Origin of the sequence: Micromonospora sp. DT228, from assembly GCF_049841595.1 — a bacterium.
GTDB lineage: Bacteria > Actinomycetota > Actinomycetes > Mycobacteriales > Micromonosporaceae > Micromonospora.
The window spans coordinates 114549-172219 of the sequence record NZ_JBNCKO010000011.1; the positions used below are offsets into that span (position 1 = coordinate 114549).

Here is a 57671-nt window from a genome sequence, read left to right on the forward strand (position 1 = left end):
TGGCGGCGCTCGACGAGATGGCGGTCGAGGTGGGCAGGCAGGCCGCGCATTGGTCGATCATGGTTCGCGGCGAGGCGGACGACGAGGTACGCGCTCTCGCGGCCCGACACGGGCTGCTCCAGAGCAATGATCTGCCGATGCTGGCCTGCGGCGCGGAGGACATTGTGTTCCGGGCCGACGCAGGAGAGTCGGTCCGCCAGGTCCGCGCGGCGGAGGCCGACCTCTACACCGACACCCTCACGCGGGGCTTCGAAGCTCCCGAGGGCACCTTCGGCTCACTGATGGGCGGCGGTGTGCTCGACGCCGACTCCATCACCGGTTACCTGGCCGAGGAGTCCGGTCGGCCCGTCGGCACGGGGCTCGCGATGTCGACCTCCGGCGTGGTTGGCGTGTTCAACATCGCGGTCGTGCCATCCGCACGAGGCCGCGGACTGGGCCGCGAGATCACGGAGGCCGTACTGCGGGATGGCATCGCGGCCGGCGCGGACGCCGCCTACCTGCAGTCGAGCGCGATGGGCCGGGCGCTCTACGAGTCGATGGGGTTCGGTCTCGTGGAGACCTGGACCGTCTTCACAGCGGGCTGACGTCACAGCGGGCTGACGAGCACGCGTTCGCGCAGGACGACCGCAGCGGAGAGGGAAGAACAGACATGGGTTTCAGCGAGGACGTTCGCGCGGCTTTCCGTCGGGGCGAGACCGACGCGGTGGTGCGCATGAGCGAGGCCGAGATCGACAGGGCACGGGCCGCCGGCGATCCGGCGGTGGAGGTGGAGGCCCGCTACAGCCTCGCCCGGGTCGCCATCCGTGGTGGTGACCTCCCAGGCGGGGAGGCGCGCGCCCGGGAAGCGCTCGAGGTCGCCCTTCGGTCCGGCGATCGGAGTCTGGAGGAGCGGCCCCGCCACGTGCTGGCCGCGGTGGCCCGGATGTCCGGCGACCTGACCCGGGCCCGGCAGCTCTACCGGGAGAGCATCGCGCTCAACGAGGCTCTGGGCCAGCCCAAGCTCGTCAACTCGGAGACCCACAACCTCGGGTTCTGCGAGTTGGGTCTCGGCAATCTCGACGCGGCGCGGGCCTTGTTCGCCGCGAGTCGGGAGAGGGTCTTCCGCAACGGCTGGGCGGACTTCGTCCCGTACGTCTGCCTGGCGGGCGCGGCGCTCGCGTCGGCCCACGGCGACCACGCGCGGGCCGGCCTGCTGGTCGCCGTCACGGACGCCGCCTTCGCGGAGCTGGGCCAGGTGCCCGACCCCGACGACGCGGCCGACCTGGCCGCGGTGCGGACGGCCGCGGTCGAGGCGCTCGGCGCGACCGGCTTCGCCGCGGAGTACGCGCGGGGCCAGCATCTCGCACCGCGTGCGGCGTTCGTCGAGGACGCCGACTGACGCGATCGACACCCACCGCGCCGACGGCCCCGGCTACCCGGCCCGCCGCGGCTCCGCGACCGCCGCGATGGCGGCATGGGGCCGTTGACCGCCTTCGGCCGGCCGCTGTACGCGTTCGACCTCCCGGAAGCCGGCCCGGCTGAGTCGCTCGGAGACCTCGTCGGGAGGCCAGCGGTAGGCGGTCACCACCTTGTGCGCGAAGGGGCCGACCTCGTCGGCGTCGAAGAAGCCCAGCACCAGCTTGCCGCCCGGGGCCATCGCCCGGCCGAACTCACCGAGTACGCCGTCGACCTCCTCCGGCGGCAGGTGGATCAGCGAGTACCAGGCCAGGATGCCGTCGACGGAGCCGGTGGCGACGTCGAGGCGTTCGAACGACCCGAGGTGGAACTCGACGTCCGGGTGGGCCGCCCGCGCATGGGTGACGAACTCGGGGACCAGGTCGATCCCCCTGGCGTCGACGCCCAGCGACCGAAGGTAACCGGTGAGATGGCCAGGGCCACAGCCCAGGTCGAGCACCGTGCCGGTCTGACCGGCCAGGTGTCGGCCGATGAAGGCCGGGTCGTCCGGGTTGATCTTCTGGGTCGTGCCGAACAGGTCGATGTAGAGATCTGCGACGGACCCGTACGCCTGCCGAACCTTCTCGCTCCGCACCGCCGGAACTATACGAGGCCCGGGTGGGGCGGGGTCAGGCGCACGCCGCCGGGGTCGGGGGGCCGACGATCCGGTGGTGGTCGAGCATGGCGCGGAGCCGGTCGGCGTCGGAATGGCCGAGCGCGCCGAGGATGTCCAACGCCCTCGTCCAGGCGAGCCGGGCGGCCTCCGGGTCGCCCGCCGCCTGGTGGCTCTCCCCGGCGTGGGTGAGCGTGTCGGCCTCGTAGTAGCGGTCGCCGAGATCCCGGAACAGCTCCACCGCCCGCTGGTAACAGACGGACGCCTGCTGGAAGTCGCCGAGGTGGTGGTGGGCGTAGCCGATGCTGTCCCAGGTGTTGGCCTCACCGAACCGGTCGCCCACCTCGCGGACGAGACGCAGCGCCCGCCGGCAGTGCCGCAGGGCCGCGCCGTGGTCGCGGAGCTGGGCGTACTGCCAGCCGACCGAGTTGAGGGCGCGGGCCTGCAGAGCGCGGTCACCGACGGCCTCGAACAACGTCAGCGCGTGCTGCGCGTGGGCCAGGGCCTCCCGGTGCCGCCCCTGCCGGGCGCAGACCCAGGCGATGCTGCGGGCCACGTGCGCCTGGCCGGTCAGGTCGCCCAGGAGGGCGTACAGGTCGGCCGCCTGTCGGAGCTGGGCGTGCGCCTCGGCGAACTGGCCCAGGTGGGCGCGGGCACGGCCCAGACCACGGCGTACGCCCGCGGCCGCCCACCTGTCGGCGAGCAGGTCGGCGGCGGTCAACGCCGTCTCGTGGGTCGTGGTCCAGTCGTGCCAGTGACCCTTGCGGTCGAAGAAGTCGGCCATCGTCCACGCCAACCGCCACGCGTGCGCGTAGAGCCCGTCCTCCGCCGCGCGGGTCACGGCGTTGAGCAGCACCGGATGCTCCGCGACGAACCAGGCCATCGCCTGTCCGGCGTCGGCCGGCGCCACCGCCGCGACGCCGGCGTGGACGATGCCCAGGTCGATCGGGTCGCGGAAGGGTTGCAGGAGCCGGGCGCCGGCATACGCGACGTGCAGATAGGAGTCGAGCGCGCGGCGCACCGCGGCCTTCCGCTCACCGTCGCTGTCGAGGTCGTGGGTCAGCTCGGTCGCGTAGACGCGTAGCAGGTCGTGGATCGCGTACCGGCCGGCCGTGTGCTCGATGACCAGGTGGGTGCGGGTCAGCTCGGTCAGCAGCGCCCGGCCCTCGCGCAGCGGGACGCCGGCCAGGCTGGCCGCGGCCGGCACGGCGATGTCCGGACCGGGGTGCAACCCCAGCAGCCGGAACATCCGACCGGCCGCCGGGCTCAGTGCCCGGTAGGACCACGAGAAGACCGCGCGTACGTCGGTGGTCGGGTCACCGCCGTCGAGGGCGTCCAACGCGTCGGCCGCGTCGCGTAACTCACCGGCCAGGGCCGCCAGCGGGAAACCGGGACGGGTGGCGGCCCGCGAGGTGGCCACGGCCAGTGCGAGGGGCAGCCGGGCGCAGCTCGCGATGATCTGATCGACGGCGATCGGCTCGCTGGCGACGCGATGACCGCCCAGCCGGCGGGCCAGCAGGTCCCGGGCCTCCGACGCGGGCAGCAGGTCGAGAGCGAGCGGCTGGGCGCCCTCGCCGGCGACAAGCGAGGTGAGCTGATTGCGGCTCGTCACCACTGCGACACAGCCGGCCGAGCCGGGCAGCAGCGGGCGGACCTGCTCCGCGTCGCGCGCGTTGTCGATCAGGACGAGGACCCGTCGGCCGGTCAGCAGACTGCGGTAGAGCGCGGCCTGTGCGGACAGGCCGGCCGGGACACGCTGCACCGGCACACCGAGCGCGTCCAGGAATCCGCGGATCGCGTCGGCGGGGTCCAGCACCGCCCCACCGGCGTCGAAGCCCCGCAGGTTGACATAGAGCTGGCCGTCCGGGAAGCGCTCGGCGACCCGGTGGGCCCAGTGCACGGCGAGCGTCGTCTTGCCGACGCCAGGTGTCCCGGAGATGGTCGAGATGACCACCGCGGGCGGGTTCGGCGCACCCGGGCGGCCGAGCCGGTCGTCGAGCCAGCGCACCTCCGCGTGGCGACCGGCGAAGGCGCGTACCGCCGGGGGTAGTTGGGCCGGCGCGGGCTCCCGGGCCGCGACCGTGACCACCTCCCCGGCCGGCGTCGACCAGGCGAGCGCCGGGTCCTGCGCCAGGATGGCGCTCTCCCGGTCGCGCAGCGCCGGGCTCGGCTCGATGCCCAGGTCGTCGCGCAGGGTGCGGCGCAACCGCCGGTACGTCGCGAGCGCGTCGGACTGTCGGCCGGCGCGGTAGAGCGCCACCATGAGTTGGTCGTGGATGTGCTCGTCGAGGGGATGGTGCTGGGCCGACAGTTCCAACTCCGGTACGAGTTGCGCGTGCTCGCCGAGCGCCAGGCGGTTGTCGGCGAGCGCGCGCACGGCGACCAGCCGGAGGTGTTCCAGGCGTTCGGCCTGCGCGTGCAGCCAGTCGAGGCTGGCGACGTCGACGAGTGAACGGCCCCGCCACAGGTCGAGGGCATCCGCCAGCAGCGCGCGGGCGTGCCCGTGGTCGGTCGACCGGGTGCCCTCGCGGATGAGCCGCTCGGCCACCTCGACGTCGGTGGCCTCGCCGGGCAGATCCAGCAGGTAGCCGGGTGGACGACTCAGGATCGCGCCGCGGGCGCCGAGGACGCGACGCAGGTAGGACACGTGACTCTGCAGGCTGTTCGGCGCGGTGGCGGGGGCCTGGTCCGCCCAGATCACGTCGATCAGGCGGTCGGTGCTGACGATGACGCCCGGGTGCAGGGCGAGCACGGCGAGCACGCCCTTGCGGCGGAGTCCGGAAATCGTGCGGGCGGCCGTCTCCGTGGTCACGTCGACCGGTCCAAGAAGCCTGACTCGCATTGGGTCCCCCGCCTCGACCACACGATTCGACTCAGGTTATCGACGGAACCCGTGGCCTGGACGGCTCAGTCGGAGACCGGACGGTGCCGGCATTTTCAGCGCCACGTCAGCGTCGCGGCAGTAGGCGCTGCCACAGTCGTCGTACTGCCCTGGCAGCAATCGTGTTCAGCTCTCCGTAGGAGGAAGTCAGTCATGAGATTCCGAATCCCCATCGCAGTTGCCGGCGCGCTCGTCGTGATGATGGCGGCGTTGGTCGGCGGCACCGCCGCCAGCGCCGCCGCAGCCGGTGACATGGGCGTCAACGCTGTTCAGCAGTACACGATCTTCGTGCACACCGCGAACATCAACGGGGCCGGCACCGACGCCACCGTGAAGATGAAGGTCTACGGCACGGTCGCCGAATCGCCCGGCTATGTCAACCTCGACAACTCGGCCGACAACTTCGAGCGCAACAGCAATGACTATTTCGGGCCATTCTCGTGGTTCGACATCGGACGGCCGGACTTCATCGGCGTCTACAAGGGAAGTAATGGCTCCGAGTGGTACCCGGAGCACGCGCAGATTTATGCGCACGCCACCGGGACCTGGTACACCTGCCCGATGAACGCCTACTACGGCGACGGCGAGGAGACCCGCTGGTTCGACTGCCCCTGAGGTCGAGCCCGATCCAGCGCCTCGACGGTGTCCCCGGCCTACTGACGGCCGGGGACACCGCCGCGCCCGGTGTTCACGATGGGATGGCGGCACCTGAGCGCTCCGCTGCCACTGCGTGTTTGTGGCACCGGCCCGTCGGGCACAGAATCACCATGGCGAATGAACGAGTCTAGTCGGTCGGCGGCTACTTCATGCGACTTGTCGGCGGGGTGGCGGTCATCGTGGGCCTGCTGGGCCTCTTCGCGACCCTGGCCCAGGGCAATGTCACCGGGCTGGTCCTCAGCGTCATCTTCGTCGTGGGCGGTGTCGTCCTGCTCAAGCGGTCGCCAGACCTCGGCCGAGCGGGTCGACGGGAACGCGGCCCCGCGTGACCCTCCACGGCCGCGTCGCCGGCTCCGCACGAGAGCGCGAGGTGTCCGGCCCTAACCCCGCTCGCCGTTGATACGCAGTTGTTCGGCATCGCCGAGCTGCCGGTAGTGCCTCGCCGCGGCCTGGTGACCGACTCGGTCCGCCGCCTCGGCGGCCACTCGCAGCACCACCACAGGCAACCGGGGCACCTGGTGCGCCTGCCGGTCGGCCTCGGCGAACACCACGGCGGCAAGCTCGGCGCTGGCGCAACGGGCCAGGAGGAAAAGCTCCCCCACATACATCCGACCCAGGCCGACCTCGGTCCAGCCGGACACGTCGTGCAGGGCCCGGCGACACTCACGTAACGCCGCCCAGGCGGCGGCGTGGTCGCCGGCCTGGCGCTCGAGTTCGGCAAGGGACTGCCACGCCGACGCCGCATCCCATGCGGTGTCGGTGAACACCAGGCTCTCCCGCTGCGCCGCGGCGGCCTCAGTGAACGCCCCGAGGTCGGCCAACTCATCTCGCAGATGGTTCAGTGTGGCCTCGTCCCGAGGCCGGTCGACCGCCCAGCGGTCCAACAACTCGCGCGCCAACACCCGATCACCGACCAGTTTGGCGCGTGCGATCCAGGTGAGCGGGTCCTCGGCGGTCGGGTCACCCGGGAAGAACGTTCGTTTTTCTCGCCGCCATTCCGCCAACGTCTCCTCGGAGACCCACGGCTGGCCCTCCTCGTCCAACAGGTACGCCAGCACGTCGTCCCGCTCGGCGTGCCCGCTGTCCCGCACGAGGGCAACGGTGGCCGGCACGCCGGCGGCGAACAGGTGCTCACCGTCGTAGCCGCACCAGGTGTCGAAGTTGGCCCGCTTGAGTTCCCAGTGCAGCCACACGTCCTCGACCTGGCGATGCTCCGCGAGCAGATAGCCGGCCAGCTCGGTCTCGTCGGTCATGCCCTGAGACGGCGCCTCGCGTCGACACTGTGCCTCCTGCCCGGCCAGCCACCGCACCAGCGGGAGGTCCTCGGCCCACCGGTCGTACTGCAGCGCCCACAACACGCCTGCCCGCCGGCCCGCGTTCTCGTCGCAGGCCTCGCCATCGGGGTCGGTGCCGCGCTCGTAGCGCAGCTCGTGCCACCCGGCCGAGGAGCTTCGTGCCCGTTCGAGTTCACGTCGCGCGGCCTCCATCACCCGTACACGATCCCACCGTCGGCGAGCCTTCGATGGCCGAGGGAGCTGACGCTCGGGCCGCAGCGCGCCACCAGCGGCGCGACGCCAACGCGGCAAGTCCGGCGCCGGCGGCGTTGAGCAGGACGTCGTCCACCGACGACACCCGATCCAGCCGCAGGACGTACTGCGCGGCCTCGACCAGGATCGAGCAGCCCGCCGCGAGCGCGACGATCCGCGACACCGACGCCAGCGCCGCGAACCGCAGCGGGGCGAGGAATCCCAGTGCCGCGAACACCATCAGGTTGCCGACGACCTGGCCCATCAGCGTCACCGGCCCCCGGTCGGTGAGGATCGTGAGCAGATCCCGCAGCGGTACCAGGCTCGTCCCGGCCCGGTTGCCCGGCAACAGGATCATCCATACCCACGGCACCGTCCCGTAGACGATGCCGACCTCGGCGAGCGACATCCGCCACGCCCACGCCGGCGTGCTGCCGGTGGCCGTGCGGCGGCATGCCAGAGCCGACACCGCCAGCGCCGCCAGGGGCAGTGCGGCCATCGTGGTCGCGACCACGCCGGTGAACGTACCGATCCAGTGGTGCCAGTCTCTGAGCACGCCAACTCCGCTTCCGTCCGTCCACCCAGGCCGCCCCAGAGCGGCTGCCTGCCCGACCAACCGCTGCCGGGTGTGAACCACCCCCGAACAGGTCAGGAGATCGCGTCAGCCACCCCCACCCGGCCCGCCGGCGTCGGGCGAACCCCCGGTGACGGCCTGCATCTCCCGTTGGCTCATCTCCTGCAACGGCGCGCCGTCGCTGTTGCTGAGGATGACCCCGACCCAGCCGGTGTACGGGTAGATGCTCCAGCTGGCGCCGACACCGGGGTTGCCGCCGGCACGCGCGAACATCCACTGACCGTTGACGATGCGGACCGGAATCGTGTACGACCCGAACGACGCCGGCCCGTGGGGGAGCTTGGCCGCGGTGAGCAGGTCGGCCCAGGGCCGGCTCAGCACCGTGCCGTCGCCCAGCGCGTGCGCGAACCGGACCAGGTCCGGCGCGGTGGCGAAGCCGCCGTCCCCGGGGGCATCGATGAAGGCGCGGCCCGGGTTCTTGCCTGCCAGGTACGGGCTGCTCTGGTCCAGGTTGCGGACGGCGTCGACCCGGCTGCCGTCGGCCAGCATCATGTACGGGTGCGCGATGTGCCTGTCGGTGAGCCACTGGGGTCTGGTGGAGAACGCCGTGCCGGTCATGCCGCAGCGCCGGAAGATGTTCTCCTGGACGTAGTCCCAGTAACTCTTGCCGGTCACGGCCTCGATGATCAACGCGGGGATGGCGACCTCGGCCCCGGCCTGGTCGCTGGGAGTGCCGACGGGGGCCACCAGCTTCGACTGCCGGGCCCACCGCTCGCAGTACTCGTGCACCTCCTCCCGGCTCTGGAAGACGCGTGCCGTGTCTTCGTCCGGGGTGTTCATCCCGGAGTTGCCGGCCAGCATGTGGTGGAGGGTCACCTGCTCGGCGATGTCCGTGGAGAAGCCCGTCAGGTACGTGCCCACCGGGTCTGTCAGCTTCACCCTGCCCTGCTGCGCCAACTGCAACATGGGCCACCGCGTGGAACGGCTTGCCCGCCGAACTGAGGCTGAACGCGATCCCCTCGTGGTTGCGGATCCCCCTCTCCCTGTCGGCCATGCCGTAACTGCGGGACAGCACCGTCCGCCCCCGGTGCGACAGCAGTAGCACACCGGAGAACCTGCCCTCCGTGGCCAGTCGCGCCACGTACCTGTCGTAGGCGCCGCCGGGCAGGGCGTCCGGCGGAAGCCGGTCGTGCCCGGACGCGCTGGTCCGGGGTGAGCCGGCGTGGCCGATCCCGGCGCCCACCAGCGGCACCCCGGCCACCGCGCCGGCGGCGGTCAACCCGCCCCAGCGGACCAGCCGCCGCCTGTCGACACCACCTGAAGCCGAATCCATGACCGTGTGCCGGCTGCTGGCACAGCGCGGCACCGCTCGGGTGCTGATGCTCACCGCGTCCGGTGCCGTGGCCGACCGGGTGGACGGGCTGGCCCTGGGCGCCGACGACTACCTGGGCAAGCCCTTCGCGTTCTCCGAGCTGGTCGCCCGGGTGCGTGCGCTGGCCCGGCGCAGCACACCGGCCCGCCCTCCGGTGCTGCACGCGCGCGATGTCGCACTCGATTCGTCCCGACGGACCGCCGAACGGGGTGGCCGGCGGTTGCCGCTGACCCCGAAGGAGTTCGGGGTGCTGGAACGGCTGCTCGCCGCCGACGGCGCCGTGGTGAGCGCCGAGACGCTGCTGGACAAGGTGTGGGACGAGTACGCGGACCCGTTCACGAACGCCGTGCGGATCACCGTCAGCACCCTGCGGCGCAAGCTCGGTGATCCACCGCTCATCGAAACCGTGACCGGTGCCGGGTACCGGATCGTCAGGTGATCCGGCGACTGACCGCCCGCAGCCGGCTCACGCTTGTGTACACCGGCCTGGTGCTGGCCGCCGGGTTCCTGCTCACGGCGCTGACGTACCTGCTGCTGTTTCACCGCCTGCGGCTGCGTATCGACGAGGCGATGTCCAAGCTGCTGACCCAGGCCGTACCGGCGCTGCTGGTCGTGACCGCGCTGGCCGGGCTGACCGGCTGGGTGGTGGCCGGGCGGATACTGCGCCCCATCCGCGCGATCTCCGGTACCGCGAACCGGCTCTCCGCGGAAAACCTGTCCGAACGGATACCCGTCCGCCAGCCCGCCGACGAACTCGCCACGCTTGCCGCCACCATCAACGGCATGCTGGACCGCATCCAGCACGGCATCACCGAACGTGACCGGGTCCTCGCCAGCCATCGCCTGTTCGTCGCCAATGCCGCGCACGAACTACGCACCCCGCTCACCACCATGCGTACCGCCATCGACGTCACCCTCGACGGCGAGCCCGACCGAGCCGAACTCGTCGCGATGGCCGGCGACATCGCCACCGCCGTCGAAACCAGCCAGCGCACCCTCGACGGACTGCTGGTCCTGGCCCGCAGCCAGGCCAGCCCGCCCCGCCGAACGCCCGTGGACCTGGCCGACGTCGCCGCGACAGTCGTCGACGGCGTCGACCGGGCGGCGAACGACGCCGTGACCCTCCGTACCGACCTGCGGCCGGCCCCGGCGAGCGGCGAGCCGGTGTTGCTGGAACGGATGGCCGGTAACCTGCTGGAGAACGCGCTGCGCTACAACCACGCCGGCGGACACGTCACGGTGACCTCCGGCATCGCGAACGGGCACGCCTTCCTGCGGGTGGTCAACACCGGCCCGCTTGTTCCGCCGGAGGAGGAGCGGCGGCTGTTCGAGCCGTTCGTCCGAGGCGCGGGCAACGGCACCCGCGGGGCCGGTCTCGGCCTGTCCATCGTCTGGGCGGTCGTCACCGCGCACGACGGAGAGATCGTCAGCGCCGTGCGGCCGACCGGCGGCATGGACATCGCCGTACACCTGCCGCCGGCCCTGGCGGCTCCCACTACCGGATGACGCCCCGGTCACCTGCATCCGCGACCAAGGTCCGGCACATGATCGTCGCCTCGACCTGACCACCGAAAGAGGTAGGCCCGGCCCCCGAGTGGGAGCCGGGCCTTCTTGCGCTTCGGGGTCAGTGCTGCTTGGCGAACGAGAGGAAGGAGCGCCAGGTCTGGGCGCTGAAGTTGAGCGTTCCGCCGTCGCGGTTCTTGGTGTCACGCACAAGTACGACGCCGGGGAGGTTGTCGGCGACCTCTACGCAGTCGCCACCGTTGCTGCCGCTCTTGGTGCTCTTGCGCCACTGCGCGCCGCTCATGTCCATGATGTTGCCGCTTCTCTCAGGAGTTGCACTGATCGCCCCCGGGGTAGAGCCTCACTCCGGATGAGTTCCCACCGCCGTTCGAGCGTACCAAGCTCGGACGCTTGCTCGACGATCTGCGCGTTCGCTTGGCTGTCCACATGAGCCACTCGCGTCCCGTTCGGTAGATCGGCATTGGTGAACGGTCCGTTGAGCCCTGGGTAGGCCATCGCTTCGCGTGGTACTACATGAATTTCGACGTTGGGCAGCTCGGAGCATTGCACCAGGTGGTCAAGCTGGGCGGCCATGACCGATCGGTCCGCGGTGATGGGGCGCTCCAGTACGGCCTGGTCCACGACGGCGACGAACAGCGGGCCGCGCTCCCGGGTCAGGACCGCCTGCCGGTCCATGCGCGCGGACACCAGCTCGTCTATCTCGGCCGGTGTCAGCGCCTCCCACGCGAGCGTGGCTCGCGCGTACGCCTCGGTCTGGAGCAGGCCCGGCACCCACGCGAGCTGGAATGCGCGCAGCGCGAGCGCCTCGCGCTCGATGTCGACCCATCGACGAAACCAGGAAGGTTCTCGACGTTTCAAAACGTCCGGCCATAGCTCGGTTTCTTCACGACCCAACAAGGCGGCGACCTTCGAGCGGTGCCGAGTCTGCGGGATGCTTCCAGGGTTCGCCCACTTGGTTGCTGTCTTGGGGTCAACGCCGATTTGACCTGCGAGGCTGTCCGCCGTCTCGCGACGCAACAGTCGGCAAGGTGGCGATAGGCGGCGCGGCCGGTTGAAGGACCAGAGGCTCGGCGGCCGCGTTCGTAAGAGGGGCCGCTCCTGGCGGGCGAGCATCCACAGGGGCGGCCCCTTCCCAACCCAGCAGCAGGGGGAAACTGTGCCCGACGACTCCAAGCACGACAGTAAGCCCCAACCTGGGCGGCCGCCCGTTCCCTGGCCGCTGGGGACCGTGGTACCGATTTGGCCGGTGACGCAGTGATCGGGCAGATGAGGGCCGGTGACGTAATCCACCTGACGACCGCTGCGAGCGTTCAGTTCCTGCGCCCGATCACGGTCCGAGTGATCCGCGAGTTGCCTGATCGGCACACGTACGAGCGAAGCTGCGCCTGCTGGGCGAGTTCCGCGAGAATCGGCCGGGCCTGCTGCTTAACCTCGCGGGGGTGCAGAAGGAGGCCGAGGCCGACCTCGCTCGGCTCAACCCGGACGCCACGCTGCCCGACCTGGCGCCACGCTTCGTCGGCTGGGCCGAGCGCCGTTAGGCGAGTAAGTCCTCACTCGAGATGGGGCTGGGTTTGCGGCGATTGTCCGTGGCTCACTCGGCGATCGATCGGCTTTCCTCCGGCGCGTCCGGGCTCGGGGCGGGCGGGGGCGTGTAGCCGAGTTCGCCCGAGATCTGGTTCGCGGTCTCCAGCAGGCGCGGCAGGTTGCTCTTGAGTTGGTCGAGGCTGGCGATGACCTCGATCGCCGTGATCGAGGCGGCGGCGATGACCTGACCTCGGGAATCCCTGATCGGCGCGGCGACGCACATGACGTAGGCGTCGTGCTCGCCGTTGTCGGTGGCCCAGCCGTTCTCGCGGATGCGGACGAGTTCGGCTTCGAGGGCCTCGTGGTCGGCGAAGGTGGTGTCGGTGAATCTCTCGAAGACGACGTGGGAGAGCAGGCGGTCGCGTTCCTCCGACGGCAGGTACGCCAGGATCGTCTTGCCGACGGCGCTCGCGTAGATCGACACCGCCCGGCCCACCCGGGACGGCAGCTTGACGGCGTCGAACGCGGGGCTGTCGACCTTGTCGATGTAGATGATCTCGTCGCCGGTCAGTTGCGCCAGGTGCACGGTGTGGCTGGTCTCGCGCTGTAGTGCGCGCAGGTGCGCGGCCGCGAACTGACGCAGGTCCATCGAGCCGAGCGCGAGCTCGGACAGCTCGATCAGTCCGCTGCCGAGCACGTAGGTGCCCGCGCCGGTCCGGCGGACGAAGCGCGCGGATTCCAGTGTCTGCAGGATCCGCAGGGCCGTGGACTTGTGCACGCCGAGCACGTCCGCCGCCTCGGTGAGCGACAGCGGGTGCTCCGCCGACCGACGGATGAGGTCGATCGCACGGCGAATCGATTGCGCCAAGGCTATGCCTCCCCCTCGAAGCGACGGCCGAGCCCATCGCTTGCGTTGCAATATGTGCAATGTAGACGACGCCATGCGCAACCGCCACTTGACACCGTTGCGCATGGCGCTACGATCGTTGCAATTTCATCCGGATGACTCTGACTCGTAACACTGGAGTAACGATGGGTAACCAGCGCGCTCGTTTCGGCATCGCGGGGGCGACATGTGCCCTCGGCTTGGTCGCCACCCTTCTGACCGGCTGTGGCTCCGACGGCGGCTCGGGCGACGGGGTCACCAAACTGACCTTCGCCGCCTCGACCTTCGGCGACCCGGGCCGTGGACCCCTGCTGACCAAGTGGCTCGACGAGTTCAACCAGAGCCAGACCAAGGTCCAGGTCTCCGCCGCCGCGGTCCCGTACCCGACCTTCGGTCAGACGGTGCTCACGCAGATGGGCAGTGGCAAGGGTCCCGACCTGGTCCGCTTCGACATGCCCGAGTTCGAGGCCGCCTCGGACGCCGGCCTCGTCGCACCGCTGGACAAGGTGATCGACGCCGGCAAGTACGACCTGCTCAAGCAGCCGGACCAGTTCATGGTCCACGACGGCGTCCGGCACGGCGTCATCTTCGAGGCGTCGAACTACGCGATGTTCTACAACGCGGACCTGATCCCGACGCCGCCGACCACCTACGAGCAGTTCACCTCCACCGCGAAGTCGCTGACCAAGGGCGACGTCTTCGGCCTGGCGTTCCGCCAGACGGAGGCCGAGGAGGCCGGCGTGTGGCAGGACATCTTCAACTACGTCTACGGCTTCGGCGGCGCGTGGTCCGACGGCAAGAACCTGACGATCAACTCGCCGGAGAACCTCAAGGGCCTGCAGGCGTTCAAGGACCTGTACGACGCGAACGTGATCCCGCGCGGCGCGGACGCGGCGACGTTCCGGCGGATGTTCGCCGAGGGCAAGGTCGGGATGGAGCTCAACAACGGCGGCTACGTGACCGCCACGCGCGGCCAGAACGCCAAGCTGAACTTCACCGTCGCGCCCATCCCGTTCCCGGTCCGCAAGCAGGGCGCGATCCTCGCGCCAATCGTGATCAACGAGGCGAGCGAGGGCAAGGACGAGGCCGGCACCTTCATCAAGTGGGCGCTGGAGCCGCAGAACCAGGTCAAGCTGCAGGAGATCCTCGGCGCGAGCAGCGTCGCCACCACCACGCAGCGCAGCGCGGAGACGCTCAAGGCGACCCCGTTCCTCCCCGTCTTCGACGGACTCACCGAGACCAGCCTGCCGCAGATCGTCCTCGGGTTCGAAGCCAAGACGCCGGACATCCGCAAGGTGGTCGTGCAGAACGTGGTAGCGGCACTGCAGGGTAAGACCGACCTGAAGTCGGCACTGGAGCGCGCCCAGCAGCAGGCGACCGACCTGGTCCGCTGACCGCTCGACACGGCGACGCTGCCGGCGCGACGGACATGCGCCGGCAGCGTCCTTCCTCAGAAGGATCGAACCCGATGACTGTGGTCGAGCAGACCGGAGCACCGAAGACAACACCCCGAGCCCGGCGTCGGCCCAGCCCACTGGGGAGCAAGTGGACGCCGTACCTGTTCCTGGCACCCGCCGCGCTGTTCATCCTCGTCTTCCAGGCGGTGCCTCTCGTCCAGGAGGTGTACCTCAGCTTCACCCGGACGAGGCTGCTCAACCCGACCAAGAGCGAGTGGGTCGGCTTCGACAACTTCAACCGGATCTTCGGCGACCCGGAGTTCCGCCACACCCTGCTGATCACCGTCGTCTACGTGATCACCTGCGTCGTGGTCGCGATCGGCGCCGGGCTCGGCGTCGCGCTCCTGCTCAACGGGAAGTTCCGGGGCCGTGGTGTGGCGCGGGCGCTGATCACCGTCCCGTGGGCCGCTCCCGGCATCGCGGTCGCGCTCATCGCCACCTGGATGCTCAACGCCCAGTACGGGATCGTGAACCGGTTCCTCGACGCGGTGGGACTCGGTGTGCCGGGCGGCGCGATCCTGGACAGTTCCCGCTACGCGCTCCCGGCGGTGCTCGCGACGACCATCTGGCAGCTGTTCCCGTTCACCTCGGTGGTGCTGCTCTCCGCGCTGCAGTCCGTACCGCAGGACCTCAACGAGGCCGCGACCGTGGACGGCGCGGGGCGATGGGCCACCTTCCGCGCCGTCACCTGGCAGGTCATCAAGCCCACCGTGGGGCTCCTGGCGCTGCTGATGACGATCTGGTCGCTGCGGCGGTTCGAGCTGATCTGGCTGATGACCAAGGGCGGGCCGGTCGGCGCCACCGAGACGCTCGTCATCGACCTCTACTCACAGGCGTTCGACTCGAAGGAACTCGGCTCGGCGGCCGCCATCGGGATGGTCGGCGTCGTCATCTCACTCATCGTCGTCATCGGCAGCCGACTGGTCGCCCGTGCCGTGGAGAAGGAGCACGCCCGATGAGGCGCTTCCGTTTCGGTGTCACCGCACGGATCGTCGCCGTGCTCGTCGTACTCGGTGTCGCGGTGTTCCCGCTGTACTGGATGTTCGTGACGGCGCTGTCGAGCAACAGCGACCTCTTCGCCGAGCAGCCCCGGCTCACGCCGGACCTCGGCCAGTTCGGGGTGTTCGTCGACGCGCTGGCCGAGGGCAAGGCGGCCGGCTGGCTGCTGAACAGCCTGATCATCGCCGTGGGCACGATGGTGCTCTCGGTCGGCCTGGGCATCCCGCTCGGGTACGCGCTGTCCCGGTTCTCGTTCGGGGGCAAGGCCGTGCTGACCGTCGTGCTGCTGTTCACCCAGATGTTGCCCGAGGCGCTGATGGTCGTGCCGCTGTTCGCGCTGTTCCGCCGATTCGAGTTGCTCGACTCGCTGACCGGCCTCATCCTCGTCAACTCCGCCTTCGTCCTGCCGATCGTGGCGCTGATCCTCAAGGGGGCGATCGACGGCATCCCGAAGGAGTTGGAGGAGGCGGCGCGCGCCGACGGCGCGCGGCCCTTCACCACCCTGACCCGGATCAACGTGCCGCTGATCGCGCCGTCGATCGCGGCGACCGCGGTCATCGCGTTCTTCCACGCCTGGAACGAGTACGTGTTCGCGGTGACGTTCATCTTCAACCCGGACCTGCAGCCGGCCTCCGTGGGCATCGCGAACTTCATCGGTGAGCTGGGTACGCCGATCCAGACGGTGATGGCCGTCGCCTTCCTGTTCACGCTGCCCGCCGTCGCCTTCTACCTGCTGGTGCAGAAGTACGTGGTGTCCGGCATGACCGCCGGCGCGGTGAAGGGTTGAGCCGAAAAATGAAGATCGTCTCCATCGACACGCTTGTCGTCGACTTCTACCGCACGAACCTCGTCATCGTGCGCGTGCACACCGACGCGGGGATCATCGGGCTCGGTGAGGCCACCCTGGAAGGGAAGGAACGGGCCGTCCAGGGCGCCATCGCCGAGCTGGCCGAGGCGGTCGTGGGTCTGGACCCCACAGGCATCTCGAAGATCCTCTACGACCTGGCGCGGGACTGGTACTGGCGTGGCGGGCCGGTCATCATGACCGCGTTGAGCTCGCTGGAGATGGCCCTGTGGGACATCTCGGCGCGCGACCTCGGCGTCCCGGTCTCGCGGCTGCTCGGCGGTGCGACCCGTGACCGGGTGCGCGCGTACGCCAACGGCTGGTTCTCCGGCGCCGTCACGCCGGAGGACTACGCGGCCGCCGCGCGCCGGACCGTGGAGTCCGGCTTCCGCGGCCTCAAGTGGGACCCGTTCGAGAACTACGACCTCACCATCAGCACCGCGCAGTTGGATCGGGTGCTCGCCCAGATCGACGCCGTCCGGGGCGCGGTGGGCCGGGACGTCGAGCTGTTCGTCGAGGGGCACGGCCGCTTCGACGTCCGCCACGCGATAAAGGTCGCGAAGGAGATCGCCCAGTTCGACCCGGTGTGGTTCGAGGAGCCGTGCCCGCCGGACAACCTCGACGCGCTCGTCGACATCCGCCGCGCGTCGCCGGTGCCGATCGCGGCGGGGGAGCGGTGGTACGGCCGACAGGGCTTCGCGCCCGCGCTCGCCCGCCAGGCCGTCGACTTCGTCCAACCCGATGTGACCCACGCCGGCGGGATCGCCGAGTTGGCCTTCATCGCGACGCTCGCGGCGACCAGCTACGTGGGGTTCGCGCCGCACAACCCGAGCGGCCCCCTGAGCACGGCCGCGACGCTGCAACTCGGTGCGACGCTGCCCAGCTTCCGGTACCTGGAGATCATGGCGACGGACGTGCCGTGGCGACCCGAGATCACCAACGAACGGCTGGTGCTGACCGCCGACGGCGACGTGCTGATCCCGACCGGGGTCGGACTGGGCATCGAGCTGGACCTCGCCGCGATCGAGCGGCACCCGTTCACACCGCACCCGCTCCGGATGTTCCAGGACGCCGTGTACGACATCCGTCCGCGCGACGAGCGATCCTTCTTCAACCTGGAGAGCGGCTCATGACGGTGCCCCAGCCCCGGCGACAGCCCGACGGCGCGGACTGGTTCGGGACCGCCGCCGAGGCGCTGCCGGACGACGTCGACGACAGTGTCCTCATCGGCCGGATCTGGGACCCCGCCGGCGACGGCCCGTCACCCGTGACCGTCCGCGACGGTCAGGTCATCGACCTCAGCCAGCGGTTCCCCACCGTCCGGGACATCTGCGAGCTGTCCGACCCGGCCGCGACGGTGGCCGGGCTCGACGGGCCGCGGCTGGGCGACTTCGCCGAGATACTCGCCAACACGGCTGCCGTGACCCGCGACCACACCCGGCCCTGGTTGCTCGCCCCGGTCGACCTTCAGGCGCTCAAGGCCGCGGGCGTGACATTCGCCGTCTCGCTCGTCGAACGCGTCATCGAGGAACGGGCCCGCGGGGACCTGGCGCTCGCGGCCGACATCCGGCAGCGGATGCTCGCCGACATCGGTGCCGACCTGGACAGCCTGACCCCGGGCTCGGCCGAGGCCGACCGGCTCAAGAGCCTGCTTGTCGCCGAGGGCATCTGGAGCCAGTACCTGGAGGTGGGGATCGGACCGGACGCCGAGATCTTCACCAAGGGTCAGGTGCTCTCCGCCGTCGGCACCGCCGTCCCGGTGGGGGTGCTCGCCGCGTCGACCTGGAACAACCCGGAACCCGAGGTCACGCTGATCATCCAGTCCAGCGGCCGGATCGTCGGCGCGACCCTCGGCAACGACGTGAACCTGCGGGACGTCGAGGGCCGCTCGGCGCTCCTGCTTCCCCTGGCGAAGGACAACAACGCCTCGTGCGCCCTCGGTCCCCTGATCCGGCTGTTCGACGAACGGTTCGACCTGGAACGGGTGCGCGAGCTCGAGGTGAGCCTGGACATCAGCGGCGTGGACGGCTTCCATCTGGAGGCGGTCTCGGAGATGACGCGGATGTCGCGCGACCCGGCGGAACTGGTGCGGCAGTTGATCGGCCCGCACCACAGCTATCCCGACGGCGCCGCCCTGATGCTCGGCACGATGTTCGCGCCCACCCAGGACCGGGACCGCCCCGGCGAGGGCTTCACCCACAAGATCGACGATGTGGTACGGATCGGCTGCCCGGCTCTGGGCACCCTTGTCAACCGGGTGCGCCACGCCCAGGAGTGTGAGCCCTGGCAGTTCGGCGTCCGGGATCTGATGGGCAATCTGGTGAGGAGAGGACTGCTGTGAACATGGTCAGCACGGTCGACCCGCGCGACGGCCGCACTCGTACGACGGATCTGCGCGAAACCGACGAGCCGGGGCTGGAGACGATCGCCGACCAGGCGTCGCAGGCGGCGCGGTGGCTGTCTGGCCTGGGCAGACTCGGCAGAGCGGACCTGCTGGACGCGATCGCCGCGTCGCTGGAGGCCCGTCGCGGGGACCTCGTCGCGACGGCGGAGGCGGAGACCGGTCTCAGTAACGCGCGACTCGACGGGGAACTCAACCGGGCGGCGATCCAGTTCCGGATGTTCGGTGCCGTGCTGCGCGACGGGGGCTACCTCGAGGCCGCCATCGACCACGCCGCCGACACACCGCTCGGGCGCGGCCCGGACCTGCGGCGGATGCTCGTACCCCTCGGGCCGGTGGCCGTCTTCGGGGCCAGCAACTTCCCGTTCGCCTTCTCCGTCGCGGGAGGGGACACCGCCGCCGCGCTCGCCGCGGGATGTCCCACGGTCCTGAAGGCCCACCCGTCGCACCCGTTGACCTCATACGCCTCGGCCGAGGCCATCGCGGCGGCCGTCGGCGACCTGGGCGGGCCCGACGGTGTGATCGCGACCGTGTACGGCGAGCAGGCCGGCCGCTCGCTGGTACGCCACCCCGCGATCCGTGCCGCCGCGTTGACGGGCTCCGTCGGCGCCGCCCGGGGCATCCAGGCGGCCATCGACGAGCGACCTGACCCCATCCCCCTGTACGCCGAGCTGAGCAGCGTGAACCCGATCGTCGTCCTGCCCGGCGCGGCCGCCGACCGGGGGGAGCAGATCGCCGAGGGGTTGTTCGCCTCCTTCACCAACTCCGGCGGCCAACTGTGCACGAAGCCCGGGCTGGCCTTCGTCCCGTCCGATCCGAGCGGTGTGCGGCTGGTCGACTCGGTGCGGGAGAAGGTCGCCGGCACCGACGGCGCGGTCCTGCTCAACGACCGCATCCGGGCCGCGTACGAGCAGCAGGCATCGGCGTTCGAGCAGGCCGGCGCTCGCGTCTCGGCGCGGCCGAAGATCGAGGCCGAGGCGGGTTTCCGCGTCGCGCCGACGCTCCTGGAGGTCGATCTGTCGGGCCTCACCGCCGCGCTCACCGACGAGTGCTTCGGCCCGCTCCTGGTCGTGGTCCGCTACGACGACGTCGCCGACCTCGACGCCGTGTTGGCTACCGTCCCACCGTCGCTGACCGGTTCGATCCACACTGGACCGGACGACGACGCCGACGCCGTACGCCGGCTTGTCAACGGATTCGCCGGCCGGTCGGGTCGCATCGTCTTCGACGGCTATCCGACCGGCGTCCGGGTGTCGTGGGCCCAGCACCACGGCGGGCCCTGGCCGTCGACGAACGCCGTGCACACCTCCGTCGGCGCCACCTCGATCCGGCGCTTCCTGCGCCCGCTGGCCTGGCAGGACGCCCCGGTCTGGATCCTTCCCGAGGAACTACAGGACGGCTATACCGCCATTCCCCGGCGAGTCGACGGGAGGTTGGAGCCAGCGGTGGAATAGCCGCGCCGGTACTCGTTCACCACACCCGTCGAATCGTCGGCCGGCCGCTCGCCGCGGTCTGCCACACGCCGAAGAGGGAGTAGGAACATGCCCGTCGCAGTCCCCCGTCCCCTGCCGACGCCGCCGAGGCGCCGGCCGCTGCTCGCACTGCTCGCCGCCGTCGCCGTCGCGGCCACGACTGTCGTCGCCCCGGCGGCGTCGGCCGCGCCACCGGCGCGGCTGGGCCCGACCGTCACCCGCACCGACACACCACCGACCGGGTACGAGGTCACCTTCCGGTACCGGGCGCCCGAGGACGTCCAGCAGGTCCACATCTACGGCGACTGGTTCTACTCCCGGCCGGAGACCATCTCCTGCCAGGACTGCGGCGACGCCCGGCCACCCGCCGAGTGGCAGCCCGGCGACGTCGCGGCGACCCCGTGGCACATCCTGCCCCTGCGCAAGGGTCCCGACGGGGTGTGGACCATCACCACGCCGCTGCCCGCCGGCACGTTCCGCTACGCGTTCACCCACGACTGCGCCAACGAGCTGGCCAGCGGCTGCACGCTGCACGACGACCCGGCGAACCGGTGGCAGATCCAGCCGCAGTACCCGGGCGCGCCCGGCGCCGTCCGCAGCACGATCTACGTCCCGGCCAGCAGGAAGTTCCCGACGTACGACACCGGCTACCAGGCGCCGGTGGCCAGGGTCGGGCGGCTGGAGTCGCGGCGATACACCTCGCCGCTGTCGACGAACCCGCCCGGCGTGCACGACATCGTCGTCTACCTGCCGCACGGCTACGACCCCCACCGGGCCACGCCGTACCCCACCCTCTACCTGAGTCACGGCAGCGGTGACCACTCGACCGCCTGGACGATGCAGGGCGTCGCCCACCTGATCCTGGAGAACGCGATCCGGGATCGCGCCGTGGAGCCGATGGTGATCGTGTCCACCGACTTCAACGGCCTGCCCGGCGGCAACGAGGGCTACGTCGACGAGCTGCGGAACAACATCTTCCCGTTCGTCGAGCAGAACTACCGCGTCTCCACCCGCGCGCAGGACCGCGCCTTCGCCGGCTTCTCCGCAGGTGGCAGCCGGGCGTACACCCTCATGTACGACCACACGGACCTGTTCGGCTACCACGCGGCCTGGAGCGCGGGCGGCCCGGCCGCCACCCCGGCACAGGTCGACCGGATGAGGGCGGTGGCCGGCGGCATCATGATCGGCACCGGTCTCCAGGACCGCCTGGGCAACATCGCCGAGAACTCGCAGCGCAACGCGGCGGCCCTGCGGGCTGCCGGCGTGGACCTCGACGAGTACAACGTGCCGGGGGTGCACACCTGGCACGTCTGGCGTCCGCTGCTGGACCACTACCTGCGTACCCTGACGTTCCGCGCCACCACGACCGGTCTCGACGTCACGTCGGCGCCCGCCGGCGCCTCGCACCACACCAGGGTCACCGCCACCGCGACGGTCGGCGCCGTCAGCACCACCACCAGGGCGCCCTCCGGCCGTGTCGACTTCTACGCGGGTGACACCCGCCTCGGGTCGGCCCCGGTGCACAACGGTGTCGCCCGCCTGGCGAAGACCGTCCATGGTGGACTCGCTGCTCCGGTGGTCGCCCACTACCGGGGTGACAAGCTCTTCAACGCCTCACGGAGCGCACCGGTCGACGTCCGGTAACACCGGGCTCGACGCCTCCCCGGTGCGGTGGGAAAAACCCCGGCCGCCACCCCTGGTGACAGGAGTGGCGGCCGGGGCGCATCCGGCTCAGCCGGTCACGGGGTCGCTTCCGTGGCACGCATTCGCAGCATGGTCCAGGACGCGGGCGGCAGCGTCAGCCGGACGGCGGCATCGTCGCTCTGCGCGGTGTCGTTCGGTCGTGGTGCGGCGTGGTCCGGGCCGTCGGCGGTGTTCTTGGCGTCCAGGTCGGTGCCGCCGACGGTGACGCACTCGATGATCCCGGTCAGGAGGGCGCCGCTGACGTCGACGGTCACCTCGGCCGGGGTGTCGGTGACGCGGTTGACGAGAAACACGGTCATCTCGCCGGTGCTGTCGTCCCAGGTGGAGACCGCGTCGACAGCCGCCACCGCACCGTAGCGGTCGGTGGTCGTCGTGCTGCCGTGGCGGAGCACGTCGAGCACGGCCCCCCGGGCGTGCCGGGCGGTGCGGGCGAAGGGGTGGAAGATGGTCTGCCGCCAGGCCGAGCCGCCGGGCTCGGTCATGATCGGTGCGATGACGTTCACCAACTGGGCCTGGCAGGCCGCCGTCACCCGGTCGCTGTGCCGGAGCAGGCTGATCAGCAGGCCACCGACGACGACGGCGTCGGCCACGCTGTAGTGATCCTCCAACAGCCGCGGCGCGACCGGCCAGTCCTCGCCGCTGGGCGGGGTGGACGGGGTGGCGGACTGGTACCAGACGTTCCACTCGTCGAACGCGATCATGATCTTCTTGGTGGAGCGGCGGATCGCCCCGACCGAGTCGGCGATGGCGGTGACCGCGTCGATGTATCTGTCCATGTCCTCGGCGGAGGCGAGGAAGCTGGGCAGGTCGTCGTCGACCGGCTGGTAGTAGGCGTGCAGCGAGATCAGGTCGACGTCGTCGTACGCCTCGGTGAGCACGTCGCGTTCCCAACTGCCGAACGTGGGCATGCCGAGATGTGACGAGCCGCAGGCGACGAGTTCGAGATCGGGATCGAAGCGGCGCATGGCCTTCGCGGTCTGCGCCGCGAGGCGCCCGTACTCGGTCCCGCTCCGCTGGCCCACCTGCCACGGACCGTCCATCTCGTTGCCCAGGCACCACAGCCGGATGCCGTACGGGTCGGTCGCCCCGTTGGCGCGACGCTTGTCGGCGAGGTGACTGCCGCCGCGGTGATTGGCGTACTCCAACAGGTCGACAGCCTCGGCGGTGCCGCGGGTGCCGAGGTTGACCGCCATGATCGGTTCGACGTCGGCCTTGCCGAGCCAGCGCATGAACTCGTCCAGCCCGAACGCGTTCGTCTCCAGGCTGTGCCAGGCGAGGTCGAGGCGCGCCGGTCGCTTGTCGACGGGTCCAACGCCGTCCTCCCACCGGTAGGAGGAGACGAAGTTGCCACCCGGATAGCGGATCGTCGTCACGCCCAACTCCCGGACGAGCGCCAGGACGTCGCCCCGGAAGCCGTCGGCATCGGCCGTCGGGTGCCCCGGCTCGTAGATGCCCGTGTAGACACAGCGGCCGAGGTGCTCCACGAACGAGCCGAAGAGCCGGGGTGGCACCGGCGCCACGCGTCGCCGCGGGTCCAGGCTCAGGCGTGCGGTGTTCACGACGCCTCCCCGGTGGGCGTCGGCCCGATCGCGGCAGGCTGGTCCGGCGACCGGAAACGGTGGGGGAGTGGACGTCCGGCGCCGGCCAGGTGCGCCGGCGCCGTGTCGAGGTGGGGGTTCAGGACGGGCTCCCTTCGTGCGAGGTCCCGACGCCGGGGATCGCTGCCGCGGCGCGCGCGACCGAGGGCGGTGGGGTCCGGGTGCGGTCTGGACATCGCGGTGGCGGTGGACTACGTTCTCGATCTATGTAAACGTTACCGATTACGTTTACGGTAGGGAACAGTCGCCGGCGATCAATGTTCGATGATGGGCCGCCGCCGAGCCGGTGACGCCCGGCCGAACGCGACAGGCGTGGGTGCGTGCCGGTCGCCGCGCATTGTGTCGGTTATCGGGTTAACCGCATTTCGTGCTGCGCTGTGGAATGGAATCCGGCGGTCCTTTGCGCCCCCTTCTGCCGGCCGGCCGCCGCGGATATCGACAGTTCTCCTCGGGCGCCGAGAGTGACAGGCGTCCACGTTTCCGTGCGCGCCTCCGGTGGCTCGCCCCGCCCGCCCAACTGTCCTGGTAGGACGGTGTACCAGGCGTCGCGGAAGGCGCGGAGGTCTTGTGCTCGAAACCCCTGTCGGTTACGTTGGCAACACCCTGGAAACGTAACCGATAACGATTGCAGTCCAGAGGGAGCGGCATGATTGAGGTCAATGCGCCGGCCACAATGAGTGATGTCGCGCGGGTTGCCGGTGTTTCCACAGCCACCGTCTCGCGGGTGGTCAACGGCCACTACGGCGTCAGTGCCCGCACGATCGCTCAGGTCCGCTCGGCCATCGAGCAACTCGGCTACGAGTCGAGTCTGGTGGCCAGCAGCCTCCGGCGCAGCCGCACGAACGTCCTGGGCCTCGTGACACACAGCTTCCAGTCGTACACGGCCGAGGTGCTCAAGGGAGCGATGAAGGCGCTGAGCCGCTCCGGCTTCGACCTGATCATCTACGCCAACAGCGACCTCTACGGGTCATATTCGGAGGGCTGGGAGAAACGGCACGTCACCCGCCTGTCCGGCACCCTCACCGACGGCTGCATCGTCGTCACGCCCTGGGGCGAGGTGCAGAGCCGTACCCCGATCGTGGCCATCGACCCGGTGCGCGGCTCGACGGCGCCCTCGGTGACGGCCGACAACCTCGCGGGCGCCACCACTGCGGTCGAGCACCTGCTGGGCCTGGGTCACCGGCGGATCGGGTTCATCGCCGGCCGCTCCAGCCTGGCAGCGGCGTGGTCGCGGGAGGAGGGCTACCGGGCGGCGCTCACCGACGCCGGCATCCCGGTCGATCCGACGCTCATCGGCGAAGGGGATTTCAACCCCGAGTCGGCGACCCCGTTGGCGCGCGCCTTGTTGCAGCGGGCGGACCCGCCGACGGCGATCTTCGCGGCGAGCGACGGGATGGCCCTCAAGGTGCTGGAGGTCGCCGCGGAGTTGGGGTTCTCGGTCCCCGGGGACCTGTCCGTCGTCGGGTTCGACAACATCCCGGAGTCGGCGCTGACCGAGCCGGGCCTGACCACCGTGGACCAGTCGATGTACCAGCTCGGCTACGAGGCCGCGCGCATGTTGAAGTCACTGGTGACCGGCGAGTGGGAGGGCCCACGCCAGGTCGTGCTGCCGATCAACCTCGTCGTCCGCGGCTCGAGCGCGCCACCACGAGACGCGGCATGAGCGTGACGTACGCCCGCCGCGCCGGGCGATCCGTTCGGGTGCGGTGGTGGCCGGACCGCGAAGGAGGTGTGCGCGCAGACCGACGGCGAGATCCGCCGATGAGTTGAGCCGGCCGGCGGGTCGCATCCGCTGCCGGCGCAGGAAAGGAGTGGAGCGTGACAACCGCAACGTACCACTGGCGTTCACGCCGATCGGGCGTGCGTCGGCTCTCGGCGGTCCTCACCGCCGGGGTCCTGGCGGCCGCGGCCGTCCTGATCGTGCCGCAACCCGCGGCGGCGGCGGAAACACCGTGGCTGCAGGTATCCCCGGACCGCTACGCCTCGTTCACCGTCCCGGCCGCGTACGTCCAGGAGCGCCTGGGCTCGGTGTCGCAGGTCGTCGTCGAAGGCAACCTCGGCCCCTCCGCGGCCTGGGCGGAGTTCGGGCTGACCCGGCGCGGCGACGTCTGGTCGGGCATCCTCGGCCCGCTCAAGCCAGGGCTCTACCAGTACCAGCTCACCGCCGACGACACCTTGAGCCTCAAGGACCCGACGAACAGCACAACGGTGGCGTCCGATCCGCTCCTGAGCACCTTCCTCGTTCCGGGTGACTCGGCGCGGTGGCTGGCCGACGCTCCGCCGGGCACCGGCGGCACAGTCGAGACTCTCAGCTACCGGACCAGGAGCGGGCAGCGGTCGGCCCTGGTGTGGACACCACCGGGGTACGCGGCCAAGGGTCCGAAGGGTTACCCGGTGCTCTACCTCCAGTCGGGCGACGGCGCGACCGCCACCGACTGGCTCGACCTCGGCCGCACCAGGCAGATCCTCGACAACCTCTCGGCCGAGGGCGTCATCAAGCCGATGGTGGTCGTGATCAACGATGCCAACGGCGCGGACGGCAGGGAGTTGAGGGACCTCCGGGAGGCGGTCGCCGACAGCTACCGGATCCTCCGCGATCCGGCGCACCAGGCGATCGCGGGAGTGTCCGACGGCGCGACGACAGCGCTCGAGGCCGCGCTGGCCAGGCCCGGTCAGTTCGGCCACGTCGGCTGGTTCTCGGGCCGGACGGTCCCCCGGATCGACCGCAAGGACGCCACGACTGTCAACCGCACCGTGAAGGTGCTGCGCCTATACACGGGGAACGTGACAGATCCCGCGTACAACACCACTTATCGACTGCTGAGGGCGTTGGACCGAGCCGACGTCAGGTTCGAGTTCGACGGGGTCGACCCGGACGGCGGCGCGAACTGGACGACCTGGCAGGACGATCTCGTCGACTTCGTGCCGCGGTTGTTCCAGCACGTGTCGGACCACGGTCCGCGCCCCGGTCACCGGCCGCTGAGGGGGGAGTTCGCTCCGCCGCCGGCCGGCACCACCCCGACGCCCTTCGTCACCAAGGACGGGTTCGTCACGTTCGAGACGGGCCCGGACTTCACCGACGCCCAGCACGTCACGGTGTGGGCGAACATCGCGCCGGGCGGCAGTTGGCTGCGCGTGCCGCTGACCCGCGACGGTGACCGGTGGCGGGCGACGGTGGGCCCCCTGAAGCCCTGGCTCTACTACTACCGGCTGATCGTGGACCGGGTCGCGGTCAAGGACACCTCGAACCCGACCACTGTGACCACGGAACCGACGTGGAGCACCTTCCTCGTCCCCGGGCCGGGCGCCCGTCTGCTGACGGACGTGCCCGCCGGGCGGGGCGGGACCGTCGAGAGCATGACCTATCCCAGCACGGTGGCCGGCCAGGATCGCACGGCTCTGGTGTGGACACCACCCGGGTACGACCCGGGTCGGGCCGAGCCGTACCCCGTTCTCTACCTCCAGCACGGCGGCGGTCAGAACTACACCGACTGGGTCGAGATGGGGCGCGCCAAGCAGATCCTCGACCACCAGTTCCTCGACGGTGACCTGACGCCCATGGTCGTCGTGATGGGCAACGGCAACTCGTCCAACTTCAACAGGGAGTTGTTGGAGAACATCGTGCCGACGGCCCGCGCCCGCTACCACATCTCCAGCGAGTCGTCCCAGCAGGCCATCGCCGGGTTGTCGATGGGCGGTGGGCAGGCGCTGGGCGTGCTGCGGGCCTACCCGGGCGAGTTCGCCTACGTCGCGGCGCTCTCGGCCGGGTTCGGCAGCGGCACCGGCGTCGACGTCGAGGCGATCAACAGCGGCACGACGATGCTGCGCCTGTACGTCGGCGACCAGACCGACTTCGTCTACCCGAGCTTCATGGCGTCCCTGACCACGCTCGACAACCTCGGTATCCGCTACGAGTTCGACGGGGTGACCCCCGGGCCGCACGGCTGGGACGTGTGGCAGAAGAACCTCATCGACCTGGCGCCGCGGCTGTTCAAGCGCTAGGAGCACGTCTTCGGCGGCGTCACCGGGGGAGGGCCTCCTGCCCCGGTGACGCCCGCCGAGCAGGTAACTGTCGCACCGCCATCGCCGAAGGGAAGAACGTCTTTGAAGACGAAACGAATACTCGCCACGGTAACCATGCTCGCGGCCGGGGCCGGGCTCGTCGGCTGTTCCTCCGACGAGGGGGGAAGCGACGCGAGCAACTGCACGAACACCATCACCAAGAAGGACGTGCCGGTGGTGACGATGTGGGGTTGGTACCCCAACACCCAGCTCGTCGTCGACAACTTCAACAAGCAGCACGACGACGTGCAGGTCTGCTGGACGAACGTCGGGCAGGGCGGCGACGAGTACGACAAGTTCCAGACGGCCGTCTCGGCGGGCACCGGCGCGCCCGACGTGATCATGGTCGAGGCGGACCGGATCCCGACCTTCCAGATCCAGGGCGCGCTCGTCGACATCAAGAAGTACGGCTTCGACGCGGTCAAGGCCAACTACGGCGAGGGCGCCTGGAAGGACGTGTCGGTAGGCGACGCGGTCTACGGCGTCCCGGTCGACGGTGGCCCGATGGGCATGATCTACCGGAAGGACATCTTCGACAAGTACAAGATCACCCCACCGAAGACCTGGGCCGAGTACGAGCAGGCCGCGCAGAAGGTGAAGGACGCCGGTGGCCCACTGTTCGGTGACCTCGGCGCGAACGTCCCGGCGGTCCTGATGGCGCTGCAGATCCAGAAGGGCGCCGCGCCCTTCACCTTCGATCCGGCGCAGCCGAAGTCGATCGGCGTGAAGCTCAACGACCAGGCGTCCAAGGACGTGCTGGACTACTGGGGTGGCCTCGCCAAGAAGGGCCTGGTCGGGACGCAGGACCAGTTCGTCCCGGAGTACATCTCCGGCGTGATCAACGGCAACTACGCGACGTACATCTCGGCGGCGTGGGCGCCGGGCTATCTCACCGGCGCGGGCGTCGGCAAGGGTCAGGACACCGGCAAGTTCGCGGTGGCGCCGCTGCCGCAGTGGGACGCGAACAACCCGGTGCAGGTCAACTGGGGCGGGTCGGCCTTCTCGGTGACCAAGCAGGCGAAGAAGCCGGAGTTGGCGGCGAAGGTCGCCTACGGGCTTTACGCCGACAAGGAGTCGCTCACCGACGGCTGGACCAACCAGATCATCTTCCCGCTGAACCTCACGGCGCTCAAGGATCCCGCGTTCGTCGACCTGAAGGTGGCGTTCTTCGACGGCCAGCAGGCGAACAAGGAGGTCTACCTTCCCGCCGCCGAGGCCTACAAGGGCGTGGCCTACGCACCCTTCGGTCAGTACTACCTCGACGCCATGACCAAGCAGATCAGCGAGATCATCAAGGGCTCCGTCACCGGCTCGCAGGCCGCCGACAGGCTCCAGGAGGACGTGGCGAAGTACGCCAAGGAGCAGGGCTTCACCGTTCAGTGACCGGATGGGTGGGCCGTGCCGCCGCTCGACGGCCGGCCCACCCGCGACCCCCGCAGCGTCCACGTCCCGGAGACCACAGATGACACTCCTGACCGAGCAGCGCACACCGCGTACCCGCACCGAGAAGCGCAAGACCCGTGGCAAGGTGCACCTCCGCGAACACCTGATGGGATGGCTCTTCGTCGGGCCGTTCGCGATCGTCTTCCTGGCATTCCTCATCGCGCCGCTGGGATACGCGCTCTACCTCAGCCTCTTCCAGAAGAAGCTGATCGGCGGCACCAGCTTCGTCCTCTTCGACAACTACGTGAAGGCGTTCACCGACCCGAGCTTCCTGTCCGGGGCGTGGTTCGTCATCCGCTTCGCACTCGTCGCCATCCCGGTGCAGATCGTCATCGCGCTGGCGATGGCGCTCATCCTGGACTCGGTGACCTCCCTGTTCGCGCGCTTCTCCCGCCTCATGATCTTCCTCCCGTACGCGATCCCCACGGTGATCGGCGCGGTGATGTGGGGGTTCCTCTACAGCAAGGGCTTCGGCCCGCTCACCGACATCTTCGGGCTGTTCGGGGCGACCGCACCCGACTTCCTGGGCAGCAACCTGATCTTCTACGGCCTGCTCAACGTCGTCACCTGGCAGTGGGTCGGCTACTACATGATCATCCTGTACGCGGCGTTGCAGGGCGTCGACCCGACGCTCTACGAGGCCGCCCGGATGGACGGCGCCGGGCGATGGCAGGTCGCGCTGCGGATCAAGATCCCACTGATCGCGCCCGCGCTGATCCTCATCCTGGTCTTCGCGCTCATCGGCACCCTGCAGTTCTTCAACGAACCACAGATCCTCCGGTACCTCGCCGCCGGCACGATCGGGACGGACTTCACCCCCAACATGTACGCGTACCAGCAGGCATTCGCGCTCGCCAACTTCAACTACGGATCGGCGATCTCGTTCGCCCTCGGCGGCATCGTGTTCATCTGCGTGTACGCGTTCCTGTTCTTCACCCGCAAGCGGAGGAGCTTCCTCTGATGGCCAACCGCACAAGCGACAGCGCCGGCCCCCGCCGACCGCAACGCTATCTGCCGCTGCAGATCCTTCTCGGCTTCATGGTGATCTATTTCCTCGTACCGTTCTGGTGGGTCATCGTCAACAGCTCCAAGGACGCGCCGGGGCTGTTCGGCGGCGGCAACACCCTGTGGTTCTCCGACCAGGTCGACTACCTCGGCAACCTCCGGCAGCTCTTCACCTACGACGGTGGCATCTACCTGCGGTGGATCCTCAACTCCACGTTGTACGCGATCGCCGGCGGAATCGGCGCCACGGTCCTGTCGGTGATGGCCGGCTACGGCTTCGCCAAGTACCGTTTCGCTGCCCGGCGCTTCAGCTTCGCCGTCGTGCTCGGCGCGTTGATGGTGCCCGCGACCGCCCTGGTCATCCCGACCTTCATCATGTTCTCCCGGCTCGGCCTGACCAACACGGTCTGGGCGGTGATCCTCCCGTCGCTGCTCAATCCGTTCGGGGTCTACCTGATGCACGTGTACGCGCGCGACGCCGTGCCCGACGAGCTGCTGGACGCGGCACGTGTCGACGGCGCGGGGGAGGTGCGGACCTTCGTCCAGATCGCCCTCCCGCTGATGCGCCCCGCGGTGGTCACCGTGCTCCTGCTGTCGGCCGTGGCGTCCTGGAACAACTACTTCCTGCCACTGGCCATGCTCTCCGACAACCGGCTGTTCCCGGTGACCGTCGGCCTGGGCCTCTGGCAGGGCATCGCCTCCGCCAACAACTCGGGAGGCACCTCGCTGTGGAGCCTCATCATCCTGGGCTCGCTGGTTTCGGTGATCCCACTGATCATCGCGTTCTTCAGCCTGCAACGGCACTGGCGCGGCGGCCTGTCCGTCGGCGGCCTCCGGTAGGTGCCACCCCTCGATCGCCGCGCACCCCACGCGGCCGCACGAATGACAGGAAGGTGAGCTGATGTCGACGACGGATCGTCCGCTGCGCAGCGGGCAGTGGTTCGGTGCGGAGGGCCGCAACGGGTTCATCCATCGCTCCTGGATGCGCAACCAGGGTTTCGCGGACGACGTCTTCGACGGTCGCCCGGTGATCGGCATCGCCACCACCTGGTCGGAGCTGACCCCCTGCAACGCCCACCTGCGCGACCTGGCCGAATCGGTGAAGCGGGGCGTGTGGGAGAGCGGCGGCCTGCCGTTGGAGTTCCCCGCCATGAGCCTGGGCGAGCCCCTGATGCGGCCCACGACAATGCTCTACCGCAACCTGCTGGCCATGGAGTTGGAGGAGTCGGTCCGTGCCAACCCCCTCGACGGGGTGGTGCTGCTCTCCGGCTGCGACAAGACCACCCCCGGCCTGCTGATGGGCGCGGCGAGCGTCGACCTGCCCACCCTGATGATCACCGGTGGTCCGATGCTGAACGGCAAGTTCCGGGGCCAGGACATCGGCTCGGGCACCGTCGTCTGGCGCTTCACCGAGGAGCAGCGCGCCGGCCGGATGACCGCGGCCGACTGCGCGGAGGCCGAGGTCGGCATGTCCCGCAGCCGGGGCCACTGCATGACCATGGGCACCGCCTCCACGATGGCCTGCGTGACCGAGGCGCTCGGCGTGCAACTGCCGGGAGCGGCGGCCGTGCCGGCGGTCGACTCGCGCAGGTACGCGCTCGCCCAGGCCGCCGGCCGCCGGATCGTCGACATGGTCGCGCAGGACCAACGACTGTCCACGGTGCTGACCCGGGAGGCGTTCGAGAACGCGATTCGGGTGAACGCCGCGATCGGCGGTTCCACGAACGCCGTCGTCCACCTGCTGGCGATCGCCGGACGCCTCGGCGTCCCGCTGACCCTGGAGGACTTCGACACCCTCACCGCCGACGTGCCCATGCTTGTCAACCTGATGCCGTCCGGGGCGTACCTGATGGAGGACTTCGCCTACGCGGGCGGCGTTCCGGCGGTGATGAACGAGATCGCCGCCCTGCTCAACATGGACCACGTCACCGTCAGCGGCAAGAGCGTCGCCGACAACATCAGCGGCGTGCGGTGTTGGAACCGGCAGGTCATCGGCACCCTGGCGGAGCCGTTCCAACCCGCCGGCTCGGGCACCGTGGTGCTCCGCGGGTCACTCGCGCCGTCCGGGGCGGTGCTGAAGGTCTCCGCTGCCTCCGCGCACCTTCTCCAACACACCGGGCCGGCGCTCGTCTTCGACCGGATCGAGGACTACGTCGTCGCCGCCGACGATCCCGACCTCGACGTCACCCCGGACACCGTGATCGTGGTCCGCAACGCCGGACCACGCGGCTATCCCGGTTTCCCGGAGGTGGGCAACGTGCCGATGCCACGACGGCTGCTCGCCGCCGGCATCACCGACATGGTGCGGATCTCCGACGCCCGGATGAGCGGCACCGGGTACGGCACCTGCGTCCTGCACGTGGCACCGGAGGCCGCCGTGGGTGGCCCGCTCGCGCTGGTGCGCACCGGCGACCTGGTCCGCGTCGACGTCCCGACGCGGCGACTGGACCTCCTGGTCGACGACGCGACACTCACCCAACGCCGCGCCGCCTGGCAGCCGCCACCGCGCACGGCCGACCGGGGTTGGTCGCGGCTCTACAGCGAACACGTTCTCCAGGCCGACCAGGGCGCGGACCTCGACTTTCTGGTCGGTGGCAGCGGCAGCGCCGTACCCCGCCACTCGCACTGACCGCTCGAGGCGAAACGGGAGCCCCGGCGCGCGGCCGGGGCTCCCGTCACCGTCCGCAGGCCGCACAATCCCGGCGGGTACGCCTGTGATAGTCGCCTGACGCCACGACGAGACCGAGCCCCAGGACCCAGTACGCCGACATCGCCACCCAGAGGAACGCGTCGGAGAACTCGCTGGCCGAGCCGGACACCAACTGCACAAGCCCCATGCCGAAGTACGCCACGATGCCCACCCCGAGCCCGAAGCCGGGCACCAGCAGCAGCAGACGGGGGATCGGGCGGCCGGCGAGCAGCGGCACCCACCCCGGCCAGACCTCACCCCAGCGGTGCACGAGCGCCAGCGGCAACAGCCCTCCCGCCAGCAACAGGCCGACCTCCAGCCCGATCACGGCGGCGTTCTGGGCGAGGCCGCCCACCATGCCCTGTGCCGCGAAGCGCGTTCCGAGACCGGCCACCGCCGCGTACGCGGCCCAGCGTGCCCACCGCGCGGGCACCGCGCGTCGGTGACCGGGCCGGACAGTCCGGCAGCACTGCGGGCAGTCGCCCCTGGTGCGCCGCTGATAGCGGGCGGTGGCCAGGCCGAGCAGGGCCGCTCCGGTCACACAACCCAGCCGGCTGACGAACGCCGTCGGGTCGAAGTACGGGCCGACCGTGAACAGCAGGAAACCCACAAGCTCCGGCAGCAGGATCGCGGCGGCCGCGACAAGCGCCCCGGTGACCGCCCAGGCGGCTCCCGCGAGCACCGGCCGCCACGTCGGCACCCAATCCAGCGCGACCGCCACGACGGCGGCGGCCAGACACAACGCCACCGACCACCAACCGGTGAACACCAGCAGGTCCGATCCGAACTGCCGGAACTCCGGGCTCCCGCCGACGGCCCAGGCCAGACGCACGCCCCCGTATGCCACAGCCCAGCCGAGCACCGCGTACGTCAGGCCGTGGCCCGCCCTGCGGGCGATCGATGTCGCCATGCGTCCGATCCTGCCGCTGCCGCGGCGGGAGAGAACCCCGCTGACAGGGGAGGGTGCTCCCTCGCCGGAGGGAGCCGCGCCGAACGCCGATGGCCGCACGCGCTGCTACGGTCACCGGCGCTGACCTGGCATTTCGCCGAACCTCGGCCCGGACGCAACCCGGCGGTCGTCCGGACCCGTCGAGCTTGCGGAGGAGGGAGCCTCAATTGATTGATGCCGAGCGGGAGTTCGTGGAGTACGTGTCCGCGCGACTGCCGAGCCTGCATCGGACCGCGTTCCTGATGTGCGGCGACGCCCATCTGGCCGACGACGTGGTGCAGCAGACGATCACGGCGTTGTACGTGCACTGGCGCAGGGTCAGCCGAGCCGACAACGTCGACGCGTACGTGCACCGGATGCTCGTCCACAAGCTCGTCGACGAGAAGCGGTTGAGCTGGTCGAAGGTCCGGTTGCTGGGGTCGACGCCCGAGCCGGACCGCCCGGTCCTGCCGCACGACGAGGTGGCCGAGCGGGACAGCCTGGTCGCCGCGCTCGCCCACCTGCCCCGCGGCCAGCGCACCGTGCTGGTCCTGCGGTTCCTGTGCGACCTGTCGCTTGCCGACACGGCCGCCGCGATGGGCTGCTCCGAAGGCAACGTGAAGTCGCAGACGGCTCGGGCGCTCGCGGCGATCCGCCAGGTGCTCGACGTCACCGAGATGGCCGGAGGGAATTCGAGATGACCACGGTGGACGACGAGCGCATCGCCGCGCTGCTGCGATCGGCGCCGGTCCCCGAGCCGCGCGTCGACCTGGACCGCGCGATCCGCGACGGCCGGCGTCGCCGACAGCGCCGCCGGGCCGGCGCCTTCGCCACGGTGACGGTGCTGGCCGGGCTCGGCGCCGTGGGCGCCGTCCAGTTCGGCGGGGTCGCCGGCGAACCCGCTCCGGTCCCACCGGCCCTCGCGGTGTCCCCGACCGTGTCCGTGTCGACCGCGCCGGCCAGGTCGCTCACCTGTGCGGCGTCCGTGCTGCCGCGGCCGACAAGGGGTCCGGTGGCGGTGGCGACAGGCGTCGACCCCACCGGGCGGCACATCGTCGGTGACATCGGCACGGGTAACGAGGACGGGCGGGTCGTGCTGTGGACCGACGGCCGGGCCGAGGTCCTGCCGGCCGCCGCCGAGCACGCTGGCGAGGTCAACGCCGACGGGTACGTGGTCGGCACCAACGGCGACGGCACCGGCTGGGTCTACCGGGGAGGGACGCTGAGTTTCCTGACCACCCCGCCCGGCTACGACGCGGTCCTGGTGCACGCGGTGAACGGCCGGGGTGACATCGTCGGCACCGCCCGGGGAGCCAACGACTCGCACCGTGCCGTGCTGTGGTCCGTGAACCGCCCGAAGCAGTACCGGTTCCTCGGCCGGCCGGGATCCACGGCGACCGGGATCACCGAGAACGGCACCGTCGTCGGCACGATGGACGACGTGCCCTACCGGTGGACGCCGCAGGGCGCCGGGGCCGCGTTGGCGCTGCCGGACGGCTCCCCGCACGCCTCGGTCGACTCCGCACACGGCAACTGGGCGATCGGCATGGTCCCCGGCGCCAAGCAGGGCGGGAGCGTGCAGATGCTGCCGGTGCGGTGGAACCTCACGACCGGGGCCGCGAGCCTGCTGCCGTACCCGTCGGCGAGCGGGATCGCCGGCAACGGCGACCTGCTTGTCGACGACGGCGCGCCGGTGATCGTGGCGGCGGACGGCACGTCGCTCCGGTTGCCGGGACGGCCCGAGGTCTCCTCGACCGAGGCGGGCACGTACTCGGCCGTCGGGATCAGCGACGACGGCCGGACCGTGGTCGGCTCCGTCTACGAGAACGAGGAGCACCGGCCGCTGGTGTGGCGCTGCGCCTGAGGCCCGCGTAGACGACCCGCCCCGCGAACACCGGGTCGGCGCCGAGGCCCGCAGCCTCGACGCCGACCCTGGTGTCACGTCGTCGGCGACGCTCGCCCGGACGACCCGACGCGTCAGGCCGGGGCGGCCGGACAGCTCGCGCCGACCGGCGGCAGGACTCGGTCGACAAGGTACCTGTCGACGCTCCTGCGGGTGCACTCCGTGCGTGGGTAGCTGGCGTGGCCCGACCCCTCGTAGGTGAGGAGGCGGCCGTGCGTGCCGAGTTGGCGCGCCACGCGCTGCGCCCCGTCGTACGGGGTGGCCGGATCGTAGCGCCCGTTGAGCAGCAGCACCGGGGTGCTCGTCCGCACCCGCAGCGGATGTTGCGGGTTGACCGCCGTCCAGCCCAGGCAGATCGCGGCGAAGCGGACGGCCACCGGGGAGGCCCGCAGGTGCGGCGCCTCGGCACGGGACAGCCCGAGATACCGGTTCCACTCGGCGAACCCGTTGACGGGCAGAGACCAGTCCTGGCAGAACGCGGGTAGCGCGTACTCGGTCAGGCTCTCGCCCTCGGCCGGCACCATCGGGGACGCGAGTGAGGCGGGCTCGCCCCGCTCCAACGCGAGAAGCATGGTCGCGAGGTCGGCCCAGGTCGCGTCGAAGAAGTTGACGAACGTCGCGAACCCGAGTTCGAACCAGGTGAGCGTGTCGCCGGTGCCCGCGTCGACAAGCGTGCCGGCGTCGGCGCGGCGCATCAGTCGGTCGTACAGCGCCGGCACGTCGCGGCCGTGCAGCGCGCAGCTCGGGGTCCGCTCGCACCAGCTCACGAACTCGTGGAACAGGGCCTCGTTACTGGCCGCCCCGCCGCGGAAGTACTCCCGGACCCCCTGGCTGTGGTCCATCACGCTGTCCATGGCCAGTGCGCGGACGCGGTCGGGAAACAGCTCGGCGTAGGCCTGCCCGATCAGGGTGCCGTAGGACCACTGGTAGAAGCTGAGCTGGCGCTCACCGAGTGCCGCCCGGATGGCGTCGGTGTCACGCGCGACGCTCACGCTGTCGAGGTGGTCGAACAGTGGGCCACTCTGCGCGCGGCAGTCCTCGCGCAACTGGCGGTTGTAGGCGCGGAGTCGCTCGAACTCCACCGCGGTGGCGGGCGTCAGGGAGGGGTGCCGGGCCAGCAACGCCGACGAGCAGCGCACCGGCGCGCTACGGACCGTACCCCTGGGGTCGAAGCCGATGATGTCGAAGCGGCGCAGCACGTCCGGCCCGAGCTGGCTGGCAGCCGTCAGCGCCACGTCCACCCCGGACAGGCCGGGGCCACCGGGGTTGAAGACCAGGGCGCCGATGCGGGCGGCCGGGTCGGCGGCGGGACGGCGGGCCAGGGCCAGCTCGAAGGTCTCCCCTCCCGGCCGGGCCCAGTCGACAGGCAGGCGCAGGGTGCCGCATCGCGTACCTGGATCGTCGGCGGGGTCCGCGCACGCCTGCCAGTCGATGCGGCCATTCCATCCGCTGGTGCTGCTGGCGACGACCGAACCGGTGGTCGGGCCGGTGCCGCCTGGCGACGCGGGCGTGGCGACCGCGAACGCCGGTGGGGCGTTCAGCGACAGGGCGACGAGGACCGCGACGGCGGCCGGAAGGCGACGGACAAGTGGTGGGCGTCGACGGTGGACCCCGCCGCGTCGCCGAAGAATTGGTCTCTTCATGGTCAGCATTCGTCCAGCCTGCCGACGACCGGTCCATGCCGGATCCATGCCGGTGCGGATGCGGCCCACGGGGGACGCTCAGCGCGCGGTCGCCAACCGCTCGGACAGCTCCTCGGCCCCCGGGTGACCGAGCCGGTCGAAGATCGCCAGCGCCTGTCCCCAGAGGTCTACCGACGTGTCGTGGTCGCCCACCGCCCGGTGGCTGTCGCCGAGCCGCACGAGTGTCTCGGCCCGTCCGCACTGGTCCTGAGCGTCGGAATACAGCGCGAGGGCGCGTCGATAGCAGGCCGCCGCCGTCGGGTGTGCCCCGAGACCCTGATGCGCGAAGCCGAGACTGTCCCAGGTGTGGGCCTCGCCCACCCGGTTCTGCGCCTCGGCATGGAGTGCCAGCGCCTGCTCACAGTAGGCGATGGCGCGGACGTGCTCGTCCAGCCGGGCGTGGCCCCACCCGATCGCGTTGAGCGCGGCGGCCGTGCCGTGTGTGTCGTCGCTACCGCTGGACAGTTCCAGTGCCGCCTCGGCGTGCGGCAGCGATTCGCGCGGGCTGCCCTCGATGTCGTACACCCAGGCGAGGTGCAGGTGGATGCTCGCCTGCCCGGGCCGGTCACCGATCGTGTCGTACCGTGCCATCGCGCTGCGCAGGTGGCTGCGGGCGGCAGCGTACCGGCGGAGCTGGAGCTGTGCCAGCGCGAGGTCCCGGTACGCCACCGCCTCGGCGCGCGGCTCGTCCCGGCGTCGGGCGACGGCGACCGCGGCCGTCTGTACGGTGCTCAGGTCGTGCCACCGCGACAACCGGCTGAGCAGGGGGGTGAGGGCCTGGGCGAGCTGCCCGGCGTGGGCGTCGAAGCGGTGGGCGACCGCTTCGTCGACGGCGGCCAGCAACACCTCCTGCTCGACGGTGAACCAGGCCAGCGCCGACCGGTGGTCGGCGAACGCCTGCGGTGCCGCGTCGGCGGGCAGCGGATCGGTCGGCTGGTAGCTGGCGTCGACAAGGCTCGCGGCGGCACGGACGGCTCGCAGGTAGTGGTCGAACACGCGCTTGCGGGCAGCTCTGCGGCCGGCCGCGGAGTCGTGGGTGTCGGTCAGTTCCTCCCCGTAGGCCCGGAGCAGATCGTGACAGCGGAAGCGGCCGGGGGACTGCTCGGAGAGCAGGTTCGCCCGGGTCAACTCGTCGAGCGCGGGCCGGATCCGGTGCGGTGGCGCCCCCGCGAGGCTGGCCGCCGCAGCCGCGCCGAGGTCGGCCGTGGGGTGCAGGCTGATCTGCCGGAACAGTCGGGCCGCGTCCGGACCGAGCAGGCGGTACGACCAGGAGAGCACCGTACGCAGGTCGGTGGCGGCGTCGTCGGTGGCCAGGGCCGTGAGCCCGCCCCTGGGCGCGGCCAGATCATCCGCGATGGCCTGGAGTGGGAACGTGGGTCGGGCGGCGGCCCGCGCCGCCACGATGGACAGTGCGAGGGGTAACCGCGCGGTACGGCTGACCAGCTCGTCCACCGCGGCCGGCTGGGCGGCGGCCCGCGCACCCAGCCGACGCACGAGCAACTGGCGTGCTTCGGAGGTGCTGGGCAGGTCCAGTGCGACGGTGTGGGCGCCCTCGGCGGCGACCAGGCCGGGCAGCGTGTGGCGACTAGTCACGATCACGCCGCATCGGCGGGACCCGGGAAGCAGCGGCCGGACCTGTTCGGCGTCGCGCGCGTTGTCGAGCAGCACGAGCAGCCGTCGCTCCGCGGTCAGGCTCCGGTACAGGGCGAACTGGGCCGCCGGTTCGGCGGGTATCTCCAGGGGTTTGACGCCCAGGGCCGGCAGCAGCGACCGGACGACCACGGCCGACGGTGCGGCCTCCCGTGTCGCCGTGCCGAAACCGCCCAGGTCGACGTGGAGTTGGCCGTCCGGATAGTGGTGCAGGCTGTCGTGTGCCCAGCGCAGCGCCAGCCAGGTCTTTCCGACCCCGCCGGTGCCGGTGACGACGACGGTGCCGGCCGGGTCGGCGTCGTCGAGCAACAGCGTCGTGAGTCGGGCCAGCTCGCGGGTCCGACCGGTGAACAACGTCGGCGGGGCGGGCAACTGCCGGGGAACGATCCGTGGCGGCTGTCTCTCCGGCGGCCGCGCCCCGGAGGTGGACACCTCCCGGTCGGCCCGCAGGATGCTCGTGTGCAGCCGTTGCAGATCGGCGCCGGGCTCGACTCCCACCTCATCGGCCAGGAGTCGGCGTAACCGCCGGTACGTCGTCAGCGCGTCCGCCCGCCGTCCGGCCCGGGCCAGGGCCACCATGAGCTGCCCCCAGGGGCGCTCGCGCAGCGGATCCCCGTCGATCTGTGTGCGGAGCGGCTCGATCAGCTCGTTGTGCCGGCCGGCGCGCAGGTGGAGGTCCGCGACCTCCTCCAGCAGACTCGACCGCTGCTCCTCGAGCCGGGTCCGGACGGAGAGCAACACGCCCGCGCCGGGGAGGCCCGCGAACGGTTCGCCCCGCCACAGCGCCAGCGCCGACTCGAACGCCCGCAGGGCATCCGCGCAGCGGTCCTGTCGCAACGCGTGATAGCCGCGCTGGGCCAGGTCGTCGAAGGCGACGCTGTCCAACGTCTGTTTGTCGAGGACGAGACGGTAACCGGTGGCCCCGGCTTCGATGGCGGGGTCCGGTGCGCCCGGGGACCGCAACGCTCGGCGTAACGCCCAGACGTAGGTCTTCACGTTGCCGGCTGCCGTCTTCGGCGGGCGGCCCTGCCACAGCTCGTCGACGAGTTGGTCGATGGACCACGCGCTACCCGGCTGCGACAGCAGGACGGCCAGCAGGCGCACCTGCATCGGCGTGCCGAGCGCCAGCCGTTGCCCGGCGGGAGAGCACACCTCGACCGACCCGAGCAGGTGATATCGCATCGCTGGCCTCCCCCCGTCACGCCGGGCCATCACCCCACCGTACGGCCTGACCTCCGTCCGATGTCGACCGGCGACGGGTGCGGCCGTCCGAGGCGGTCGACGGCGGCTGCTCCCACCACATTATTGTCATTCAATTCAGCTATGGAGTTGATCTATGGTCAATGAGAAGATGGCTGGCATCTGTCATCGGGGCGGCGGAGCACACGGGGAAGGGATGGCGTTCGCCGTCGGGTAGGCAATTCTCACCCATGGCTCGCCATACCTGGCGAGCCGACTTCCATTCGGTCATGATGTGCGTCCTCGGTCGCTGCATTGTGGATTCGTTCTGGAATGTGACAGCTATGTCTGGAGGAGTTATGGGTGCACGCACCCCAACCAGTCAACCTCCGTCAATCAGGTTCGGGCCACAGCCTCCGATAATCCGGGATGCTCTGCTCGTGCCACGAGTCTCGGCACGGTTCGTCGCCTCGCTGTTCGCGGTGATCGTGCTCCTCGCCGCGCCCCTGCCGGCCTCCGCGAAGGCGGCCGCCGGATCCGACGCCGGATCCGCTGCCGCGCTGGCCGAGCAGCTTGGCCTGCAGCGCGTTGCGCCGCCGTCGCCGATGGCGAACTGGCCGACGTACATCTGGTCGTTGGCCAGTGGCCGCTATGTCACCGCCAGAATGAGCCAGACCGATGGGCCGTTGCAGGCCCGCGCCGATATCGCGAGCACCTGGGAAGTCTTCTACACCCGTTACTCGGATGATGGCGAATCCTGGATTATCGAGGCGCAGGACAAGTATGTCACTGTCCGGATCAGCCAGACCGACGCGCCGCTGCAATTGCGTGCCAAGGTGGTGAGTGACTGGGAGAGGTTCGACCTGTGGAAGACTCCCGACGGCTACTCGGCCCTGCAGTCCAGAGCAAACGGGAAATTCGTCACCGCTAGAATCAGTCAGACCGACTCGCCACTGCAGGCCCGCGCCTCGACTATCGGGCTATGGGAGAAGTTCATCATCCCATAGGTTGGCTTTCTGACCTTTTCAAAGGCGGCGGACCCGGCCCGGGGCCGGTCACGAGAAGTCGAGGGCGCGACGTCCGGCCGGTTCTACGACGCAGCACTGTGGGCCACGACCAGCGGATGCCGGTCGTGGCCCACGGCGCTTCGGCGACCGACCCGGACCGGCGGGCAGCGGGCCCGGCCGGCTCCCGTGTGGCCCCGCCTCGGGGTGGCGTCGATTCGTTGCCTTATATACGGTGGCACGGTCGCGGGGCGACCGTGTCCTCGACGAGGCTGTCCCCGCTACGACATCGCGCCCGCGATTCGGAAGAGGGGTTCGTCGTGACCATGGACTCGCAGGCGACCGACCGGCCCGAGGCCGGAGCGGCGCAGAAGATCGACACGTCGGTGCCGCATTCGGCCCGGATCTGGAACTACTGGCTCGGCGGCAAGGACAACTTCGCGGTCGACCGCGACGCCGGCGACCAGTACCGGCAGGTCTTCCCCGGCGTCGTCGACGTCGCCCGCGCCTCCCGGCAGTTCCTGGTCCGCTCGATCGTGTTCCTCGCCGGCGAGGCGGGCGTCCGCCAGTTCCTCGACGTCGGCACGGGGTTGCCGACGGCCGACAACACCCACGAGGTGGCGCAGCGGATCGCACCGGCCGCGCGGATCGTCTACGTGGACAGCGATCCACTGGTGTTGGCCCACGCCCGTGCGTTGCTCGTCGGCACGGCCGAGGGTAGGACCGCCTATATCGACGGCGACCTGCACGACCCGGCCGCGGTCGTCGCCGAGGCCGGCAAGACGCTCGACTTCGGGCAACCGATCGGCCTCATCCTCAGCGGAGTGCTGGGCCACGTGCCCGACTACGAGGCGGCCCGCGCGATCACGCGGCAGTTGCTGGCGTCGCTGCCCAGCGGCAGCTACCTCTCGCTCAACGACGGCACGAGCCTGATCAGCGCCGAGATGCAGCAGGCGCAGGACGACTACAACGACAGTGGGGCGGCCCCGTACACGCTTCGCTCGCCGGACCAGATCGCCGGCTTCTTCGACGGCCTGGAGCTGGTGGAGCCCGGCGTCGTGCCGTGCCCGCAGTGGCGACCCGACGACGCGGTCGACACGCCCGCCGACATCGACGCCTTCGGCGGGGTGGGCCGCAAGCGGTAGGGCGTGTGTCAAAGCCCCTGGCCGGCCTGCGGCGCGCCAGGGGCTTTGACACACGCCTGGCACCTCTCGGACGCCCGCGAGGTCGCCGACTCCGGGCGGGGAATGAGCCCGTGGATAAGTGCGTTGTCCGGCATACGATCTGAAAAACAGATCATATTCTGGCAACATGACCACGGGGAATGTGAAGAGATGCCGGATTATGGGCACGAAATCCGTTTTGGTACGTTCCTGACACCCGGCGCGCAGAAGCCGGACGACGTGGTGGCGCTCGCCGAACTGACCGAATCGGCGGGACTGGACCTCACCTCCTTCCAGGACCACCCGTACAACCCCGAGTTCCTCGACACCTGGACCCTGCTGAGCTGGGTCGCGGCCCGCACCCGACGGCTGCGGATCTCCGGCAACGTCCTCAGCCTCCCGCTGCGCCCGCCAGCCGTGCTGGCCAGGGCGGCGGCGAGCCTGGACCGGCTGTCCCACGGCCGCTTCGAGCTGGGCCTCGGCGCCGGCGCGTTCTGGGACGGGGTCGAGGGCATGGGCGCTCGCCGGCTGACGCCGGGGCTGGGCGTCGAGGCGCTCCGCGAGGCGATCGACATCGTGCGCGGCGTCTGGGATGTCACCGCATCCGGGCCGCTGCGCCACGACGGGACGTACTACCCGGTCCCCGGCATGCGGCGCGGCCCCGAACCGGCACACGACATCGACATCTGGCTCGGCGCCTACCAGCCGAAGATGCTGGCGTTGACCGGTCAGAAGGCGAACGGCTGGCTGCCGACGCTGGAATACCTGCGGTCACCGGACCGGGTGACCGCCAACCGGCTGATCGACGAGGCGGCCGTCGCGGCGGGACGCGACCCCCGGGAGATCCGGCGGCTGCTCAACCTGTTCACCGTCGACGTTTCGTCGGACAGTCGTGGCTTCCTCCAGGGGCCTCCCGAGCAGTGGGTCGAGCAGCTCCTCCCGATGGTCCTCGACGAGGGGTTCAGCACCTTCCTGATCGGCCGCGACGACCCGTACCTGATCCAGACCCTCGGTCAGGAGATCGCCCCCGCGCTGCGCGAGGCGGTCGCCAAGGAGCGCGCGGCGGGCGCGCCCGGTCCGGAACGGGTCCGCGGCGTCGCCGCCCTGGCCGAGCGTCACCCGGGCCTCGACTACGCCGCGCTACCGGAGTCGTTGGCCGCCCGGTCCGTCGAGCCCGGCGACCCGGAGTACGAGGGGGTCCGACACAGCTACAGCTGGCACGGATCACCGGCCCTGGTGATCCGTCCCCGGACCGCCGCCGAGGTGCGCGACGCCGTGTCGTACGCGCGGACGCAGGACGTGCCGCTGTCCGTCCGCAGCGGCGGGCACGGCATCAGCGGCCGGTCGACGAACGACGGGGGAGTCGTCATCGACATGTCGCTGCTGAACAGGGTCGAGGTGCTCGACCGGGCAGCCCGCCGGATCCGGCTGGAGTCGGGCGCCCGTTGGGGGCAGGTGGCCCAGGCGCTCGCCCCGTACGGCCTCGCCATGAGCTCGGGCGACTACGGTGACGTGGGCGTCGGTGGCCTCGCCACCACCGCGGGCATCGGATACCTGGCGCGCAAACACGGCCTGACCATCGACCACGTCGTCGCCGCCGAGATCGTGACCGCGGATGGCCGCCTGCTCCGCGTCGACGACGAGCATCATCCCGACCTGTTCTGGGCCGTTCGTGGCGCCGGCGGCAACTTCGGCGTCGTCACCGCGATCGAGATGGAGGCGTACGAGGTCGACAACGTCGTCTACGCCCAGCTCGCCGTGGACGCGACCGAAACCGCCCAACTGCTGCGCCGCTGGGGCCGACTCGTCGAGGAGGCGCCACGGGACCTGACCAGTTTCCTGTCCCTCTTTCCCGGTCGCCGGGGCAACCCGCCGACGGCCCAGGTCACCCTCGTCCACGCCGGGGAGGACATCGAGGCGGCGCAGTCGGCCCTCAGCCCATTCCTGGAGATCGGACCGATTCTCGACCAGCAGGCGCAGCTCGTGCCCTATTCCGCGATCGTCGCGCCGCCCGGTAACCGGCACCGTGGGCAGGGGCTCAGCGACACCCGCAGCGGGCTGTTGCCGCACCTCACGCCGGAGGCGGCCGACCTCGCGGCCACCATGATCGATTCCGGCGACGTGATGATCATGCAGTTCCGGTCCGTCGGCGCGGCGGTCAACGACGTCGCCGCTGACGCGACCGCCTACCCGCACCGGACGCAGAACTTCTCCGTGCTCGCCGCCACCGTGCCGGACCGTAGAGTCCACCTCGACAAGCTGTGGACCGAGCTGTACCCGCACCTCGACGGCCTGTATCTCAGCTTCGAGACGGACACCGACCCGGCTCGCCTGTCCGATGCCTGGCCCGAGCCCACCCTCAGCCGGCTGCGCGCCATCAAGGCCACCTACGATCCGGACAACATCTTCAACCGAAACTTTCCGATCCCGCCGGTGGTTGGCACCGAGGGTGAGGCGATCGCCGGCTCCTGACGTGCCGGGCAGCGGCGTGATTAGCTGCACGGGTGATCACTTCCGTTTCCCTCGGCACGTGGCCGACACCCGTGGAGGCCGCGCCCCGGCTCGCGGCCCGGCTGGGGCTGGCCGAGCTCTGGTTCAAGCGCGACGACCTCGGCGGCCTCGGGGGAGGCGGCAACAAGATCCGCAAGCTGGAATACACCTGCGCCCAGGCGATCGCCGCCGGCGCCACGACGCTGATCACCTCGGGTGCGCCACAGAGCAACCACGCCCGGCTCACCGCTGCCGCGGCCGCGCGGCTCGGCCTCTCCTGCGTACTGGTGCTCGCCGGCTCGCGTCCGGAGAGCCGGCGTGGCAACCTGCTGCTCGACGGGCTCGCCGGCGCGGAGATCGTCTGGAGTGATGATCGTCCGCTCGCCGAGGTGGTGGCGGCCGAGGCGGAGCGACGATCGGCCTACGTCATCCCTTTCGGCGGCACCTCACCCGCGTCGGTCCACGGTTACGTGGACTGTGGTCGGGAGTTGCGGGCCCAGGTGCCGGGCCTCGACGGGACCGACGTCGTGGTGGCGCTCGGCTCGGGTGGCACGATGGCCGGCCTGGTGCGGGAGTTGGGCGCCGAGCGGGTGGTCGGCGTGGATGTCGGTGCCCTGCCGGACCCTCGTACGACAGTCGCCGGGCTGCTCGACGGCGAGGTCGAGGCGGGCGCGCTGCGGATCGACGGTTCTCAGGTGGGTGCCGGGTACCGCACGCTCACCGACGGCGCTCGGGTGGCGCTGGAGACGACCGCGCGCGAGGAGGGCGTCTTCCTGGATCCGACGTACACCGGTCGGGCGATGGCCGGGCTGCTGGCCGGCAGCTTCCCGCGCGGCGACAAGGTCGTCTTCCTGCACAGCGGGGGACTGCCGGGACTCTTCGGCCACCCGGAGCTGTAGGGGCGCGAGCGGCGGCGCCCGGCTGAGCTGGCATGTGCCGGCGTCAACCGGGTAGGCCGCCGTGGCCACGGGGGCCGGCGGAACGCCCAGGCTGACCGCCTTCGACGCAGCCGAGGAGTACCGACATGCCGATGGGGCGGGCCCGACTCTCACCGTCCGTCTCCCTGGTGCTGCTGGCGTCGATCCTCGTCTCGTTCCTGGCCGCGTCGGCGGCACCGACCCCGCTCTACGGTGTGTACCAGGAACGCTGGCACTTCTCCCCGGTCACGACCACCGTGGTCTTCGCCGTCTACGCGCTCGCGGTGCTGGTATCGCTGCTCACGTTCGGTAAGTTGTCCGACCACGTCGGTCGGCGGCCGGTCCTGGCCGTCGCGATCGCGGTGCAGATGCTCGCGCTTGTCGTCTTCATTGTCGCCAACGGCGTTCCCGCCCTGCTGATCGCCCGCCTCGTGCAGGGGCTGGCCGCCGGCGCCGCCACCGGCGCCGTGGGCGCCGCCATGCTCGACATCGACCGTGCCCGGGGCACGCTCGCGAACTCGATCGCACCCGGTATCGGAACCGGAAGCGGGGCCCTGCTCTCGGCGCTGCTCATCCAGTTCCTGCCCGCGCCGACGCGACTGGTGTACGTCGTGCTGCTCGTGATCCTGCTGATCCAGGCCGTCGGGGTCGCGCTGATGCCGGAGACGGTCACGCCGATGGCCGGAGCCCGACGTAGCCTGCGGCCGGACATCACACTGCCCCGCTCGGTGCGCCAACCGGTCCTGGTCGTCATCCCGGTGCTCTTCGCGGTCTGGGCGCTCGCCGGGTTCTTCGGCGCGCTCGGCCCGGCGCTGGTCCGCAGCCTCATGAACACGTCGATCGTGGTCGGCGGTCTGGTCCTCTTCGTCTTCGCTCTCTTCGGCTCGGTCGCCGTTCTGCTCCAGCGCAACACCGCCGCGCGGACCGTGATCCTGACCGGGATCGTCGCGCTCATCCTCGGCATGATCGTCACGTTGGTGGCGGTCACGGCGCAGTCCATCCCGGGCTTCTTCGTCGGCCTCGCGCTCGGGGGCGTCGGCTTCGGCAGCGGCTTCCAGGGCAGCCTCAAGACGGTCATGCCGCTTGTCGAGGCGCACCAACGCGCCAGCGTGCTGTCCGTGCTCTACGTCGTCTGCTACGTCGGCTTCGGTCTCCCCACGGTGATCGCCGGCTTCCTCGTGGTCTACGCCGGCGGACTGCCGCGGACTGCGGACGAGTACTCCGTCGCCGTCATCCTCCTCGCCCTGGTCGCCCTGCTGGGGCTGCGCGGGGCCACCAGGACCACGCCGGGCTGATGCCGGAAAGCCGGCGTCGAGCAGGGGCGCAACCAGTAGCGTGCTGATCAGGAAGGGGGCGGCGATGAGCCCGAAGGTTGCCCAGGGCGAGGCGAGCACGACCTCGCCCGTCGAGAGCCTGGACCTGAAGCTTGAAGTGATCGTCATCCCGGTGTCGGATGTCGACCGGGCGAAGGCGTTCTACGAGCGCCTCGGGTGGCGGCTCGACCAGACGCCGCCCGGCATCGTCCAACTCACCCCACACGGCTCCGACTGCTCGGTGCAGTTCGGTGCGGGGCTCACGTCGGCGGCGCCCGGCTCGGCCTCGGCGTACCTGGTCGTCTCCGACATCGAGGCGGCCCACGACGCCCTGGTCTCCGCAGGTGTCGAGGTCGGCGACGTCTTCCACGTCACCCCGGACGGCCCGGTCGACGGGCTGGACCCCGAGCGGCGCAGCTACGTCTCGCGCGCCACCCTGCGCGATCCGGACGGCAACACCTGGCTCATGCAGGAGATCACCACCAGGCTTCCCGGGCGCGTCGAGGGCGGCCTGACGTCGTTCGGCTCCGCGAGCGACCTGGCGAGCGCGCTGCGGCGCGCGGCCGCCGCGCACGGCGAGCACGAGAAACGTACGGGCGAGCATGACGACAACTGGCCCGACTGGTACGCGGCGTACCTGGTGAGCGAGCAGTCCGGGGCCACGCCGCCCGAGTGAGCCCGCGGTAGGCCCAGCCCGCTGCCGGTGAGTCATCGTGACGACTCACCGGCAGCACCGTTTTCGCTGCCCAGTGAGCGAGGGCTTCCCGCTGCGCGCGGTTCGTACGGGCGATGTACGCGGGTTGTACGCCGAGCGCCCTACCATCCCCCCGACACGATGATCTTCTTCGATCCAAGCGGCACCGCCGGCTTCAGAGCCGACTCCGGCGGCGTGCCGTGCCTCGTCGCCTGTGCGCGGTTCCCCGGCCGCCGGTAGGGAGGAGACCTCGATGACGAGTCCTGGTGCGGGCGGTGCGAGGCCGTGACGCGGGTACGGTTTCTCGCCCTGGGCCCGCTGCACGCCGAGGTGGGCAGCGAGTGGCTCGACCTCGGGCCCGTCCGGCAACAGGCGGTCTTCGCGATCCTGCTGTTCAACGCGGACCGCGTGGTCACACCGGCGTCGATCCTGCAGGGAGTCTGGGGCGGCCGGGCCCCGGCGACCGGCACGAAGCTGATTCCGCCGTACATCTATCGGCTGCGACGCACACTCCAGGCGGCGTGCGTCGGCCACGACGGCCCCTCGATCGACAGCTCCCGGATCGGCTACCGGCTGCGCCTCGGTTCGGCCCGGACCGACGTCGCGGACTTCGACGAGGCGGTGGAACGGGCGGCTGCCGCCGAGACGGCCGGCGACCTCGCCGGGGCCGTGGCGCTCCTGGCCGAGGCCGAGCGGAGCTGGGCGGGCGAACCGTTGGCGGGCCTGACCGGTCCGTACGCGGAGAGTCGGCGTCAGCACCTGCTCGAACGCCGCATCGTCTGCCTGGAACACCGGCTGGAGCTGCACCTGCGGCTGGGCGACTGCCACCGGGCGATCCCCGCGCTCATCGCGTTGCAGACGGAGTATCCCCTGCGGGAACGGCTGACGATCATGCTGATGACCGCCCTGTACCAGACCGGCAGGCAGGGCGAGGCGATGGATGTGTACGGCGCGTTCCGTACCCGCCTGGCGATCGAGTTGGGCGTCGAGCCGACCCCGGCGCTGCTCGCCGCGTACACCTCGATGTTGCGCGGCGACCTGGGCCCGGCTGCGGCGTCCGGCCCTCTTCCCGAAGGACCCGCCCGGGCACGGGCGGCCACCACCACGTGATGCGCGGCGACGCCGCGCGGTGAGGCGGAGCAGATGGACGACGGCCTTGCCCCGGTGCAGCCGGGGGACGCCGGATGGTTTCTGGGTCACTCCCTGCGGGAGCGGCTGACCGGCGCGGTGCCGACCGGCCCCGTCGACGAGGATCTCGGCCGGGTCCGGCTGAAGATGTGGCAGGACGAGCCCGTCCACGCGAGGCGGCCCGACCTGGTCCCGCGGCGGCTGGCCGAGCACGGGCTCGACGAGGCCGGTCTGATCCGGATCCTGGGCGAGCAACCCGAAGCGGTGCGCGCCCGGTTCGACAGCGCGCCGGACTACGCCCACCGGCTGGTCGAGGCCGCGCGGCGAGATCCGGCCGCCGCGGTGGCGCCCGGCCACGGCACGGCGGGACACGATGAGGCCGCGGGATTCGCGGTGCTCGTCGCGCCACTGATCGCCGCCGCGGTGGAACGGACGGGCGCGCTGGTGGCGGCGCTTGTCGACGGCCACCCGCACCTGTCGGCCGAGGCGCTGACCGCGCGGCTGGGTCCGGGTCCGATCGACACCGTCAACATGCTCGTGGCCCGGACGATGGCTCTGGAGCTCAACGTCCTGCGGATCCTGGGCGAGCTGTCCGGGAGCAGCCCGCACGAGCGCTTCCACGACTTCCTGCACCGGTTGGGGCAGCCGCAGCACGCGCTGCGGCTGCTGCGCGAATATCCGGTGCTGGCCCGGGACCTGGTGCGGGTCGTCGACAACTGGGAGGCCAGCCGGCTGGAGTTCGCCGAGCGCCTCGTCGCCGACTACGCCGACCTGGCCGACAGGTGCGGCGGGCCGGACGCGCTCGGTGACCTGGCCGAGGTGAGCTTCGGGGCGGGCGACAACCACCGGGGTGGACGCTCGGTGGCGGTCGTCCGCTTCGCGACCGGCGCGCGGGTGATGTACAAACCCCGGCGTCTCCAGGTCGACGGCCACTTCCAACACCTGTTGGCCTGGCTCAACGAGCGCGGCGCGCATCCCACGCTGCGGACGTTCTGGGTGCTCGACCGCGAGGTGTACGGGTGGACCGAGTTCGTCGAGAGTGGACCCTGCGCCGACCGGGACGCCCTCGACCGGTTCTATCAGCGGCAGGGCGCGCTGCTGGCCCTGCTGCAGACCCTCGGCGCGACGGACTTCCACCTGGAGAACGTGATCGCCTCCGGTGAGCACCCGATGCTCATCGATCTGGAGGCGATGCTGCACCACTGGCAGTGGGAGCGGCCGGTCGGCGACCAGGCGGGCTACCTGCAGAGCGTCGGCGTCGAGTTGATGAGCAGGTCCGTCGTCACGGTGGGGCTGTTGCCCGCGCCTGTGGTCTGGACCGAGGGCAACCAGGTCAACCAGTTCGACATGAGCGGGATGTCCGGGGCCGGCGGACAGTTGACCGCTCGGCCGGTCACGGTCTGGGACGGGTTCGGCACCGACGAGATGCGCCTGGATCGGCGACGGGTGCCGCTGCCCGGCTCGGGGAACCTGCCCACCCTGGGCGAGCAGCGCCTGGACGTGACGGAGTTCGCGTCCGAGATCGGCGACGGTTACCGCACGCTCTACCGGATCCTGCTGCGACACCGGGACGAGCTGCTGGCGCCGTCCGGCCCGTTGGCCGCGTTCGCGCACGACGAGGTGCGGGTGGTCCTGCGCGCCACCGAGTCGTACGTTCGGCTGCTCGCCGAGGCGCAGCACCCGGACCTGCTGCGGGACGCGTTGGACCGGGACCGGTACTTCGAGAACCTGTGGACGGGGCACGAGCACCGCGAGGACCGCGACGCCCTGATCGCCGCGGAGCTGACCCAGATGTACGCCGGTGACGTGCCGATCTTCGTGACCACGCCGTCGTCGACCGACCTCACCGGTGGCGATGGCACCGTGTTGCCAGGCGTACTGCGCCAGAGCGGCCTGGACGCGGTGCGCGACCGCCTGGCGGGCATGTCCGAGGATCACCTGGCCCAGCAGAGCTGGATCATCGAAGCCTCCCTCACCGCGCTGATCATGGGGGATCCGTCGCGGTGGCGTGCACCGAGCCAGCCGGGCGCGGTGTTGCCGCCGCCGGTCGTGCCCGCGACCGTCGTGCCCGCCCCTTTCGTGCCCGCGACGGCTGCGCCCGCGATCGTCGCGCCTGAGCGCTTCGTCGACGCGGCGCGGATCATCGGGGATCGGTTGTTGGCGACCGCGCTCGCCGAGGACGACCGGATCTGCTGGCTGGGTCTGAGCCTGATCGCCGACAAGGTGTGGGTGCTCGGCCCGAGCGCCATGGACCTCTACAACGGCATCAGCGGCATCGCCCTGTTCCTCGCCCGGCTGGCGAGCGTCACCGGCGACGCGGTCTACCGGCAGGCCGCCGACCGGGCCGCCACGATGATGCTCCGCGAGGCGCAGAGCTGGCTCGCCGGCCCGGCCGGCACCGCGGGCATCGGCGGCTTCGACCACCTGGGCGGCTCGGTGTACGCCCTGAGCCACCTCACCGCAGTCCTGGACCGCGCCGACCTGGTCGACACCGCCGTGGGCCTGGCCGCGTCGATGGTCACGCACGCCACCGACAGCCGCGAGTACGACATCATCAACGGCAGCGCCGGTGGGCTGCTGGCCCTGCTGTCGCTGCACCGGGTCACCGATGACCCGAGTCTGCTCGACGGTGCCCGTACGCTGGTCCGGCACGCGCTTACCGGCGCGCAGCCGGTGGGCGACGGGGTCGGGTGGTGCGGCACCCTCTACACCGAGGCGCCGCTGGCGGGGTTCTCCCACGGCGCGTCTGGCATCGCGACCGCCCTGGCCCGCTGGGACCGGTACGCCGGGACGCGCGAACACCGCGACACGGTGGACGCGGCGCTGCGCTACGAGCGCACGGTGTACGACGAGGCGACCGGCAACTGGCGCGACCTCCGCCCGGACACGCCGGAGGGCGACTCCATGGTCGCCTGGTGCCACGGCGCGGCCGGCGTCGCGATGGCACGTGCCGAACTGCTGGGCTACGCCACCGACGACGCGCTGCTGCGCGACGACCTGCGGCGCGCGCTGACGGCGACGCTCGAACCGAGCAACCTGCTGCGCAACCACTCGATCTGCCACGGGGACCTCGGCAACGCCGAGGCGGCGCTGGCCGCCGCACGAGCCCTCGGGGACGACGGGGCGGCCCAGCGTGCCGCCGCGATCGCGGCTGCCGCCGTCAAGGACATCGAGAACCGCGACTGGCGGTGCGGTGTGCCCCGGGGCGTGGAGACACCGGGGCTGATGAGCGGCCTGGCCGGCATCGGCTACGCGCTCCTGCGGTGGGCCGATCCGGCGGGTGTGCCGTCGGTGCTGCTGCTGGAGCCGCCGACCGACCATCGCGCTGCCATCGATCTGCCATAGCGCGGACCTACGGTTCCGCCCGTGGAGGCCCATCCACGTATCGCACCCCAGCACCTATAGATCGGAGTTCAGATGGACTACATCAGGGCGTGGAAGGACCCGGTCTACCGGGCGTCGCTCAGCGACGAGGAGCGTGCCAGCCTGCCGGCGAACCCGGCCGGCTTCGTCGAGCTGAACGACCAGGAGCTCGACGGGGCCGACGGCGGCACGTGGACCCCGACTCCCACGATCACCGTGGTCACCGGGGCCGCCGGCTGCTTCTCCTTCAACGGCACCTTCTGCAACGGCACCTGCGCGGCGTTCACCGTCGGCTGCTGCGGCTGACCGCTCCACCTCGGCGAGCGGACGCGCTCCGTCCTCCACACCGGTGTCCTCTCGCCAGCGCATCCCCAATCCCCTGAGGAGAGACCTTCATGGACATTGTGCAAGCCTGGAAGGACCCCGAGTACCGGGCGAGCCTTTCCGCCGAGCAGTTGGCCGCGCTGCCGGAGCACCCCTGCGGCGTGGTCGAGCTCGGTGACGACGTCCTCGCGCACATCGCCGGCGCACGCACCGAGGGCATCTGGACCCTTGGCTGCTGTGGCGGCTTCACCGCCCGGGAGACCCCGTGCGGTTCCTGTGGCGCGACGTGCGGCGGAACCACCTGTGGCACCTGCCAGACGCAGTCGACCTGCGGTCTGTGCACCGCCTGATCCACCCGCTGGACCGGCGGTGCCCGGACGCCTGAGGTGTCCGGGCACCGTCCCCGCGAGACCCGACCGCTGCGCGAGAGAGAGCACCCCCGATGACGCAGTCGCACCTGCCCGGCCACGACCCGGTGGACGTTTCGAACCCCTGCTGGTACCTGGCGTACTCCCTGCCGGAGAGGCTCGGCGGTGCGGCGTCGACCGGCGCGGTGGACGAGGACCGGGGGCGGCTCCGGCTCGATCGGTGGAAGAACGAGCCGGTCTTCGCCGGTGACACCGACCTGTTCGAGAGCTGGCTCGACAGCCTCGACCTCGACGAGCCGACGCTGAGCAGGGTGCTCGGCGAGACGCCGGAGACGGTCCGCAGCCGATTCGCCGACATCCCGGACTACGTGCGCACCATCGAGCGCGCCTGGCGCGACCACCGGACGGGCGGGACCGGCGACGGTGACCACCACGGGCACGACCACGAGCACGAGCATGACCACCACCACGAGCCGCACCCGCACGCCGCGTTCGTCGAGCTGGTGCGGCCGCTCGTGGACGACGGCGTGCGTCGGGTACGCGAGGCGGTGCACGCGGCCTGCGCGCGTACGCCGGGGTCACACGTCGACGCCGACCTGCTCGCCGACCAGCTCTGCGAGCCGCCCTACGGGGCGATCAACCTGCTCGTCGGGCGGGTGCTCGTGCTGGAACTCAACGTCCTGCGGATGCAGGGGCAGTTGGCGGGGGAGACCTCGCAGCAGCGCTTCCAGGACTTCGCCCGGCGGCTGCGCGACCCGAAGTACACGCTCGACGTCCTGATGGAGTACCCGGTGCTGGCCCGGGACGCGACGATCCTCGTCGACAACTGGGTGGACGCCCGGGTCGAGTTCGCCGAGCGCCTCACCGCGGACGCGACCGCGTTGGCCACCAGGCTGGGCGACCCGGTGGAGCTGGGCACCGTGACGGACGTGTCGTTCGGCGCCGGCGACTCGCACCGCGGTGGCCGCTCGGTCGGTTTCGTCCGCTTCGCCAACGGCGCTCGCGCCGTCTACAAGCCCCGAGGCCTGCAGGTGGAGCTGCACTTCCAGCACCTGCTGGAGTGGCTCAACGCGCGCGGCGCGCAACCGTCGCTGCGTACCATGTGGGTGCTCGACCGCGCTGACTACGGCTGGTCGGAGTTTGTCACCGCCGGGCCCTGCGCCGACCACGACGCGCTGCGCCGCTTCTACACCCGGCAGGGCAGCTACCTGGCGTTGCTGCACAGCCTCGCGGCCGTCGACTTCCACCTGGAGAACATCATCGCCGCCGGCGAGCACCCGATGCTCGTCGACCTCGAAGCCCTCTTCCACCCGCAGGGTGAGCAGACCGACCAGCAGATCGGCGTCTCGGCGGAGTCGTTCCGGACGATGCGGGAGTCGGTCCTGGAGGTCGGGCTCCTGCCCCGGCCCATCATCTACCAGGACGACGACGGCGTCGGCGGCGTCGATTTCAGCGGCCTCGCCGGCACCGCCGGGCAGCTCACGCCCACCCCGGTCGCCACCTGGGAGGAGTCCGGCACCGACGAGATGCGCCTGGTCCGCAAACGGATCGAGATGGGCGGCGGGCAGAACCTCCCCAGCCTGAGCGACGCGACGCACCACACGCTCGACTTCAGCGCCGACATCATGACCGGGTTCGAGCAGACCTACCGGCTGCTGCACCGCCACCGCGACGAGCTCCTGGCACCGGACGGGCCGGTCGCCGCGTTCGCCGCCGACGAGGTACGTGTGATCCTGCGCGCCACCCGCACCTACGGCAAGCTGCTGCAGGAGAGCCGCCACCCCGACCTGCTGCGCAACGCGCTGGACCGGGAGCGGTTCTTCAGCTTCCTCTGGCTGCAGGAGGAGTGGCCCGGCGCCGAGGCCCGGGTCGCCACCGCCGAGCAGGCACAGTTGAGCCGCGGCGACATCCCCTTCTTCAGCACGACGCCCGCCTCGCACGACTTCGTGGCCGGAGACGGCTCGGTGGTCGCCGGGGTGCTGCCCACAAGCGGCCTGGAGCGGTCTCGGCAGCGCATCGGCGCCCTCTCCGAAACGCACCTGGCCCAGCAGACCTGGATCCTGCGCAGCTCGCTCGCGGCACTGACGATGGGCGTGGAGAGTCAGGGGCAGTGGTCGGAGTACCAGGTCACCGCCGCCACCGCTCCCGCCGGCACGGACCGGTTCGTCGCCGCCGCCTGCGCCGCCGGCGACCGGCTGCTGCTGTCGGCCGACACCGGCGAGGACTCGATCGCCTGGCTCGGGCACACCCTGGTGGCCGACAAGATCTGGCAGTTGGGCCCGGTCGGGATCGACCTCTACAGCGGGTTGTCCGGAATCGCGTTGTTCCTCGGCTACCTCGGCGAGGTCAGTGGCGAGCAGCGCTTCCGCGGCGCGGCCGAGGTCGCCGCCGGCATGCTGGTGCGTCAGATCGACCTGCTCGACGAGACGCCGACGGAGAGCCTGGAGAACTTCACCGTCGGGGCCTTCAACGAGCTGGGTGGGCCGCTGTACGCGTTGAGCCACCTGGGCGCCCTGTGGCGGCGCGACGACCTGTTGGACGCCGCCGAACGCGTCGTGCCCGTCCTGCTGCACCTCGCGCCGCAGGACGAGGCGTACGACGTGATCAGCGGCGCGGCCGGAGCGATCCTCGCGCTGCTGGCGCTGCACGCGGCACGGCCGTCGGAGCCGGTACTCGACGCGGCCCGCACGTTCGCCGGGATCCTGGCGGACAGGGCGGAGCCGGCCGGCGACGGGATCGGCTGGGCGGGCGCGGTGAACCCGAGTCGACCGCTCGCGGGTTTCTCGCACGGCGGGTCCGGCATCGCCGTCGCCCTGGCCCGGCTGGACCGGACGCTCGGCAACCGCGACCACCTGCCGTTGGTGGAGGGCGCGGTGCGCTACGAACGCTCCGCCTTCGACCCGGAGCACATGTGCTGGCTCGACCTGCGGGACACCACGCCGGAGCGGTACTCGATGGTCGCCTGGTGCCACGGCGGGCCCGGCATCGCGCTCGCCCGCGCCGATCTGGCCGGCTACGTCGACGACCACGACCTGCTCGACCGCGACCTCCGCGACGCCAGCACCGGCATGCTGCGGTTCGGCCTGACCGGCGAGGTCATCACGGGCACCGGCAACCACAGCATCTGCCACGGCGACCTCGGGAACGTCGAGGCCCTGCTGGCCGCCGCACGGGTCCGCGGCGACGAGGACGCCGCCCGGCAGGCCGAGCTGGTGGCCGCCAGCATCCTCGACTACATCGACCGGGACGGCTGGCTGTGTGGGGTTCCCCTCGGCGTGGAGACTCCCGGCCTGATGAGCGGCATTGCCGGCATCGGCTACAACCTGCTCCGCCTGGCGTTGCCGGACCGGGTCCCGTCGATCCTGCTCGTCGAGCCTCCGGTTGCCGTGGCCGGTGGTGACGGGCGTGGCTGAGCAGGTGTGGCCGTACCGCCCGCAGGCGTTGGCCACCTACCGCGGCGGTGTGGAGGACGGTCCCGCGCGGAGCCCGATCCGGTCCTCACGACGGCCACTTGTCGCGCTCGCCGTGCTGCTGCTGATCGGCCTGGGCTTCGCGGCGGTCATGCGGGTGCCGCGCACTGTCGACGGCGTCCTGATCGGTGCCGACGGGGCGAATCTGGTCTCCATGTTCGCCGGGCGCCTCGATCCCGAGCCCGTGCAGGGCGCCGAGGTCACGCTCGTCCAGGAGGGCGGGCGCGCGACCCTGCGGGTCGTCCGGGCCGAGGTCGTCGTGGACGACGCCGCCGCCCGGCGCTGGAACCTCCCGGCGGAGGTGGCCCGGCCGGTCACCGTCGTCCTGCTCTCCGGCGGCGCGCAGCAGGCCTTCGGCCGGCTCAGTCTCGTGGTCGCCAGACCCACCCTGCTGGAGCTGGTGCCCGGCATCGAGGGGGTCCTTCGATGACGGTGAGCTGGCCGCGACCGGGCCGCCGGGTGCCGATCATGCTCCAGATGAGCGCCACCGAATGCGGTGCCGCGTGCCTGGCCATGGTCTTCAGCGCCTACCGGCGGTGGACCTCCGTGGCCGAGTGCCGGGAGCAGTTGGGCATCGGCCGCGACGGCGCCACCGCGCTGCAGATGGCCCAACTCGCCCGCAGGACGGGCATGCGGGCCCGCGGGGTCAGCGTCGATCTCGAGGCTCTGTCGCAGCTGCGGCTGCCCGCGATCGCGCACTGGAACTTCCGGCACTACGTGGTGCTGGAGCGGTGGGACCGACGCGGCGCGGTCGTCGTCGACCCGGGGATGGGCCGGCGGCGGTTGAGCCGCGACGAGTTCGGCGAGGGGTTCACCGGCATCGCCATCGAACTCACCCCGGGCGAGGACTTCGAGCGACGTCCCCGACCGGGGCGGCTGGCCTCGCTGCGGTTCGCCCGCAGCATGCTGACCTTCTCCCGTCCGCTGCTCGCCCTGGTCCTGGTCGTCTCGCTGCTGCTGCAGTTGGCGGTGTTGCTGCCCGCACTGATCACCAAGTTCGCGGTCGACACGGTGATCGGCAAGGGGCAGGTCGAAGCCCTGACCGTCCTCGGCCTCGGCATGCTCCTGCTGTTGGCCACCCAGGGCGTGGGCACCTATGCCCGAGGCGCCGTCCTCAACGTGTTGCACGCCCGTATGGACGACACCATGATGCGGCGCTTCTTCGACCACCTGCTCGCCCTCCCGTACTCCTACTTCCAACTGCGCAGCAGCGGTGACCTGCTGATGCGGATGTCCAGCAACACCGTCATCCGTGACATGGTCACCAGCCAGACGATGTCGCTCGTCCTCGACGGACTGTTCGTCGTCGTCTACGTCGGCATGCTCCTGGCGATCGCGCCGCTCTACGCCTGGCTGGTGCTGGGCCTGGGTCTGCTGCAACTCGGCGCGATCGTGGCGACGTACCGGGCCATGCGGGAACGAACGCACCG

The 57671-nt window shown here is 70.9% G+C and carries 45 protein-coding genes and 1 pseudogene (2 of these 46 cut by a window edge); 34 read left to right on the forward strand and 12 right to left on the reverse strand.

All coding sequences use genetic code 11. The annotated features are described in order from the left end of the window. Nucleotides 1-584: the 3' portion of a GNAT family N-acetyltransferase gene (locus tag ACLQ29_RS22350; protein WP_425773441.1), read on the forward strand. The gene continues 151 nt to the left of window position 1, outside the view; the window shows 584 of its 735 coding nt (coding positions 152-735); its start codon lies off the left edge, out of view; it ends in the stop codon at nt 582-584. 65 nt (nt 585-649) lie between these two features. Then, entirely contained in the window at nt 650-1378 is a 729-nt protein-coding gene (locus ACLQ29_RS22355) for a tetratricopeptide repeat protein (protein ID WP_425773442.1), read from the forward strand. A gap of 33 nt (nt 1379-1411) precedes the next feature. On the opposite strand, the gene ACLQ29_RS22360 is transcribed toward ACLQ29_RS22355, so the two are convergent. Together ACLQ29_RS22360 and ACLQ29_RS22365 are read right to left on the reverse strand one after the other, a co-directional pair. Beyond that, a complete protein-coding gene (locus ACLQ29_RS22360) occupies nt 1412-2029 on the reverse strand; it encodes a class I SAM-dependent DNA methyltransferase (RefSeq protein WP_425773443.1) in 618 nt (205 codons plus the stop codon). 34 nt (nt 2030-2063) lie between these two features. After that, nucleotides 2064-4859, reverse strand: coding sequence for a BTAD domain-containing putative transcriptional regulator (locus ACLQ29_RS22365; protein ID WP_425773444.1), 2796 nt, complete (start codon nt 4857-4859; stop codon nt 2064-2066). Nucleotides 4860-5081: 222 nt separating this feature from the next. Here ACLQ29_RS22365 and ACLQ29_RS22370 point away from each other — a divergent pair, with 222 nt between their 5' ends. Continuing rightward, nucleotides 5082-5543: a PLAT/LH2 domain-containing protein gene (locus ACLQ29_RS22370; protein ID WP_425773445.1), complete on the forward strand. Its 462-nt coding sequence runs from the start codon at nt 5082-5084 to the stop codon at nt 5541-5543. A 191-nt stretch (nt 5544-5734) separates the two neighbouring features. Then, nucleotides 5735-5914 (forward strand): hypothetical protein, encoded by a 180-nt coding sequence (locus ACLQ29_RS22375; protein WP_425773446.1) that lies wholly within the window; start codon nt 5735-5737, stop codon nt 5912-5914. A gap of 51 nt (nt 5915-5965) precedes the next feature. Here ACLQ29_RS22375 and ACLQ29_RS22380 read toward each other — a convergent pair whose 3' ends face one another. The 3 genes from ACLQ29_RS22380 to ACLQ29_RS22390 form a co-directional block, all read right to left on the reverse strand. Then, on the reverse strand, nt 5966-7072 hold the full coding sequence (locus tag ACLQ29_RS22380) for a hypothetical protein (protein ID WP_425773529.1): 1107 nt from the start codon (nt 7070-7072) through the stop codon (nt 5966-5968). Continuing rightward, the gene (locus ACLQ29_RS22385; RefSeq protein ID WP_425773447.1) at nt 7053-7667 is read right to left on the reverse strand and encodes a VanZ family protein; all 615 of its coding nucleotides are present in this window, start codon (nt 7665-7667) and stop codon (nt 7053-7055) included. Before ACLQ29_RS22385 ends, ACLQ29_RS22380 begins: the two co-directional genes overlap by 20 nt. Nucleotides 7668-7772: 105 nt before the next feature. Continuing rightward, nucleotides 7773-8624, reverse strand: coding sequence for a serine hydrolase domain-containing protein (locus ACLQ29_RS22390; protein ID WP_425773448.1), 852 nt, complete (start codon nt 8622-8624; stop codon nt 7773-7775). Nucleotides 8625-9022: 398 nt separating this feature from the next. On the opposite strand from ACLQ29_RS22390, the pseudogene ACLQ29_RS22395 reads away from it, so the two are divergent. Continuing rightward, a pseudogene (locus ACLQ29_RS22395) lies at nt 9023-9496 on the forward strand (response regulator transcription factor); the annotation flags it as partial. Beyond that, nucleotides 9493-10563, forward strand: a complete 1071-nt coding sequence (locus ACLQ29_RS22400; protein WP_425773449.1) for a sensor histidine kinase — start codon at nt 9493-9495, stop codon at nt 10561-10563. The pseudogene ACLQ29_RS22395 and the gene ACLQ29_RS22400, both read left to right, overlap by 4 nt. A gap of 118 nt (nt 10564-10681) precedes the next feature. On the opposite strand, the gene ACLQ29_RS22405 is transcribed toward ACLQ29_RS22400, so the two are convergent. From ACLQ29_RS22405 to ACLQ29_RS22415, 3 genes are all read right to left on the reverse strand, one after another. After that, nucleotides 10682-10864 carry a DUF397 domain-containing protein gene (locus tag ACLQ29_RS22405; RefSeq protein WP_425773450.1) on the reverse strand — a complete coding sequence of 61 codons (183 nt, stop codon included), beginning with the start codon at nt 10862-10864 and terminating at the stop codon, nt 10682-10684. Further along, entirely contained in the window at nt 10861-11598 is a 738-nt protein-coding gene (locus ACLQ29_RS22410) for a DUF5753 domain-containing protein (RefSeq protein WP_425773451.1), read from the reverse strand. The genes ACLQ29_RS22405 and ACLQ29_RS22410 overlap by 4 nt, the downstream gene beginning before the upstream one ends. Nucleotides 11599-12172: 574 nt before the next feature. Then, nucleotides 12173-13078 carry an IclR family transcriptional regulator gene (locus ACLQ29_RS22415; RefSeq protein ID WP_425773452.1) on the reverse strand — a complete coding sequence of 302 codons (906 nt, stop codon included), beginning with the start codon at nt 13076-13078 and terminating at the stop codon, nt 12173-12175. Between the two features lie 59 nt (nt 13079-13137). On the opposite strand from ACLQ29_RS22415, the gene ACLQ29_RS22420 reads away from it, so the two are divergent. The 7 genes from ACLQ29_RS22420 (at nt 13138) to ACLQ29_RS22450 (ending at nt 21808) form a co-directional block, all read left to right on the forward strand. Beyond that, complete coding sequence (locus ACLQ29_RS22420; protein WP_425773453.1) at nt 13138-14385, forward strand: ABC transporter substrate-binding protein; 1248 nt, start codon at nt 13138-13140, stop codon at nt 14383-14385. 74 nt (nt 14386-14459) lie between these two features. Next, complete coding sequence (locus ACLQ29_RS22425) at nt 14460-15407, forward strand: carbohydrate ABC transporter permease (protein WP_393361405.1); 948 nt, start codon at nt 14460-14462, stop codon at nt 15405-15407. Continuing rightward, nucleotides 15404-16234: a carbohydrate ABC transporter permease gene (locus ACLQ29_RS22430; protein ID WP_357369443.1), complete on the forward strand. Its 831-nt coding sequence runs from the start codon at nt 15404-15406 to the stop codon at nt 16232-16234. The genes ACLQ29_RS22425 and ACLQ29_RS22430 overlap by 4 nt, the downstream gene beginning before the upstream one ends. Nucleotides 16235-16242: 8 nt before the next feature. Beyond that, nucleotides 16243-17424, forward strand: coding sequence for a mandelate racemase/muconate lactonizing enzyme family protein (locus ACLQ29_RS22435; protein ID WP_425773454.1), 1182 nt, complete (start codon nt 16243-16245; stop codon nt 17422-17424). Beyond that, nucleotides 17421-18632: a fumarylacetoacetate hydrolase family protein gene (locus ACLQ29_RS22440; protein WP_425773455.1), complete on the forward strand. Its 1212-nt coding sequence runs from the start codon at nt 17421-17423 to the stop codon at nt 18630-18632. Before ACLQ29_RS22435 ends, ACLQ29_RS22440 begins: the two co-directional genes overlap by 4 nt. A 2-nt stretch (nt 18633-18634) precedes the next feature. Beyond that, nucleotides 18635-20146 (forward strand): aldehyde dehydrogenase (NADP(+)), encoded by a 1512-nt coding sequence (locus ACLQ29_RS22445; protein WP_425773530.1) that lies wholly within the window; start codon nt 18635-18637, stop codon nt 20144-20146. Nucleotides 20147-20233: 87 nt separating this feature from the next. Then, entirely contained in the window at nt 20234-21808 is a 1575-nt protein-coding gene (locus ACLQ29_RS22450; protein WP_425773456.1) for an alpha/beta hydrolase-fold protein, read from the forward strand. 95 nt (nt 21809-21903) lie between these two features. On the opposite strand, the gene ACLQ29_RS22455 is transcribed toward ACLQ29_RS22450, so the two are convergent. Further along, entirely contained in the window at nt 21904-23427 is a 1524-nt protein-coding gene (locus tag ACLQ29_RS22455) for an alpha-N-arabinofuranosidase (protein WP_425773457.1), read from the reverse strand. A 685-nt stretch (nt 23428-24112) separates the two neighbouring features. Here ACLQ29_RS22455 and ACLQ29_RS22460 point away from each other — a divergent pair. From ACLQ29_RS22460 to ACLQ29_RS22485, 6 genes are all read left to right on the forward strand, one after another. Continuing rightward, nucleotides 24113-25129 (forward strand): LacI family DNA-binding transcriptional regulator, encoded by a 1017-nt coding sequence (locus ACLQ29_RS22460; RefSeq protein WP_425773458.1) that lies wholly within the window; start codon nt 24113-24115, stop codon nt 25127-25129. Between the two features lie 155 nt (nt 25130-25284). Continuing rightward, on the forward strand, nt 25285-27468 hold the full coding sequence (locus ACLQ29_RS22465; RefSeq protein ID WP_425773459.1) for an alpha/beta hydrolase: 2184 nt from the start codon (nt 25285-25287) through the stop codon (nt 27466-27468). Between the two features lie 102 nt (nt 27469-27570). After that, nucleotides 27571-28911, forward strand: a complete 1341-nt coding sequence (locus tag ACLQ29_RS22470) for an ABC transporter substrate-binding protein (RefSeq protein WP_425773460.1) — start codon at nt 27571-27573, stop codon at nt 28909-28911. A gap of 79 nt (nt 28912-28990) precedes the next feature. Further along, nucleotides 28991-29932, forward strand: coding sequence for a carbohydrate ABC transporter permease (locus ACLQ29_RS22475; protein ID WP_425773461.1), 942 nt, complete (start codon nt 28991-28993; stop codon nt 29930-29932). After that, complete coding sequence (locus ACLQ29_RS22480; protein WP_425773462.1) at nt 29932-30816, forward strand: carbohydrate ABC transporter permease; 885 nt, start codon at nt 29932-29934, stop codon at nt 30814-30816. Before ACLQ29_RS22475 ends, ACLQ29_RS22480 begins: the two co-directional genes overlap by 1 nt. A 61-nt stretch (nt 30817-30877) precedes the next feature. Continuing rightward, complete coding sequence (locus tag ACLQ29_RS22485; RefSeq protein WP_425758515.1) at nt 30878-32605, forward strand: IlvD/Edd family dehydratase; 1728 nt, start codon at nt 30878-30880, stop codon at nt 32603-32605. Between the two features lie 46 nt (nt 32606-32651). Here the strand turns inward: ACLQ29_RS22485 and ACLQ29_RS22490 are convergent, their stop codons facing one another. Beyond that, the gene (locus tag ACLQ29_RS22490) at nt 32652-33575 is read right to left on the reverse strand and encodes a hypothetical protein (RefSeq protein WP_425773463.1); all 924 of its coding nucleotides are present in this window, start codon (nt 33573-33575) and stop codon (nt 32652-32654) included. A 206-nt stretch (nt 33576-33781) separates the two neighbouring features. On the opposite strand from ACLQ29_RS22490, the gene ACLQ29_RS22495 reads away from it, so the two are divergent. Both ACLQ29_RS22495 and ACLQ29_RS22500 read left to right on the forward strand, forming a co-directional pair. After that, entirely contained in the window at nt 33782-34294 is a 513-nt protein-coding gene (locus tag ACLQ29_RS22495; RefSeq protein ID WP_425773464.1) for a SigE family RNA polymerase sigma factor, read from the forward strand. After that, nucleotides 34291-35457: a hypothetical protein gene (locus ACLQ29_RS22500; protein WP_425773465.1), complete on the forward strand. Its 1167-nt coding sequence runs from the start codon at nt 34291-34293 to the stop codon at nt 35455-35457. The genes ACLQ29_RS22495 and ACLQ29_RS22500 overlap by 4 nt, the downstream gene beginning before the upstream one ends. Before the next feature lie 113 nt (nt 35458-35570). Here ACLQ29_RS22500 and ACLQ29_RS22505 read toward each other — a convergent pair whose 3' ends face one another. Further along, nucleotides 35571-37148 carry an alpha/beta hydrolase gene (locus ACLQ29_RS22505; RefSeq protein ID WP_425773466.1) on the reverse strand — a complete coding sequence of 526 codons (1578 nt, stop codon included), beginning with the start codon at nt 37146-37148 and terminating at the stop codon, nt 35571-35573. A gap of 69 nt (nt 37149-37217) precedes the next feature. Continuing rightward, entirely contained in the window at nt 37218-40010 is a 2793-nt protein-coding gene (locus ACLQ29_RS22510) for a BTAD domain-containing putative transcriptional regulator (RefSeq protein ID WP_425773467.1), read from the reverse strand. A 437-nt stretch (nt 40011-40447) separates the two neighbouring features. Here ACLQ29_RS22510 and ACLQ29_RS22515 point away from each other — a divergent pair, with 437 nt between their 5' ends. The 13 genes from ACLQ29_RS22515 to ACLQ29_RS22575 all read left to right on the forward strand — a co-directional run. Continuing rightward, a complete protein-coding gene (locus ACLQ29_RS22515) occupies nt 40448-41014 on the forward strand; it encodes a fascin domain-containing protein (protein WP_425773468.1) in 567 nt (188 codons plus the stop codon). A 323-nt stretch (nt 41015-41337) separates the two neighbouring features. After that, nucleotides 41338-42156, forward strand: coding sequence for an SAM-dependent methyltransferase (locus ACLQ29_RS22520; RefSeq protein ID WP_425773531.1), 819 nt, complete (start codon nt 41338-41340; stop codon nt 42154-42156). Between the two features lie 189 nt (nt 42157-42345). Next, nucleotides 42346-44646 (forward strand): LLM class flavin-dependent oxidoreductase, encoded by a 2301-nt coding sequence (locus ACLQ29_RS22525; RefSeq protein ID WP_425773469.1) that lies wholly within the window; start codon nt 42346-42348, stop codon nt 44644-44646. A gap of 32 nt (nt 44647-44678) precedes the next feature. Beyond that, nucleotides 44679-45563 (forward strand): pyridoxal-phosphate dependent enzyme, encoded by an 885-nt coding sequence (locus ACLQ29_RS22530; RefSeq protein ID WP_425773470.1) that lies wholly within the window; start codon nt 44679-44681, stop codon nt 45561-45563. A gap of 125 nt (nt 45564-45688) precedes the next feature. Further along, nucleotides 45689-46876, forward strand: coding sequence for an MFS transporter (locus ACLQ29_RS22535; RefSeq protein ID WP_425773471.1), 1188 nt, complete (start codon nt 45689-45691; stop codon nt 46874-46876). Nucleotides 46877-46940: 64 nt separating this feature from the next. Beyond that, a complete protein-coding gene (locus tag ACLQ29_RS22540) occupies nt 46941-47570 on the forward strand; it encodes a VOC family protein (protein ID WP_425773472.1) in 630 nt (209 codons plus the stop codon). 303 nt (nt 47571-47873) lie between these two features. Continuing rightward, on the forward strand, nt 47874-48698 hold the full coding sequence (locus ACLQ29_RS22545; protein WP_425773473.1) for an AfsR/SARP family transcriptional regulator: 825 nt from the start codon (nt 47874-47876) through the stop codon (nt 48696-48698). 33 nt (nt 48699-48731) lie between these two features. After that, nucleotides 48732-52061, forward strand: coding sequence for a type 2 lanthipeptide synthetase LanM family protein (locus tag ACLQ29_RS22550; RefSeq protein ID WP_425773474.1), 3330 nt, complete (start codon nt 48732-48734; stop codon nt 52059-52061). A gap of 72 nt (nt 52062-52133) precedes the next feature. Further along, entirely contained in the window at nt 52134-52385 is a 252-nt protein-coding gene (locus tag ACLQ29_RS22555; RefSeq protein WP_357177187.1) for a mersacidin/lichenicidin family type 2 lantibiotic, read from the forward strand. A gap of 89 nt (nt 52386-52474) precedes the next feature. Further along, nucleotides 52475-52753 (forward strand): mersacidin/lichenicidin family type 2 lantibiotic, encoded by a 279-nt coding sequence (locus ACLQ29_RS22560; protein ID WP_393361338.1) that lies wholly within the window; start codon nt 52475-52477, stop codon nt 52751-52753. Nucleotides 52754-52845: 92 nt separating this feature from the next. After that, the gene (locus tag ACLQ29_RS22565) at nt 52846-56184 is read left to right on the forward strand and encodes a type 2 lanthipeptide synthetase LanM family protein (RefSeq protein WP_425773475.1); all 3339 of its coding nucleotides are present in this window, start codon (nt 52846-52848) and stop codon (nt 56182-56184) included. Further along, nucleotides 56177-56671 (forward strand): hypothetical protein, encoded by a 495-nt coding sequence (locus ACLQ29_RS22570; protein WP_425773476.1) that lies wholly within the window; start codon nt 56177-56179, stop codon nt 56669-56671. Before ACLQ29_RS22565 ends, ACLQ29_RS22570 begins: the two co-directional genes overlap by 8 nt. A 38-nt stretch (nt 56672-56709) precedes the next feature. Then, nucleotides 56710-57671, forward strand: partial view of a peptidase domain-containing ABC transporter gene (locus tag ACLQ29_RS22575; RefSeq protein WP_425773532.1) — the beginning only. It continues 1171 nt past the right edge of the window; only the first 962 of its 2133 coding nucleotides appear in the window; the start codon lies at nt 56710-56712; its stop codon lies off the right edge, out of view.

Excerpts from the sequence above, each read along its gene's own strand:
- ACLQ29_RS22355 (WP_425773442.1), top strand. The coding sequence starts at position 650 with ATGGGTTTCAGCGAGGACGTTCGCGCGGCTTTCCGTCGGGGCGAGACC.
- ACLQ29_RS22370 (WP_425773445.1), top strand. The coding sequence starts at position 5,082 with ATGAGATTCCGAATCCCCATCGCAGTTGCCGGCGCGCTCGTCGTGATG.
- ACLQ29_RS22375 (WP_425773446.1), top strand. The coding sequence starts at position 5,735 with ATGCGACTTGTCGGCGGGGTGGCGGTCATCGTGGGCCTGCTGGGCCTC.
- ACLQ29_RS22380 (WP_425773529.1), bottom strand. The coding sequence starts at position 7,072 with ATGGAGGCCGCGCGACGTGAACTCGAACGGGCACGAAGCTCCTCGGCC.
- ACLQ29_RS22405 (WP_425773450.1), bottom strand. The coding sequence starts at position 10,864 with ATGAGCGGCGCGCAGTGGCGCAAGAGCACCAAGAGCGGCAGCAACGGT.
- ACLQ29_RS22415 (WP_425773452.1), bottom strand. The coding sequence starts at position 13,078 with ATGCGCAACGGTGTCAAGTGGCGGTTGCGCATGGCGTCGTCTACATTG.
- ACLQ29_RS22420 (WP_425773453.1), top strand. The coding sequence starts at position 13,138 with ATGGGTAACCAGCGCGCTCGTTTCGGCATCGCGGGGGCGACATGTGCC.
- ACLQ29_RS22425 (WP_393361405.1), top strand. The coding sequence starts at position 14,460 with ATGACTGTGGTCGAGCAGACCGGAGCACCGAAGACAACACCCCGAGCC.
- ACLQ29_RS22430 (WP_357369443.1), top strand. The coding sequence starts at position 15,404 with ATGAGGCGCTTCCGTTTCGGTGTCACCGCACGGATCGTCGCCGTGCTC.
- ACLQ29_RS22435 (WP_425773454.1), top strand. The coding sequence starts at position 16,243 with ATGAAGATCGTCTCCATCGACACGCTTGTCGTCGACTTCTACCGCACG.
- ACLQ29_RS22440 (WP_425773455.1), top strand. The coding sequence starts at position 17,421 with ATGACGGTGCCCCAGCCCCGGCGACAGCCCGACGGCGCGGACTGGTTC.
- ACLQ29_RS22445 (WP_425773530.1), top strand. The coding sequence starts at position 18,635 with ATGGTCAGCACGGTCGACCCGCGCGACGGCCGCACTCGTACGACGGAT.
- ACLQ29_RS22450 (WP_425773456.1), top strand. The coding sequence starts at position 20,234 with ATGCCCGTCGCAGTCCCCCGTCCCCTGCCGACGCCGCCGAGGCGCCGG.
- ACLQ29_RS22460 (WP_425773458.1), top strand. The coding sequence starts at position 24,113 with ATGATTGAGGTCAATGCGCCGGCCACAATGAGTGATGTCGCGCGGGTT.
- ACLQ29_RS22475 (WP_425773461.1), top strand. The coding sequence starts at position 28,991 with ATGACACTCCTGACCGAGCAGCGCACACCGCGTACCCGCACCGAGAAG.
- ACLQ29_RS22480 (WP_425773462.1), top strand. The coding sequence starts at position 29,932 with ATGGCCAACCGCACAAGCGACAGCGCCGGCCCCCGCCGACCGCAACGC.
- ACLQ29_RS22485 (WP_425758515.1), top strand. The coding sequence starts at position 30,878 with ATGTCGACGACGGATCGTCCGCTGCGCAGCGGGCAGTGGTTCGGTGCG.
- ACLQ29_RS22490 (WP_425773463.1), bottom strand. The coding sequence starts at position 33,575 with ATGGCGACATCGATCGCCCGCAGGGCGGGCCACGGCCTGACGTACGCG.
- ACLQ29_RS22500 (WP_425773465.1), top strand. The coding sequence starts at position 34,291 with ATGACCACGGTGGACGACGAGCGCATCGCCGCGCTGCTGCGATCGGCG.
- ACLQ29_RS22505 (WP_425773466.1), bottom strand. The coding sequence starts at position 37,148 with ATGCTGACCATGAAGAGACCAATTCTTCGGCGACGCGGCGGGGTCCAC.
- ACLQ29_RS22510 (WP_425773467.1), bottom strand. The coding sequence starts at position 40,010 with ATGCGATATCACCTGCTCGGGTCGGTCGAGGTGTGCTCTCCCGCCGGG.
- ACLQ29_RS22520 (WP_425773531.1), top strand. The coding sequence starts at position 41,338 with ATGGACTCGCAGGCGACCGACCGGCCCGAGGCCGGAGCGGCGCAGAAG.
- ACLQ29_RS22525 (WP_425773469.1), top strand. The coding sequence starts at position 42,346 with ATGCCGGATTATGGGCACGAAATCCGTTTTGGTACGTTCCTGACACCC.
- ACLQ29_RS22535 (WP_425773471.1), top strand. The coding sequence starts at position 45,689 with ATGCCGATGGGGCGGGCCCGACTCTCACCGTCCGTCTCCCTGGTGCTG.
- ACLQ29_RS22540 (WP_425773472.1), top strand. The coding sequence starts at position 46,941 with ATGAGCCCGAAGGTTGCCCAGGGCGAGGCGAGCACGACCTCGCCCGTC.
- ACLQ29_RS22550 (WP_425773474.1), top strand. The coding sequence starts at position 48,732 with ATGGACGACGGCCTTGCCCCGGTGCAGCCGGGGGACGCCGGATGGTTT.
- ACLQ29_RS22555 (WP_357177187.1), top strand. The coding sequence starts at position 52,134 with ATGGACTACATCAGGGCGTGGAAGGACCCGGTCTACCGGGCGTCGCTC.
- ACLQ29_RS22560 (WP_393361338.1), top strand. The coding sequence starts at position 52,475 with ATGGACATTGTGCAAGCCTGGAAGGACCCCGAGTACCGGGCGAGCCTT.
- ACLQ29_RS22565 (WP_425773475.1), top strand. The coding sequence starts at position 52,846 with ATGACGCAGTCGCACCTGCCCGGCCACGACCCGGTGGACGTTTCGAAC.